The 57,671-nt window shown below is 71.8% G+C and carries 47 protein-coding genes, 1 tRNA gene and 1 pseudogene (1 of these 49 only partly in view); 23 read left to right on the top strand and 26 right to left on the bottom strand.

Annotation, left to right across the window (positions count from 1 at the left end):
* Positions 1 to 352 carry the 5' portion of a sigma-70 family RNA polymerase sigma factor gene (locus AB0G52_RS04705; RefSeq protein WP_361333654.1) on the bottom strand. 1,499 nt of this gene lie to the left of the window's left edge, so only the first 352 of its 1,851 coding nucleotides appear in the window; it begins with the start codon at positions 350 to 352; the stop codon falls past the left edge of the window.
* Positions 353 to 527: 175 nt separating this feature from the next.
* Positions 528 to 2,462 (bottom strand): autotransporter, encoded by a 1,935-nt coding sequence (locus AB0G52_RS04700; RefSeq protein ID WP_361333651.1) that lies wholly within the window; start codon positions 2,460 to 2,462, stop codon positions 528 to 530.
* Between the two features lie 511 nt (positions 2,463 to 2,973).
* Between AB0G52_RS04700 and AB0G52_RS04695 the strand changes: the two genes are divergently transcribed.
* On the top strand, positions 2,974 to 3,504 hold the full coding sequence (locus AB0G52_RS04695) for a SigE family RNA polymerase sigma factor (protein ID WP_132888561.1): 531 nt from the start codon (positions 2,974 to 2,976) through the stop codon (positions 3,502 to 3,504).
* A complete protein-coding gene (locus tag AB0G52_RS04690; protein ID WP_361333648.1) occupies positions 3,501 to 4,292 on the top strand; it encodes a hypothetical protein in 792 nt (263 codons plus the stop codon). The genes AB0G52_RS04695 and AB0G52_RS04690 overlap by 4 nt, the downstream gene beginning before the upstream one ends.
* Before the next feature lie 169 nt (positions 4,293 to 4,461).
* On the opposite strand, the gene AB0G52_RS04685 is transcribed toward AB0G52_RS04690, so the two are convergent.
* Both AB0G52_RS04685 and AB0G52_RS04680 read right to left on the bottom strand, forming a co-directional pair.
* Positions 4,462 to 6,183, bottom strand: coding sequence for an RICIN domain-containing protein (locus tag AB0G52_RS04685; RefSeq protein WP_361333645.1), 1,722 nt, complete (start codon positions 6,181 to 6,183; stop codon positions 4,462 to 4,464).
* Positions 6,184 to 6,664: 481 nt separating this feature from the next.
* Positions 6,665 to 6,964 (bottom strand): antibiotic biosynthesis monooxygenase, encoded by a 300-nt coding sequence (locus AB0G52_RS04680; RefSeq protein ID WP_361333642.1) that lies wholly within the window; start codon positions 6,962 to 6,964, stop codon positions 6,665 to 6,667.
* Between the two features lie 120 nt (positions 6,965 to 7,084).
* On the opposite strand from AB0G52_RS04680, the gene AB0G52_RS04675 reads away from it, so the two are divergent.
* The gene (locus AB0G52_RS04675) at positions 7,085 to 7,768 is read left to right on the top strand and encodes a hypothetical protein (protein ID WP_361333639.1); all 684 of its coding nucleotides are present in this window, start codon (positions 7,085 to 7,087) and stop codon (positions 7,766 to 7,768) included.
* Between the two features lie 122 nt (positions 7,769 to 7,890).
* On the opposite strand, the gene AB0G52_RS04670 is transcribed toward AB0G52_RS04675, so the two are convergent.
* Entirely contained in the window at positions 7,891 to 8,034 is a 144-nt protein-coding gene (locus AB0G52_RS04670) for a hypothetical protein (protein ID WP_165939335.1), read from the bottom strand.
* A gap of 344 nt (positions 8,035 to 8,378) precedes the next feature.
* Positions 8,379 to 9,947, bottom strand: a complete 1,569-nt coding sequence (locus tag AB0G52_RS04665; protein WP_361333636.1) for a hypothetical protein — start codon at positions 9,945 to 9,947, stop codon at positions 8,379 to 8,381.
* 255 nt (positions 9,948 to 10,202) lie between these two features.
* Here AB0G52_RS04665 and AB0G52_RS04660 point away from each other — a divergent pair, with 255 nt between their 5' ends.
* Positions 10,203 to 12,989, top strand: a complete 2,787-nt coding sequence (locus AB0G52_RS04660) for a PKD domain-containing protein (protein ID WP_361333633.1) — start codon at positions 10,203 to 10,205, stop codon at positions 12,987 to 12,989.
* 385 nt (positions 12,990 to 13,374) lie between these two features.
* Here AB0G52_RS04660 and AB0G52_RS04655 read toward each other — a convergent pair whose 3' ends face one another.
* Complete coding sequence (locus AB0G52_RS04655; RefSeq protein ID WP_361333630.1) at positions 13,375 to 14,136, bottom strand: hypothetical protein; 762 nt, start codon at positions 14,134 to 14,136, stop codon at positions 13,375 to 13,377.
* Between the two features lie 86 nt (positions 14,137 to 14,222).
* Positions 14,223 to 14,855, bottom strand: coding sequence for an RNA polymerase sigma factor (locus AB0G52_RS04650; RefSeq protein WP_361333703.1), 633 nt, complete (start codon positions 14,853 to 14,855; stop codon positions 14,223 to 14,225).
* Positions 14,856 to 15,159: 304 nt separating this feature from the next.
* On the opposite strand from AB0G52_RS04650, the gene AB0G52_RS04645 reads away from it, so the two are divergent.
* From AB0G52_RS04645 to AB0G52_RS04630, 4 genes and pseudogenes are all read left to right on the top strand, one after another.
* Positions 15,160 to 15,657 carry a DUF1877 family protein gene (locus AB0G52_RS04645; RefSeq protein WP_361333627.1) on the top strand — a complete coding sequence of 166 codons (498 nt, stop codon included), beginning with the start codon at positions 15,160 to 15,162 and terminating at the stop codon, positions 15,655 to 15,657.
* Positions 15,658 to 15,821: 164 nt separating this feature from the next.
* Positions 15,822 to 16,601: a hypothetical protein gene (locus AB0G52_RS04640; protein ID WP_361333624.1), complete on the top strand. Its 780-nt coding sequence runs from the start codon at positions 15,822 to 15,824 to the stop codon at positions 16,599 to 16,601.
* Between the two features lie 14 nt (positions 16,602 to 16,615).
* Positions 16,616 to 18,834 (top strand): annotated as a pseudogene (locus AB0G52_RS04635) (bifunctional polysaccharide deacetylase/glycosyltransferase family 2 protein).
* A 177-nt stretch (positions 18,835 to 19,011) separates the two neighbouring features.
* On the top strand, positions 19,012 to 21,441 hold the full coding sequence (locus AB0G52_RS04630; protein ID WP_361333621.1) for an N-acetylmuramoyl-L-alanine amidase: 2,430 nt from the start codon (positions 19,012 to 19,014) through the stop codon (positions 21,439 to 21,441).
* A 261-nt stretch (positions 21,442 to 21,702) separates the two neighbouring features.
* On the opposite strand, the gene AB0G52_RS04625 is transcribed toward AB0G52_RS04630, so the two are convergent.
* A tRNA-Gly gene (locus AB0G52_RS04625) sits at positions 21,703 to 21,776 on the bottom strand.
* A 521-nt stretch (positions 21,777 to 22,297) separates the two neighbouring features.
* Here AB0G52_RS04625 and dcd point away from each other — a divergent pair.
* From dcd to AB0G52_RS04610, 3 genes are read left to right on the top strand one after another with little or no spacing between them, the layout of a single operon-like run.
* Entirely contained in the window at positions 22,298 to 22,873 is a 576-nt protein-coding gene (gene dcd, locus AB0G52_RS04620) for a dCTP deaminase (protein WP_123975552.1), read from the top strand.
* 10 nt (positions 22,874 to 22,883) lie between these two features.
* A complete protein-coding gene (locus AB0G52_RS04615) occupies positions 22,884 to 23,402 on the top strand; it encodes a phosphoribosyltransferase (protein WP_132888550.1) in 519 nt (172 codons plus the stop codon).
* Positions 23,403 to 23,427: 25 nt separating this feature from the next.
* Positions 23,428 to 23,970, top strand: coding sequence for a hypothetical protein (locus tag AB0G52_RS04610; RefSeq protein WP_361333617.1), 543 nt, complete (start codon positions 23,428 to 23,430; stop codon positions 23,968 to 23,970).
* 87 nt (positions 23,971 to 24,057) lie between these two features.
* On the opposite strand, the gene AB0G52_RS04605 is transcribed toward AB0G52_RS04610, so the two are convergent.
* Positions 24,058 to 25,035: a Yip1 family protein gene (locus AB0G52_RS04605; protein WP_165939333.1), complete on the bottom strand. Its 978-nt coding sequence runs from the start codon at positions 25,033 to 25,035 to the stop codon at positions 24,058 to 24,060.
* 307 nt (positions 25,036 to 25,342) lie between these two features.
* On the opposite strand from AB0G52_RS04605, the gene AB0G52_RS04600 reads away from it, so the two are divergent.
* Positions 25,343 to 25,672 (top strand): antibiotic biosynthesis monooxygenase, encoded by a 330-nt coding sequence (locus tag AB0G52_RS04600; protein ID WP_132888547.1) that lies wholly within the window; start codon positions 25,343 to 25,345, stop codon positions 25,670 to 25,672.
* Between the two features lie 127 nt (positions 25,673 to 25,799).
* Here AB0G52_RS04600 and AB0G52_RS04595 read toward each other — a convergent pair whose 3' ends face one another.
* The gene (locus AB0G52_RS04595) at positions 25,800 to 26,420 is read right to left on the bottom strand and encodes a hypothetical protein (protein WP_361333613.1); all 621 of its coding nucleotides are present in this window, start codon (positions 26,418 to 26,420) and stop codon (positions 25,800 to 25,802) included.
* 465 nt (positions 26,421 to 26,885) lie between these two features.
* Here AB0G52_RS04595 and AB0G52_RS04590 point away from each other — a divergent pair, with 465 nt between their 5' ends.
* From AB0G52_RS04590 to AB0G52_RS04555, 8 genes are all read left to right on the top strand, one after another.
* A complete protein-coding gene (locus AB0G52_RS04590) occupies positions 26,886 to 27,749 on the top strand; it encodes a hypothetical protein (protein WP_361333610.1) in 864 nt (287 codons plus the stop codon).
* Positions 27,750 to 28,065: 316 nt separating this feature from the next.
* The gene (locus AB0G52_RS04585) at positions 28,066 to 28,737 is read left to right on the top strand and encodes a hypothetical protein (RefSeq protein WP_361333607.1); all 672 of its coding nucleotides are present in this window, start codon (positions 28,066 to 28,068) and stop codon (positions 28,735 to 28,737) included.
* Positions 28,738 to 28,770: 33 nt separating this feature from the next.
* Positions 28,771 to 29,550, top strand: coding sequence for an ATP-binding cassette domain-containing protein (locus AB0G52_RS04580; RefSeq protein WP_361333604.1), 780 nt, complete (start codon positions 28,771 to 28,773; stop codon positions 29,548 to 29,550).
* Between the two features lie 193 nt (positions 29,551 to 29,743).
* The gene (locus AB0G52_RS04575) at positions 29,744 to 30,508 is read left to right on the top strand and encodes a sigma-70 family RNA polymerase sigma factor (RefSeq protein ID WP_361333700.1); all 765 of its coding nucleotides are present in this window, start codon (positions 29,744 to 29,746) and stop codon (positions 30,506 to 30,508) included.
* Complete coding sequence (locus AB0G52_RS04570) at positions 30,505 to 31,596, top strand: CU044_5270 family protein (protein WP_132888543.1); 1,092 nt, start codon at positions 30,505 to 30,507, stop codon at positions 31,594 to 31,596. Before AB0G52_RS04575 ends, AB0G52_RS04570 begins: the two co-directional genes overlap by 4 nt.
* 120 nt (positions 31,597 to 31,716) lie before the next feature.
* Positions 31,717 to 34,185 (top strand): SpoIIE family protein phosphatase, encoded by a 2,469-nt coding sequence (locus tag AB0G52_RS04565; protein ID WP_361333601.1) that lies wholly within the window; start codon positions 31,717 to 31,719, stop codon positions 34,183 to 34,185.
* 153 nt (positions 34,186 to 34,338) lie between these two features.
* Positions 34,339 to 35,322 (top strand): prolyl aminopeptidase, encoded by a 984-nt coding sequence (pip, locus tag AB0G52_RS04560; RefSeq protein ID WP_361333598.1) that lies wholly within the window; start codon positions 34,339 to 34,341, stop codon positions 35,320 to 35,322.
* Positions 35,323 to 35,587: 265 nt separating this feature from the next.
* Positions 35,588 to 36,463, top strand: coding sequence for a PhzF family phenazine biosynthesis isomerase (locus AB0G52_RS04555; RefSeq protein WP_361333595.1), 876 nt, complete (start codon positions 35,588 to 35,590; stop codon positions 36,461 to 36,463).
* Between the two features lie 64 nt (positions 36,464 to 36,527).
* On the opposite strand, the gene AB0G52_RS04550 is transcribed toward AB0G52_RS04555, so the two are convergent.
* On the bottom strand, positions 36,528 to 37,382 hold the full coding sequence (locus tag AB0G52_RS04550; RefSeq protein ID WP_361333592.1) for an LLM class F420-dependent oxidoreductase: 855 nt from the start codon (positions 37,380 to 37,382) through the stop codon (positions 36,528 to 36,530).
* Between the two features lie 165 nt (positions 37,383 to 37,547).
* Here AB0G52_RS04550 and AB0G52_RS04545 point away from each other — a divergent pair, with 165 nt between their 5' ends.
* Both AB0G52_RS04545 and AB0G52_RS04540 read left to right on the top strand, forming a co-directional pair.
* Positions 37,548 to 38,720, top strand: coding sequence for a right-handed parallel beta-helix repeat-containing protein (locus AB0G52_RS04545; RefSeq protein ID WP_132888538.1), 1,173 nt, complete (start codon positions 37,548 to 37,550; stop codon positions 38,718 to 38,720).
* Positions 38,721 to 38,892: 172 nt separating this feature from the next.
* Positions 38,893 to 39,933, top strand: a complete 1,041-nt coding sequence (locus AB0G52_RS04540; RefSeq protein WP_361333589.1) for an NlpC/P60 family protein — start codon at positions 38,893 to 38,895, stop codon at positions 39,931 to 39,933.
* A 176-nt stretch (positions 39,934 to 40,109) separates the two neighbouring features.
* Here AB0G52_RS04540 and gndA read toward each other — a convergent pair whose 3' ends face one another.
* Positions 40,110 to 41,549 carry an NADP-dependent phosphogluconate dehydrogenase gene (gene gndA, locus AB0G52_RS04535; protein WP_361333586.1) on the bottom strand — a complete coding sequence of 480 codons (1,440 nt, stop codon included), beginning with the start codon at positions 41,547 to 41,549 and terminating at the stop codon, positions 40,110 to 40,112.
* A gap of 150 nt (positions 41,550 to 41,699) precedes the next feature.
* Between gndA and AB0G52_RS04530 the strand changes: the two genes are divergently transcribed.
* Positions 41,700 to 42,650: a glycosyl hydrolase gene (locus AB0G52_RS04530; RefSeq protein WP_361333583.1), complete on the top strand. Its 951-nt coding sequence runs from the start codon at positions 41,700 to 41,702 to the stop codon at positions 42,648 to 42,650.
* Between the two features lie 9 nt (positions 42,651 to 42,659).
* On the opposite strand, the gene AB0G52_RS04525 is transcribed toward AB0G52_RS04530, so the two are convergent.
* The 13 genes from AB0G52_RS04525 to AB0G52_RS04465 all read right to left on the bottom strand — a co-directional run bounded on the left by AB0G52_RS04525 (position 42,660) and on the right by AB0G52_RS04465 (position 57,278).
* Positions 42,660 to 44,096 carry a zinc ribbon domain-containing protein gene (locus AB0G52_RS04525; RefSeq protein ID WP_361333580.1) on the bottom strand — a complete coding sequence of 479 codons (1,437 nt, stop codon included), beginning with the start codon at positions 44,094 to 44,096 and terminating at the stop codon, positions 42,660 to 42,662.
* A gap of 2 nt (positions 44,097 to 44,098) precedes the next feature.
* On the bottom strand, positions 44,099 to 44,662 hold the full coding sequence (locus AB0G52_RS04520; RefSeq protein ID WP_132888533.1) for a phage tail protein: 564 nt from the start codon (positions 44,660 to 44,662) through the stop codon (positions 44,099 to 44,101).
* 31 nt (positions 44,663 to 44,693) lie between these two features.
* Positions 44,694 to 46,655 carry a putative baseplate assembly protein gene (locus tag AB0G52_RS04515; RefSeq protein ID WP_361333577.1) on the bottom strand — a complete coding sequence of 654 codons (1,962 nt, stop codon included), beginning with the start codon at positions 46,653 to 46,655 and terminating at the stop codon, positions 44,694 to 44,696.
* A gap of 6 nt (positions 46,656 to 46,661) precedes the next feature.
* Positions 46,662 to 47,105, bottom strand: coding sequence for a GPW/gp25 family protein (locus tag AB0G52_RS04510; protein WP_132888531.1), 444 nt, complete (start codon positions 47,103 to 47,105; stop codon positions 46,662 to 46,664).
* Positions 47,106 to 47,145: 40 nt separating this feature from the next.
* Positions 47,146 to 49,059, bottom strand: a complete 1,914-nt coding sequence (locus tag AB0G52_RS04505; protein ID WP_361333574.1) for a VgrG-related protein — start codon at positions 49,057 to 49,059, stop codon at positions 47,146 to 47,148.
* Complete coding sequence (locus tag AB0G52_RS04500; protein ID WP_132888529.1) at positions 49,059 to 49,781, bottom strand: LysM domain-containing protein; 723 nt, start codon at positions 49,779 to 49,781, stop codon at positions 49,059 to 49,061. The genes AB0G52_RS04505 and AB0G52_RS04500 overlap by 1 nt, the downstream gene beginning before the upstream one ends.
* A 28-nt stretch (positions 49,782 to 49,809) precedes the next feature.
* The gene (locus tag AB0G52_RS04495; RefSeq protein WP_132888528.1) at positions 49,810 to 50,232 is read right to left on the bottom strand and encodes a phage tail protein; all 423 of its coding nucleotides are present in this window, start codon (positions 50,230 to 50,232) and stop codon (positions 49,810 to 49,812) included.
* A gap of 68 nt (positions 50,233 to 50,300) precedes the next feature.
* Entirely contained in the window at positions 50,301 to 51,212 is a 912-nt protein-coding gene (locus tag AB0G52_RS04490; RefSeq protein ID WP_361333570.1) for a hypothetical protein, read from the bottom strand.
* A gap of 2,922 nt (positions 51,213 to 54,134) precedes the next feature.
* Positions 54,135 to 54,305, bottom strand: a complete 171-nt coding sequence (locus tag AB0G52_RS04485) for a DUF6760 family protein (protein ID WP_165939330.1) — start codon at positions 54,303 to 54,305, stop codon at positions 54,135 to 54,137.
* On the bottom strand, positions 54,302 to 54,772 hold the full coding sequence (locus AB0G52_RS04480; protein ID WP_132888527.1) for a hypothetical protein: 471 nt from the start codon (positions 54,770 to 54,772) through the stop codon (positions 54,302 to 54,304). Before AB0G52_RS04480 ends, AB0G52_RS04485 begins: the two co-directional genes overlap by 4 nt.
* Entirely contained in the window at positions 54,772 to 55,215 is a 444-nt protein-coding gene (locus AB0G52_RS04475; protein WP_046726369.1) for a phage tail protein, read from the bottom strand. Before AB0G52_RS04475 ends, AB0G52_RS04480 begins: the two co-directional genes overlap by 1 nt.
* A gap of 65 nt (positions 55,216 to 55,280) precedes the next feature.
* Positions 55,281 to 56,873 carry a phage tail sheath subtilisin-like domain-containing protein gene (locus AB0G52_RS04470; RefSeq protein ID WP_132888526.1) on the bottom strand — a complete coding sequence of 531 codons (1,593 nt, stop codon included), beginning with the start codon at positions 56,871 to 56,873 and terminating at the stop codon, positions 55,281 to 55,283.
* Between the two features lie 153 nt (positions 56,874 to 57,026).
* Positions 57,027 to 57,278: a hypothetical protein gene (locus tag AB0G52_RS04465; RefSeq protein ID WP_361333565.1), complete on the bottom strand. Its 252-nt coding sequence runs from the start codon at positions 57,276 to 57,278 to the stop codon at positions 57,027 to 57,029.
* Positions 57,279 to 57,671 lie beyond the last annotated feature (393 nt).

Here is a 57,671-nt window from a genome sequence, read left to right as displayed (position 1 = left end):
CCCCCTCGGTGAAGTCGGCGGCCGGATCGGGCCGGTGCTCGGCCGCGTCGAACGCCGCTCCCGTCGTCTCCCTCCTGGCGCGCCTGCGGACGTGGTCGCGGACCTCGTGCACGGTGATGGTGACCACCCAGGACCGGAACGCCTCCGGGCGCTCCAGTCCCCCGATGCCACGCAGGATGCGCATCATCGTCTCCTGGACGATGTCGTCGACGTCGTCGCGGTACGGGTACGCACGCGCCGCGACGCTGTGGACCAGCGGAAGCGTCCGGGAGCTGAGCTCTTCCAGGGCGCCGCGATCGCCGGCCCGGGCCGCGGCTATCACGTCGGCCGCGGGCGCGGCATGCCGTGGCATCGGGTCTCCCTTCGACCTGACGCGGGTACGAAGCCCCGCTCGCGCCGACCGAACCGGGTCGCGGGGGTCCTCGGGCGATCGCCGTCGGTGTCGCACACACCGTGGCAGCGATCTCATCGTAAGGGGTGCGCGCCGACGGCCCTGGGCGGGCCGGTGGGACCGTGGCGGCCGGGGATCAGCGGGCGTGACGTGGGGACGTACGCGGACGTGAGCGGACGCGCACGAAGGCGAAGACCGCGGCGACACCGGCGAGAACGACACCCGCCAGTCCTGTGACGGCCCACGGGGCACCGGCGTTGCTGCCGGTGTCCGCCATGGTGCCGGTGTCCGCCGTGGTGCCGGTGGCGGCGCCCAGGGGGGTGGCCGCTCGGCCGGTCCGGGACGGGGAGGGCGCCGGTGTCGTCGCGGCGGAGGCGGGGAGAGCGGTGAGCACGGTGTCGGCGCCGGACCGGCTGACGGAGAAGAGCGCCCCGCCGATGGCGAGACGGGCACCGGAGACCTTCGCGGTCGTCGAACCGACGGTCAGCTCAGGGGAGTCCCGGCGGAGGAGGATCCTCGCGCCGGGGACGACCCGCAGCCTGCGCAGGATCGTGTCGCGTGCCTTGCGGAGATCCAGGACGGCCGAGGAGCCGGTCAGGGCGACCGCGCTGGATCTCCGCAGCGAGGTCCCGGAGACGATCAGGCTGCCGTTGGTCACCGTGGTGAATCCGGTGTAGGCGGCGCCGGTGACGGTGGTGGCCGCGGCTCCGCTCTGCGTCACCGATCCCGCACCGGTCACCGCCGGGAGGGTGGTGGGCGTCCTGGTGTTGCGGAGCACGAGTGAACCGTTGTCGATCAGCTTGTCGAGGGCTCCGCCGGTGTGGAGGCTCCCGTCACCGCCCGCGGTCCCGGAGCCGAGACGGAGGGTCGCATGCCTGTCGACGGTGGTGGATCCGTCGTAGTACTGCGCTGCCGCGAAGGTCACGTCGTTGCCGCTGGTGCCGGCGATGACGACGTCCCCGGCGCCGGGAGCGCCGAGGGTGTCGTGATACATGCCGCCGCCGATGGGCGCGCCCAGGGTCACCGGTCCGTCGTAGTCGAAGGTGAGCCGGGAGCGCTGCCGTCTGGCGTGCAGGTTGATGTAGACGGTCTGCGCCGTGCCGGGCATGAAGATCTGGTGCGTGGTCCCGTCGCCCCACTGGACGTCGGCGCCCTCGATGTTGGTGCCGCGCTTGTTCAGTTGGTGGGCCACGGGCCGCCAGTTCAGTCCGGGGTCGCTCAGCGACGGCGCCGCCCCGTCGCCGCTGTCGCTCCAGCTGTAGACGCCGGTGAGGATCACCTTGCTGCCCGGGCGGGAGTGCACGTTGACGTCGTTGCCGTACTCGTGGCTGTAGAAGTTCTGCCGCTGTATGACCGTGTGGTCGAGCGGGGTGTCGATGATCCAGGAACCGCGGTTGACGACGGAGCGGGCGTCGGGCAGGGCGGCGGCACAGGTGGTGCTCGCGAAGTTGACGCCCGTGCCGTTGTCGAAGACGCCGGAGAACGGGTTGGTGCCGCAGATCTGGAGCGTTCCCCACATGTTCCGGGGCTGGGTGACCAGGCCGGAGCCGCTGATGACGCCCAGGTTGAACAGGCGGGTCAGCGACAGACGCAGGGTGCCGTCCACCCGGATGTTGTCCTGGTTCTGCTGGTAACCGGGCGTGTTGTACGGGAAGGACCCGATCAGGCCGGTCGCACCGCCGGTGCCGTACTGAAGGGTCGCCCCCGCGTCCACGGTGACCGCGGGCTCGTCGGGACTGCCGACCACGACGTACGGGTGGTTGCCGCCCGGGATCCGGACCCGCTGGTGCTGCCGGGAGCGCGGCAGGGTGAAGGTGCTGTCCTTGGCGAGGACCAGCGTGCCGGTGCCGGACACGCGAAGGGCTCCCTCACCGCTGATCACGCCGGTGTACGTGTGGGTTCCCGGCGGGACGCGCACGACCGCGTCGCCGGTCAGGACGACGTCGCGGTTCGCCAGGACGGCCGGGGTGATGTCGCCGTCCGCGGCGACCGCGCTGCCCGCCGCGACCACCGGTGTGACGGCTCCCGCGACGAGGGCCGACGCCAGGACGAGGTGCCAAGATCGTTTCATCGGGTCAGGGTGCTTCCTGAAGTGCGGGTGATCCTTACGGAGGTGAAGACCGGCGGCCGGCGACCGGGATCTCAAAAACCCGCAGAAGTTCTCCATGCCGCTTCGCGATGCCGCTTCATGTGCCGCTGCGTGATGCCGCTTGATGCCGTGCGGCGGTCGCCGGAAAAAGAGCGTCGGGGCGGCAACCTTTCCGTCCGCTGCGGCAACTGGGAGGCGGAAGGCCGACTCGCACCACCGGAGGGACGGGCATGAGGACGACGAAGCACGCCGCGCCGCCACCGTGGCGCAGGCGCGGACCCGTCACGGGCGTTCCCTCGGGGCTGCTGGTCGTCGCGCAGCCGACCGGCGTCCGGTTCGGCCGGCGTTGACCAGATCGCCGGTCGGCCTGCACCGCCCCGCAACCGGGTACGACCGCTGTTCGAATCCCGGGTCGGGCGCTGTTAGGCTGCGCTCCCCATTGTCAAACGCGCAACCAACGCGCACATCATTGCCAGGAGAGGGCGACCGGGGGATGGTCCTCGATGACGCGTCCGCGGAGTTCCACGAGTTCTTCGAACGCCACTATGCCGAACTCGCCCGTCTGGCACACCTCCTGACCGGGGAGACCGACGCGGCGGACGACCTCGCGGCGGATGCCCTGGTCGCCCTGTGGCAGCGCTGGGACCGGTTGCGGCAGGCCGACCACCCGCTCGCCTACGCCCGCGGTGTGGTGGCCAACCTGGCGCGGGGACGGATCCGCAGCGCGGTGCGGGAGCGACGCCGGATCACGTTGTTCTGGTCCCGCAGCCCCGAGAAGGTGGAGGGCCCGGACGCGGCGGCCGTGCTGGACGTCCGCGCGGCGCTCGCCCGGCTGCCGTTCCGCAAGCGCGCCTGCGTGGTGCTGCGGCACGCCTTTGACCTGTCGGAGAAGGACACGGCCGTGGCCCTGGGCATCTCGGTCGGCACGGTGAAGAGCCAGACCTCCAAGGGGATGGCCGAGCTGGAAAGGATACTGGGCGCACGAGCGGCCGGGGACCTGGTGCCAGGGAGGAGGAACCGGTGAACGAGGAGATCGACCGCCAGCTGCGCGAGGCCGCCGAGGCCCACCGGCCCGACCGCGCGAGGATGCTGGCCCGGGTGCAACGCGGCATGGCCGGTCCCGCCGTCCGGCACCGCGCGCGGCCGTTCGCGAGGTCCGGGACCAGGGTCGCGCTCGCCGGGCTCGCCGCCGCGGGCATCCTGGCGACCGGCGGCCTGGCCGTCGCCGCCATCGTCGCGACCCCGTCGCCCACGCCGTCGTCCACCGTGACCACCTCTGCCACCCCGTCCCCGACCGGCAGCTCCCCGCACCCGACACCGGCCCGCCCCACCCCCGTCGCGCCGCACCCGGCCACCACTCCGGGCAGCGCGCGCCCGACTCCGTCGACCACCAGTCCGTCGCCGACCGCCGACGAGACCAAGAACGGACCGTTGTCGTCGGCCGGCACGGTGGACCCGCGCAGCAACGCCTACTGGACGCAGAGCGACCTCATCCTCAAGACGGCCCAGCCGCTCACCTCGCTCACGATCGAGATCCGGATCGCGCAGACCGGCGGGGTGAACAACACCGGCACCTGGCAGACCCTGCCGAGCACCGACTTCACCGTCACCACTCAGGAAGCCGACGGCACGCTGGTCTACCGCTGGGTCCTCAAGCCGGGCCTGACCGTGCCGGCCGGGAACCATGAGTTCGCCGCGCAGTTCAACAACGGCACCAGTGTCCGCGGCGCCGCGGGCGACGGCTACCGCGTCGACGCGCGGGGTTCGGGGGGCTCCGCGTCGGTCCGGGGAGGGTTCGTCCCGACGCGGTGAACGGCAGCGGGAAGCCGTGGAAGCGGGTGGGGGACGCTGGCAGCGGCCGGGCGTGCTCACCCTGACCTGCATCCCCACCCTGACCTGCGGGCTCACCCTGAAGCGCTGACCCGCCTGATACGCAATGCGCCCCCATCGAAGAGATGGGGGCGCATTGCGTCGGCGTCGCCTACTTGAGGGCTGTGCCGCCCGAGTTGTGGTACGCGATCGTCTTGTTGATCAGGTTTCCGCCGTCGGTTTCGACCGAGGTCTGTTCCTGCTGCCCTGGACCGAAGAGCAGGCCGGCGACATGGGCGTTCGCGACCTGGTCCATGTGGCTGAAGAACCAGTCCACCTTGTCGTCCTTGTAATGGTTGAGGGTGTTGTTCTGCGCCATGTTGCCCACGGGGATCTGCCACAGGACCACCGGCTTGCCCACGGACTCGGCCATCGTCTTGTAGAACTGCAGCGCGGCGGCGGCCTTCTGGTCGGTCCAGAAGTGGTCACTGCCGCCGTGGGCCGGCTGTGCGTACCAGCCCGCGTCGCGGTCCGACACGTCGCTGACCAGGAAGTCGGCGTTCTTCGCACCGAGGTTCGCGTAGTCCGTGACGCATTTCTGGATGTTGCTCTCCCAGTCGAAGCAGGAGAGGTGCAGCCCCACAGCGGTGTTCGGCGCGTACTTGTGCGCCATCGAGATCAGGCACTGGGCCAGGCCGGTGGCGCTGTTCTCCTGCGACCCGCAGTCCGTCGGGTTCGAGGCCGTGACCTGTGCGGCGACCTGGTGCGGATTGCCGAGCGACCGGACGTAGCCCCAGAAGTCGGGTTCGAGGTCGATCGCGTCGTGCGACGTGCCGATCTTCTGGAGGAAGAAGCGGTAGTCATTCAGGTACCGGGTGAGCAGGTCGGTCCTGTTGATGGCCTTGACCTCGCCCGGACCGTCGCCCTGGCCTGCCGCATCCCCGAGGTCGCGCAGCGAGTACCAGGTCCAGAGCATCTTCTGCGGACGCGCGCTGCCCTTGTACGTCGCCTGGGCCACCACGCTGTCCCGCCAGGTCACGTACGTGCCGGGCGCCGTGGTGCTGCCGTTCCAGCAGCCCCACCAGCCCGACCACCCGTCGTGGCACTTCGCTGCCGTGTAGTAGTCCGACGAGGGCGCGGGCTGGCTGTGCACATAGGCGTACCGCATGTCGAACGGCGCGGCGCCCGCCGAGTCGTCGGACATCGAGCCGCCGATGAGCACCTTGCTGCTGCCCATGAAACGGGTCGTCGAACCACTGCCGCCGGTCGTGGCGGACGGCGTCGCCGACGGTTGCGAGCTGCTCGAAGCCTGGCCGGTGGGCACGCTGCTGCTCGACGCGGTGGGCGTACCGGAGCTGCCGACGCTGCCGGCCGGGACGAGTTTCCACTGCTGGTCGGCACCGCCCCGGTCGCGGTTCTGGACGACACCGCCGCCGTTGGCCTTGGCGGCGTTGCGGACGTCGACGGCCATGCCACTGAAGCGGTTGACCAGACGCACGTAGCCGTCCGGCGACTTCGCCAGTTTGAACTGCTGGTTGGCGCCGTTCAGGTCTTTCCACTGCACGAGGGCGGAGCCGGCCGTCTTCGACCAGCCGAGGTCGTCCAGCACCTTGCCGGAGTTCCGGTTCTGCAGCCGGTAGTACCCGTCACCCGCGTCGATGAACCGCCACTGCTGGTTGGCGCCGCCATGACGGCTCCACTGCACCACCGCCGCGCCGTCGTTCTTGGCGGAGGCGCGGTCGTCCAGCACCTTGCCGCTGTTGCGGTTGACGAGCACGTACCACTTCTTCAGATCCAGGGTCTTCGGCTGCGCCGAAGCCTGGCTGACCACGACAGCCGAGCCGGCCACGACCACCGTGACGAGGCCCGCCCACAACCCCCGACGCTCGAGCAACCGACGGCCACGATGCCTGGGACGACCACCGCGAGCGTGACCGTCGGCGCGGGACGCGACCGACGCGGGGGGTGGGCTGGAGACATGTCTGGGCTGTCGTTCACGGGGCATGCCTGTGCTCTCTTTCAACCGTGGCATCTGACCGGACCACTTGGCCGGACAACGCTCAGTGGTCCGCGGGGCCGAAAAGGTTGCCGCGAAGAGCCAAAGAATTTTCCTGCGCCCGGAGACGGGGTCAAGCACCGCGTACAGGCGGGTTCACACGGTGCGTCGGACACAGGCCAAGGGCCCCCGCATGGGGCACCTGCCCGGACGGCGCTGGTCGAACAACTGCGGTCCCAACAACCGCGTCAGGCGGCGGGCGCCAGACGACAGCGGGGACGGCGCCCGTTCACAGGGCTCCATGAACGGCGGGCAACGGCCCCTGCGCCTGGGGCGATCGTCCACTCAGGTCCAGCGCCTACCGCTGCCCTGACAACGCCTAAAGCCCCAGCCCGCCCATAACAGACAATCCCTGCCTGGTGAACTCTCCCGTCAGCATCGGCATCGCCTTGCCGATGGCGGCCTTCGTCTCCGGCAGCTCCAGCGAAGCATCGTGATGTTGCTTGCTCTCCCAGACCTCGGTCACCCAGATCGTCACGTCATCGTCGTCGGACACGCTGACAACGTAGAGGTGGCATCCCGCCTCGCGGAGACCGTCCACACCACTCAGCAAGATCGAGACGACGTCGTCACGGGAACCGGGCCGGGTTTTCATCGAGGCGATGCAGCCGTAGGTCATCGTGACTCCCTCTCCTGGGGTGGGCCGTCGCGCCCGGACCAGGACCCTGCCATCGACGGCCTGGAGACACAAGGTCAACACATGCCCGGATGCGTTGAACCGAGTAGGACGGAGCACTCGATGACATGGGACGAGACGGGCCTGTCGGGTCTGCAGGCGCAGCTGGCGCACGAGATGCTGAGCCGTGTCACAGCCTTCGCATTCGGACCGGACGTCCGGCTCGCCCGAGGTGTGATGACCTCCCCGGACCGACCCGACGCCGGACGCGTCGTCCTCTGGGACGGGCGGCGTCTCGACAGCTCCGTCGCCTTCGACGTACCGCTGACGGACACACAGGGCGGAAACATCCCCGCGGGGGACATCGCGGCCGCGCTGCGCGGCGTGGCGGCCGACTGGCCGGAACGAGAGACCGAGAAGGCACCGCGCGACGCCTTCGGGATCCCCGTGATCGACGCATCCGCCCTCGTGCACGCCTTCGTCGCCGAGCCGCGATTCAAGGTCCCGGACGCACTGCGCGCCGCAGCGGCCGCGTTCTCCCTTTCTCCAGAGCCGGAGAACCCCCCAGAACTGCGCCTACGCGGCTTCCTCCTCCTGGACCGGACAAGGTGCCGCCTCTACCTGGACACGCCCGAGTCACAGAACGCACCGCCGTTCGGCATCGACCTCCCCCTACAGGGCGTGACAGCGGTGCACGCCGCGCTCCCGGTCCTCCTGCTGGGCGAGCTGGAACGTATGCGCAAGGACGTCCATGACCCCTACTGCCATACCGTCTACGACTTGGTGGACTGGCTCTCCGACAGCTGACCGCACAGCGCCCGGAACCGCCTCGCGAGCACCGCCACGGGGTGGTTTCCTGATGGGCCCGTCCGCCCCGGGACACGGCTTCTCCCTATGGCATCGAGACGCTCCGGCGACCAGACCCCAGGTCAGCGCTTCTTGGTCTTCTTCCGCTGCGGCGGAGTCCACTCGCCTCGGTGCAACTGGCAGCGGGAGTAGCCGATCATCGCCGGATTCTGGCACCGTTTGCCGGTCTTGGTCTGGGTCGACCCACACTTGACCTGCTTGCCCATGCGTCCTCCCCGGTCCGGTCTGTGCGTTCCGTAGCGGACTCATCGTCACCGGACCGAGGCGCTCGACGCCTCGTTCGCCACCCAGTTCGGCCGATTCAATCCGCTTCATGCCCGAATCATGACAATTCCGCGTCCAGGTCGGTGGCCCTGCGGCGCGTCCGCGTCACGCCGCCGACGGCTCCTACTCCAGAGCGGGATACAGGACGGAACTACGAGCCCCCACCCGGCCCGCCTGAGCACAGCACAGGGCACGACACTCCACATTGGACGGGACAACGAAAAACCCCAGGCCGCTGACCTGGGGTTTCACGATAGAGCGGACGACGAGAAGGGAACCCGCGCTCTCAGCCTATGGCGTACGCCCGGTACACCGTCTCCACCGAGCTGTCTCCGGCGGAGTCCGTCACCTCGGAGCGCAGGGCGACGGCGCCCGACGCCGGGTTGTGGACGGTCGCCTGCCAGGTCGAGCCGGAGTGCTTGACGGTCGCCGCCTTCCAGGTCTTGCCGCCGTCGGCGGACGACCAGACGCGGACGGACTTGGCGGTCACCTTGGTGAGCTTGGTGTCGGGGCCCTGGGAGGGCCGCCCGGCGCTCACGTCGACCGTCGTGGTGGTGTTCGGCGCTGCCTGGTTGTGGCTGTTCAGCCCGGTGGGCAGAAAGCGGGTCAGAAAGACGGGAGCGACCATCGCCTTGGCCGGGTCGGACACCTTGAAGTGCCAGTCGAGGGTCGCCCGCGGCGACAGCATGCCGGCCGGGAAGGTGATGCCCGGGCGGTAGCGGTGGGCGTCGACGGTCAGGCGGTACCAGCCGGCCGAGCGGACAGGGGCGTCGAACTCGGCGGGCCCGACGCGCCAGTCGGTCAGCGTCTGCTTCTTGACGGTGGTGCTGCCCTTGGACAGGGCCACCGTCTCCTTCGTGACGTCCCCCCAGTCGCCGCCGATGTCGAGGTCGCCGATCATGGTGTCCGGAGAGAAGGTGACGGACTTCTGCCCGAGCAGCGGCAGGTTGCGCATGGGGCCCCATACGGCCCGGCCGAAGGACTGGGTGAAGCTCTGCCCCGCCTTCAGGGTCCTGAGTTTCGGAAAGCCGCCGCTGACGTCGTCGCCGTTGCTGCCGAAGATGTCGTCGCGCGGCTGCCAGGTTCCCGGGGTCAGATGGACGGTGGCGCTGTACGGGGCGTCGTCGTCGCGCACCTGGGCCATCAGGTCGGTCGTGCAGTCATCGGTCTTCGGCGCGGCCTGGAGGGCGGTGTCGACCTGGGTGCCCATCTGCGTTCCGGCGCGCACCGAGAAGCGCATCGTGGCAAGCCCCGACCGCTTGAACGAGCCGCCGGGCGCCGCCGGGATGCCCGTGGTCTTCTTCACGACGACATAGCTGTCCTTGCCGGACCACTGCGCGAGGTACCCGAACTGCAGCAGCTTGGAGGAGTTCGGGATGGCGTAGAGGGCTCCCCCGTCGTTCCAGCCACCCGCGCTGTAGGCGGAGGGCATGCCCATATTGGCGGCACACACCTGTGCGCTGATTCGTGGCGGCCCGGTCACGTCGGCAGGCGTGTCGAGTGACACCTTGACAGGCTTGCCCTTGCGCGCGTCGAGCGTCACCGACTTGCTGCCCGACACCGTCACGACCTGCGCGCCGATGGTGTCGGTGCCCAGACCGTCGGTGGTGCTCTCGTAAATGTCGGTCATCGCCAGATAGCGCCCCGCCGGCAGGCTGATCCGCTTGCCTGACTTGACTGTGTACGTCTGACCGGACGACACGGCGACGACGGTGACGGTCGTCGAGACCTTGGCACCGTGCCGCCCCAGCGTGGTGACCGTCAGCGAACCCGACGCCGCCTGCGCGGAGGCGGCCGAAGCGAGCAGCGGTACCAGCGCGGCCACCCCTACGAAAGCCAGCGATCTTCGTGACACTGTCAACAACTCCCCCTCAGAACAACAATTTTGGCCATCATAGGTTCGCCTCGTCATCCGGGTATCAGGGCCCGGAGAGGCCAAGATCGAGTAAAGGAAGACCGCTCAACTGTTCGCCTTCCCGGAGCTGATCTAGTCTCACAGTTCAGCTCCAGCGGACAGCTGACTGGATGTAACAGGCTGTGCGCGACGGCGATCATGCGCCCTCACCGGCCAGGGGGAGGAGCGCACCCGATGGGCCGCGGACGACCACTCGTGACACCCGCCGTTCTAGCGGTCCTGCTCAGCGGCCTCGGCGCCGGCACTGCTCACGCGGATACCGGTACCGCGCTGTACGTCGACAACCTCGCCGCCAACTGCAGTGACACCGGCCCCGGTTCGAAGGAAGAACCCTTCTGCCAGATCCAGCCGGCCGCGCAGGCCGCGACTGCGGGCGACATCGTTCACATCGCGGGCAACAACACCGTTTACGCCCCGGTGACCATATCGAGCAAGGGCACGGCAGACGCGCCCGTCAGATTCTTCGCCGCAGCCGGCAACGGAACAGCCGTGACTGTGGCAGGCGGGCAGACGAGGGGGATCACCTTCTCCGGCGCCCAGTATGTCGACATGGCCGGTATCCACGCCTCGGCGAGCGGAACCACCGCCCTGGCCTTCGCGGACTCACAGCACATCACCTACCGCCTCGCCACCATCGGAACGGGCCTCCACACGGCGGCGACCGTCCCGGCGATCACGGTCGACGGTTCTTCCTCCGGTGTCGCGCTCACCCGGGACCTGGTCACCCTGTCGGGCGGGCCGGTCTTCGCCAGCGCAGCCGGAGCACAGGACGTCACGCTCTCCGACGACCGCTTCGCCGGGACCGTCCATGGCGGCGTCACGGCCGTGGGCACCACCGGCATCCACCTCGCCGGCGACACCATCTCGACGGTGTGCGGGAACGCGATCAGCCTGACCGGCGGCAGCTCCGGGTCGGTCGAGAACACCGTCGTGACGCCCGACACGAACACCACCTGCTCCGACACCGGCACACCGGCCGAGATCACGGTGGACGCCACCTCCGCCGCACAGGTCACCGAGGACTACAACGCGGTCAACCCGCTGTCGACCGGCACCGACTACGACTGGGCCGGCACCGCCTACGCCACCAGCCAGGCCCTTCGGAACGGCACCGGGCAGGGCGCCCACGACCTGGACCAGACGGACCTGACCATCCCCGTGACGGAGTGGCTGACGGAGCACTCCCCGCTCATCGACTCGGGCGACGCCAACGCACCCGGAGAACTCTCGACGGACTTCTACGGCAAACCCAGGGTCAACGACCCTCTGGTCGCGGACACCGGCACGGGTGACAGCTCGTACGACCGGGGCGCCATGGAGTTCCAGGACCCGTTCAAAGTGAGCGGAATCGCCATGTCACCGAGCCACACCGCCTACGTCGGGGTGCCGACCACCTTCACCACCAGGGTGAGCAACCCGTGGTCGGACTCGCTGGACGGCGTGAGTTACGCGTTCGACTTCGGCGACGGCACCACGGCCACGTCGTCCACCGGCTCCGCGACACACACTTACCCGCAGGACTCCGGGAGCGGCTACCTCCAGGCCGCGGTGGACGTGGACAGAGCCGACGGCACCCGGATCGGCACCGGCGGGTTCATCACGTTCGCGGTCACCCAGCCGCCCGGGCCCGACGCGGGCCTCTCCTGCGGCCAGGACCCGTCCGAACCCCGCACCGCGAGCTGCGCGTTCACCGCGACCGGCTACTACCAGACGACCAGCGACCGGATCACTTTCGGCGACGGCTCGGCGGCTGTCACGGTCACCGGCTCCAGCGGCTCCACGGCTCACACCTACGCCACCGCCGGCACGTACACCGTCACGCAGCACATCACGGACTCCGACGGGCGCACCGCCACGGCCACCACCACGGCGACGGTCGGCCCCTCCTACGTGGTCACCAGCCCGAAGCGCATCCTGGACACCCGCCACGGCACGGGCGCGCCCCAGCGACCGGTCGGTCCCGGCGGTGTGGTGCGCCTGAAGGTCCTCGGCGTGGTCGGCATCCCGACCTCCGGGGTGACCGCGGTGACCATGAACGTCACCGACGCCGACGCCACCGCGAGCAGCTACGTCACGGTGTACCCGGACGGCACCGGTCGCCCGACCGCCTCCAACCTGAACTTCACCGCCGGTCGAGTCAACCCCAACCTGGTCACGGTCCGGGTCGGCAGCGACGGCTACGTCGACCTCTACAACGCTCACGGCGACGTCGACCTCATCGCCGACGTGGAGGGGTACTTCACGAGCGTGCCCAGGACCGGCGTACACCTGAGCGGCCTGTCACCCCTCACCGCACCCCGGCGGATCCTGGACACACGCTACGGCCCCGGCACGATCGGCAAGGTGGCACCGGGCAGCACCACGACCGTCACCCTGCCCCCCGCGGGATCATCCGCGGTGGCCGCCGTCCTCGACGTCACCGCGGCGGGAGGCACCAGCAGCGGCGTGGTCACCGTCTTCTGCGGAAGTCGCCCGAGCACGTCGAACCTGAACTACCGCGCCGGGCAGACCGTCTCCAACCTGGTGGTCACACCTGTCTGCAGCGGCAAGATCGAGATCTACAACAGCGGCGGGCACGTCAACCTGATCGCGGATCTCCAGAGCCTGTACACCACGGGCGGGGGCCCGTTCGTACCGACCAGTCCCACCCGCTTCCTCGACACACGCAACGGCACGGGTGCCCCTGCCGGGCCGGTGGGCGCGGACGGCACTCTCACTGTGAAGGTCGCCGGTGTCGACGGCATCCCGGCCGACGCCAGCGCCGTGCTGGTCAACCTCACGGGTGTCGCGCCGACCACTGCCACGTACCTGACAGCCTACGGCGACGGCAGCCTGCCGAGTGTCTACAACGACAGCCTGACCGCCGGAGAGACCCGCCCGATCCTGGCCGTGCTGCCGGTCGGCACGGACGGCTGCATCCGCATCAACAACGCTCAGGGAGCGGTCAACGTCGTCGCCGACTTGGAGGGATACTCCGGCTGACCGGCTCCGGTCCCAGGTCCTCAGCGAGCTCAAGCACCTCGTCTTTGCCACCACCGGAGCCCCTGGCGCCGTCCTGATCGAGCGTCTTGAGGACGGCACCGTCCCCGTCCCCGAGGGGATGCTTTCGACCTGAGGTCGTCCGGTTCAGCGGCGACCCGGCGAGAGCGGGTTCGCACGCTGTTGACCGTGGCTGGCCACCCTTCCGGGCATGCCAGGGGCACGGCGCCGGGCGGAGACGGGAACGCGTCCGCGTTGCCGCTTCCACGCGCCGGGTGCCTGGGCGCCTGCGGCTCCCGAACGGTGGGCCGCCGATGCGCGTCCGACCGGGTGACGCCACTGTGACGTGCGCTCTCGGCTCGGGAGAGCCTCTTCTCCGTCTCGGCGGCTACTTGTTCTTGCCGTTGCCCTGCCCGCCGTTCGCCCGGCCGTTGCCGGCAGCGGCGGTGGCGCCTGCTGTGGCGGCGGAGTTCCCGGCACTCCTGCCGGACTTGCCCGAACCGGTCGAGCGGCTCGGCTTGGCCGTCGCGGCTGCCAGCCGTTCGGCGCAGTAGGCGGCCACCTTGTCCGTACCGCCGGCTGCCGCGATCAGCCGTTGCCAGGCCGTCGCGTCGAGCGCCTTGCCATGGCCCTGGACCTGGTCGTAGGCGCGGCAGTGGGCTTCGGTGTCCTGGGCGGTGGCGGGCCGGTCCGTCGGCCGAGCCTTGCCGGAGGACGGTACCGAGGCCGCACCGCCCGGCCGGTTCGGGGCGGTCGCCGAGGGGCTCGGCGTTACCCGGCGGTGTCCGGCGCCCTCGGTGGGGGAGCCGACGGAACCGATGGCCGCGACCGCCACACCGCCCAAGGCGAGGCTGGCGAAGACCACGCCGAACGTCAGCCTGACCGGGCGCCGCACCCGCCGCTCGGCTGCCGGCCGCCAGTCGTCCCGCCGCCTGGTACGCGCGCGATACGCGCCCGCCGCGTGGGCGGCCCGGAACGCGGCCACGGCCTGCCGCTCGCCCCGGGGCCCGCGATCGTCCGCACGGAGGGCTGCGGCCAGTGCCGCCTCCAGCGCCGTGTCGTCACCCGCATCCCGAGGATCCGACAGGGTGCCGCCGGGCCGCCCACGTCGACGGCCCCCCACCCCGTCGCCGCTCAGCCGTTCACCCATGTCCGTTTCCGTTCCTGTCCGACCGCTTCGATTCGTCCCCTGTGCCGGCTCCGAAGCCTGCTTGCCGATCCTGTCGCGGTTGTCGTTCATGTCGACTCCCCCAGCGCGCGGGAAGCCACATCCGTCACACTCTCCTCCGCCTCACCACCGATCCCGAGCTGACGGGCAAGGCTTTTCAGGCCCCGGTGGGCTGCCGTGCGCACCGCGCCCGGCCGCTTGCCGAGGACGCGCGCGGCGGACGGGCCGTCCAGACCGACCACGACCCGCAGCAGCACGGCCTCGCACTGGTCCCGCGGCAGCCCGCGGATCAACTCCATGGCCCACTCGGTGGACAGGGACTCAAGGGCCTGCTCATGCGTGTTGTGCTGGCCGGCCAGATCCAGTACGTCCTGGTCGGTGCCGCCGGCCTGGGGCCGCACCCGCCGCCGACGCAGGTGATCCAGTGCCCGGTGCCGGGCGATGGTGGCGGTCCAGCCGCGAAATCCCGCGCCGTCCCCTTTGAACCGCCCGAGGTCGCGGGCTATCTCCAGCCAGGCGTCGGACGCCACGTCCTCCGCGTCGTCGCCGACGACACCCCGCAGGTAGCCCAGAAGGCCCGGCTGCACGATCCGGTAGAGGAACGCGAAGGCGCCCTCGTCGCCGTCCTGGGCGCGCACGACCGCCGCGCCCAGCTCCCCGTCGTACTCCTGTACGCGTCGGGTTTGCCGCCCCTGGCCCAAGATTGCCCTCGTTCGCACGGATCACAACCGTTTTCCCACTGTCCGCCGCGCTCCGGTCGCGCCGACGGCCCCACGACCATCAGCGCGCGCTCTCACAGAAACGTCACAACGCTCGGAAGCACTGTCCGATATCACCCGTCTCCCAGCGCTCAGCCGGGTGGGTTCGGCAGACGCCGCCGCGACGCGGGGGACCGGTGCCGTCCGCACCGGCAGCAGTGACCCTCACCGGTGACGGCGCCGCAGCCACGCCCCCGGCACCGTGGGGACGCGTGATGCTTCGGCGCTCTGGTGCGCTCCCCCTGTCATGAGTACCTACCTCCGTCTGCGAGCGGTGCCGGCCCCGGCACTGCGCAACAGTCCGGCTTGGCTGGAGCGGCTCTTCGCGAGCGATGCGGAGTCCCTCCGGCACCGGGCCGGCCGGTGCCACGAAGAGGCCCTGGACGTGTGCTGTCCGGACCAGGAGCGCGTCTACACCGGCGCTCCGCCGGACGCGCCGGGGAGCCGGCCGCAAGCCCAGGTGGTGCTCGGCGGCCACCCCGTGCTCCGCACCGACCCGCGCGAGCCGCCGTTGCTGGTCCTCACGGCGGCCCAGACCCGCCGGGTGGCCGGGTTCCTGGACCACGCCGACTTCGACGCGCTGTGGGACCTCGCCCGGGACCGGCTGCTGCCCGGCTACGGCGGGATCACCGCGGAGCCCGAGACGTCCCGCGCGTTCGCCATGACGCACCGGGAACTACGGGCCTTCTACGCGCACGCGGCCCGGTGCGGGGAAGCGGTGGTGAAGTGCCGTTCCAAGGCGTGAGCAGTCGCGATCAAGGACGGGCGAGGAAGCGCCGCGAGGCGGGACCTGCGGATACCCGGAGCCGGACTTGTGACTGAACGGGGTGGGAGGTGTAACAGTCTGGGCCCGCTGCGCTCTCTTCATGCGGACGACCACGTCGGTCGGCTCGGAGGGAGGCGGGACTCGTGCAATGGACGGGCGACGGCGGCGCAGGGTACGGCGAGGAGCCGCCCATCGGCCGCGGGTACGGGTATGCCCACGGTCACGAGGCCACCGGCGGCACCACCGTCGACACGGCCACGGCGGAGCCGGAGCCCCGGGCCTCCGGTGCACCGGTGCTCGTTGCCGGGCCGGACCGTCTCGCCGGGACGGAGTGGGAATCTCCGCACGGTGACGTCATCACCGTGCTGCCGACGGACCGCGACGAGTCCGGCCGTCCCGTGGCGGAGCCGGACACGCCGGAGAACGATCCGGCGCGCCCTGTGTTCGTGGACGCCTCGGGACGCCGCCAGCGGCGCGTGCGGCGTGCCGCACGACTGCTGTTGATCCCCGCGGGCGTCTATGTCGCCCTGCTGGTCAGCGCGTTGCTGGGCGGCCCCACCATCAGCGCGCCGTTCGTCCCGCTGCCCGGCACAACGCATCCGGCCACGCACCGCGCGACCACCCCCGGCTCCCCCGCCGGCACGGATCACGGTCACCCGGCGCGGAGCACGGACTCCGGCGCGGCGGACCAGGACGCCCGCTCCACCGAGCCGCGGACGGCCTCCGGCCGGACCGGCGGGCACACGGCCGCGACCACCCCCGCGGCCACACCCCCCACCACCGCGACGCCCGCCGGGACCGCCGCGCCGACCACGACCGCGACTCCCCCCACCAGCGCCGCTGCCAGTGCCGGTGCCACCAGCACCGGAGCACCCTCCGCCAAGGGCCGTGCCAACGCCGCGTCCCACAAGCCCGTGAAGTGACCCCAGGCCCCGACATGACAGATCCGACCGATCACCCGCCCCGCATAGCCGTACCCCGCACCACCGCCGTGCCCCGCCTCCGCGGCCGCACCCAACGGGTCACCCCCCGCACCCACTGGCTCCTGCTGTGCGTGCTCGTGGTGACCCTGTCCGCGGCCCTCCTGCTGCAGGGCTACACCCACCACATGTTCGGGATCACCTCGGACGACGTGACCGGTCCCCCCGGCCGTGCCGACGCGGTACCCGGCCAGGTCGCCCGCGGCGGCCCCGTGATCGCGGGCGCCGCCGGCTCCCCGCACACCGCCCGCCCGAAGACCCGTACCATCGCCCTCACCTTCGATGACGGCCCCGACCCGGTCTGGACCCCGCGCATCCTCGACGTCCTGCGCCGCAACCACGTGCACGCGACCTTCTTCGTCGTCGGCACCCAGGTCGTCGCCCACCCGGAGCTGGTCCGCCGGATCGTCGCCGAGGGCCACCAGATCGGCATCCACACCTTCACTCACCCCGACCTCTCCCGCCTCGCCCCGTGGCAGCGCTCCCTGGAGCTCCGCGAGACCCAGCTCGCGGTGGCCGGCGCGGCCGGCGTCACCACCGCGCTGCTCAGACCGCCGTACTCCTCGGAGAACGACGCCCTGGACGACGCCGGCTGGTCCGTCCTCGAACAGGCCGACAGGGCCGGATACGTCACGGTGCTCTCCACCCTGGACGCCGAGGACTGGCAGCGCCCCGGCACCGCCCGCGTCCTCGCGAACGCGACACCGCACGGCAGGGCCGGGCAGATCGTGCTGATGCACGACGCCGGAGGCGACCGCTCCCAGACCGTCGCCGCCCTGGACACCCTCATCCCACGGCTCAAGGCACAGGGCTTCCGGTTCACGACGGTCGGCGCCGCGGTCGGCATGACGGATCCCGTCCGGACGGCCGGCCTGGGCGACCACCTCCAAGGCGTCGCCCTCATCAAGATGCTGCAACTCGGCGACGGGACCATCCGGCTGCTCGGCGTGCTGATGTACGCGGCCGGGGCGGTCAGCGTGCTGCGCGCGGCCGTCGTACTGGTCGCGGCCCGCCGACACCGCCGGCTGCGGACCGGGCGCCGGGCCAGGCCGTGGGGACCGCCGGTGACCGAACCGGTCAGCGTCATCGTCCCGGCGTACAACGAGAGCGCCGGAATCGAGGCGGCCGTACGCTCTCTGGTCGCCTCGGACCACCCGGTGGAGATCATCGTGGTGGACGACGGCTCCACCGACGGCACCGCCGATCTCGTCGAGTCCCTGCGGCTGCCGGGTGTGCGGGTGATCCGGCAGCGGAACGCGGGCAGCCCGCCGCGCTCAACACCGGCCTGGCCGCAGCCACCTGCGAGCTGGTGGTCATGGTCGACGGCGACACCGTCTTCGAACCCGACGCCGTCCGCACGATCGTGCAGCCCTTCGCCGACCCCACCGTGGGTGCCGTCTCCGGTAACGCGAAGGTCGTCAACCGAGGCGGACTACTGGGCCGTTGGCAGCACGTCGAGTACGTGGTCGGTTTCAACCTCGACCGCCGCCTCTTCGACCTCGCCGAGTGCATGCCGACCGTGCCCGGCGCGGTCGGGGCGTTCCGGCGCCGGGCCCTGCTCGCGCTCGGCGCGGTCAGCGACGTCACCCTCGCCGAGGACACCGACCTCACCATGACACTGTGCCGGGCCGGCTGGCGTGTCGTGTACGAGGAAAGGGCGGTGGCCTGGACCGAGGCACCCGCATCCCTGGGTGCCCTGTGGCGGCAGCGATACCGCTGGTGCTACGGCACGCTGCAGGCGATGTGGAAGCACCGCGGCGCGCTGGTGCAGGGCGGCGCCGCAGGCCGCCTCGGCCGCCGGGGCCTGGTCTACCTCCTCCTCTTCCAGGTCCTGCTGCCGCTGCTCGCCCCCGTGGTCGACGTCTTCGCGCTCTACGGCCTGGCCTTCCTCGACCCGTTGCGGATCACCGTCCTCTGGCTCGCCTTCCTGCTCCTGCAATGGCTCATGGGCCTGTACGCGTTCCGCCTGGACGGAGAACGCCCCGGCCCGTTGTGGAGCCTGCCGCTGCAGCAGTTCGTCTACCGCCAACTGATGTATCTGGTGGTCATCCAGTCCGTCTTCACCGCCGTGGCGGGTTCGCGGTTGCGGTGGCAGCGCATGGAGCGCTACGGCACCCTACGGGCACCGACGGGTGCGGAGACACCGATCCCTCCCTGCCCGGGTCCGGGAATGTGACATCTGGTCACCCGGGTGCGCTGGTATGTCAGGGCACTCCCGTCACGACTGTGCCCTGTGCTAGCTGATGACAACGACAACGGGGCTTCAGGGTGGGGCATGAGAACTGAACACAGCGTTCGGCACGGTCGCCGTCGATCCGGTCCGAGGAGATCCGGTCCGAAGAAGCGAACGTGGATGGCGTTGGCGGGGGTTGCAGCCGGTGGCGGCATGGTGGTGGCGACCGTCGCCATGGCCGGCTCACCAGGCCGTGGCGCGCCGGCCGCGCAGCGACCGATCAAGACGCATGTCCACTCGCTGTCCCTGACCGGAGCCGGTGCGGCACTCAAGACACTGGGGGCCCGGTCCACGGCACCGTTCAGCATGGTCGGTGTCACCTGGAACGGTGCGCACACCGAACTGCGCGGCACGGTCGAGGTGCGGACCCGTTCCACCGCCGACGGCCACTGGACCCAGTGGCTGAAGATGCAGCAGCCGGACGACCTCCCCGACGCCGCTGAGCTGAACCGTCCCGGTGTGCGCGGCGGGATGTCCCCGCTGTGGGCGGGACCGTCGAACGGAATCCAGGTCCGCGCGACCGGCGCGGGCAGGACCACCGCGCTGCCCGCCGGCCTGCGGGTGGACCTGGTCGATCCGGGCAAGCCCGCCACCGACGGAACACCGAACTCCGGTATGGGTCCGGCAGGCTACGCCATGGACGCGACGGCCACCGACACCGCCGCCCCGCCGGTCACCGACACCGCCTCGCCGACGGACAGCTCCGCCCCGAGCGACACCGCGACGCCCACCATGGGCACCGGTGCCTCGGACACCGCGAGCGCGACGGACTCCACGTCGCCCACGGACACCTCCACGGCCACGGACCCCGCCTCCACCACGCCGTCCACCCCGTCCAGCCCGTCCACCGGGACCTCCGCGTCGTCCTCGCCGAGTGGGTCCCCGACGGCCTGGCCCAGCCAGCTTCCGACGACGGCCGAGGCGTACCCGTCCTGCCCGGCCTCCTCGGCCGCCCCGCCGGCGACCCCGCCGGACCCGATGCCGGCCGCGACCGTCTCGACGGTGGCACCGCCCGACGTGGTGACCCGCGCCGGCTGGGGTGCGGACGAGTGTGCGCGGGACTCGGGTTACCCGTCGTACGGCTCGGCGGTGAAGGTGATGTTCGTCCACCACACGGACACCACCAACAACTACTCCTGCGCCGACTCCCCGGCGATCGTGCGCGGCATCTACGCCGAGCACCTCAACCAGGGCTGGCGCGACCTGGGTTACAACTTCCTCGTCGACAAGTGCGGCACCGTCTTCGAGGGCCGCTTCGGCGGAATGGCGCTACCCGTCGTCGGCGCCCAGACCTACGGGTTCAACACCAACAGCATGGGCGTGGCCGCCATCGGCACGTACACCGACCTCAGCGGCGGCGACTCCACGGCCAGCACCTTCACCGGGGCCGCGCCGAGCCAGGCGATGCTGGCCTCCATCGCCCGCATCGCGGCCTGGAAGTTCGGCATGACCGGCGTGAACCCGGGCACCGGTACCGCGTCCCTGCCCGAGGGCTCCTCCGACAGCCACGGCTTCACCCTGGGCAACAGCTACACCTTCGACGCGATATCCGGGCACCGCAACGGCTTCGCCACCGACTGCCCCGGCAACCAGCTCTACAACGCCCTGAGCACGATCCGCTCCTACGCGGCAGGCCCGGTCGGCACGGTCTCCGTCACCGGGATGTCCGGCGGGGCGGCCAAGTCCGGGACGAACTACTACACCAAGGGCACGGCCACGGTGAGCTGGACGACCGCCACGCCGTCCGCGGTGATCTCCGGCTTCGACGTCCTGGTCGACGGCAAGGCGGTGGCCCACACCTCCGGCTCCGCCCGCTCCGCCTCGGTCACGGTCGCCTCCGGCAGCCACACCGTCCAGGTGCGCGCCACCCACGTCCGAGGGGCGACCACGCTGTCCGGCTCGGTCACCCTGGTCGGCGACACCACCGCGCCCACCTTCCCGACCGCTCCCGGCGTGCAGCTGCGCACCGGCACGGTGAACTCCACCTCCGTTCCGGTCTCGGTGACCTGGAAGGCCGCCGACAACGCGGCACTCGCCAACGTCACGTCGACCTCGCCGTCCTCGGCCACCTTCGGCCCGACGGTGACCTCCTGGTCGGCCAGTGCCAAGCCCGGCACGCCGGACCTGTTCGCCCTGAAGGCGTACGACGTGGCCGGCAACGCCGCCGGCGCCTCCGTCCAGCGGACGCCGAGCATCGTCCAGGAGACCTCCGCCACCCGGACCGGCACCTGGACGCGCAAGAGCAGCACCAGCTACCTGGGCGGGTACTCCTACAGTTCCTCGTCCGCCAAGGCCTCGATCAGCTGGACCTTCACCGGACGCTCGGTGGCCTGGATCGTCTCGCGGGCCGCCACCTCGGGCCAGGCGTACGTCTACGTCGACGGCGCCAAGGTCACCACGGTGGACCTGAAGTCCTCCACGACCCTCTACCGCCAGGCGATCTGGACCAAGACCTGGTCGGCCTCCGCCAAGCACACCTTGAAGATCGTCGTGGTGGGCACCTCGGGCCGCCCGACCGTCACCACCGACGGCATCGCAACCATCGGCTGAACCGCCGCCCGCACCTCACGCCGGAGTCCTCCGCCCGCAGGAAGTCCGCGGGCGGAGAGCGTCGCGATCGGCGTGCTGCGCGCGTCGCGCGAGACTCAGCATTCGCCCACAGCACCCCGACGACGAGCGGCAGGAAGAGGTCGCCGCAGGGCTGGACGCCGCGGTCCGCAAGGCTCGGGCCACCGCCGCGCAGAGGGGCACGCGGCAACTGATCACGATGGACAGCAAAAAGGCCCGGGTCTCTGACCTGGGCCTTCTTCGTGGAGCGGGTGACGAGAATCGAACTCGCGCTCTCAGCTTGGGAAGCTGATGTTCTACCATTAAACTACACCCGCGTAGAAACCGACCGGAGTCGGTGTCCGAACGCTCGCTCACTGTACCTCATGACGGACCCCCGGTGCTCGGACCAGGGGTCCGTGTGTGTTCGGAGGCATGGGATCCGGCTGCGGGGGAACGGAGTTGGGGCGTACGGTGGGGCATCGGAGAGGGGCTCGGCGAGGTCGGAGTGCCGCCTGGAGAGCCATCCCTTTGATCCCGTAATGTGGCTTTCCGTCGTCACGGCAGTTGGCCCGACGCGGCTCCTGGGGAAGGGACTCAAGGGACTTGATGGAACACACCGTCGTCCGCTGTGCCGAAGGGCACGTGTTTAGCACCACTTCGTTCCCGATGCAGCAGGCCGAGCGGCTCGGCCCCGGTCGGCTCGTCCGGTGCCCCAAGTGTGCCCGGCTGCGCAGCGTCGTACCGGTCGCTCTTGAGAAGCGGTAGCGAGTAGCTGGGAGAGCGAAACCGCGGCAACACCGGCGCGTGGACTCGTCACGATTGTCGTGGGTCCGCGCGCCTTGCGTATCCTCGGGGCGTGCTTCTCTCAGACAAGGACATCCGGGCCGAGATCGACGCCGGGCGGGTACGGATCGATCCCTACGACGAAACCATGGTGCAGCCGTCCAGCATCGACGTCCGGCTGGACCGTTTCTTCCGGGTGTTCGAGAACCACCGGTACCCCCACATCGACCCCTCCGTCGAGCAGCCGGACCTCACCCGGCTCGTGGAGCCCGAAGGCGACGAACCCTTCATCCTCCACCCCGGCGAGTTCGTGCTGGCCTCGACGTACGAGGTCATCACCCTCCCCGACGACCTCGCCTCGCGCCTGGAGGGCAAGTCCTCGCTCGGGCGGCTCGGGCTCGTGACGCACTCCACCGCCGGGTTCATCGACCCGGGGTTCAGCGGGCACGTCACCCTTGAGCTGTCCAACCTCGCCACCCTCCCCATCAAGCTCTGGCCCGGCATGAAGATCGGGCAGCTGTGCATGTTCCGGCTCTCCTCCCCCGCCGAGCACTCCTACGGCAGCGAGCGCTACGGCTCCCGCTACCAGGGGCAGCGCGGACCCACCGCCTCCCGCTCCTACCTCAACTTCCATCGGACGCAGGTGTGAGGAACCCGACATGAGCAGCGGTGGTCCCGTACGGGAGAACCTGACCTACGAGCGGTTCGGCGTCGCCGTGCGCGAGCTCGCGCAGACCATCGCCGACGACGGGTTCGAGCCCGACATAGTGCTGAGCATCGCCCGCGGTGGTGTCTTCGTCGCCGGCGGCCTCGCCTACGCCCTGGACTGCAAGAACCTGCACCTGGTCAACGTCGAGTTCTACACGGGCGTCGGGACCACGCTGGAGATGCCCGTCATGCTGGCGCCCGTCCCCAACCTCATCGACTTCAGCGACAAGAAGGTCCTCATCACGGACGACGTCGCCGACACCGGCAAGACGCTGAAGCTCGTCCGGGACTTCTGCCTCGACACGGTCGCCGAGGTCCGCTCCGCCGTCATCTACGAGAAGTCCCACTCCCTCGTGAAGTGCGAGTACGTGTGGAAGCGCACGGACGACTGGATCAACTTCCCGTGGTCCGTGTTGCCTCCCGTACACAAGTCGGGGGCTGCCCCCAGGGAGAACAAGGAAGCACTCTGACAGGAGAGGCCGAGGGGGGCGTCGCGTGCTGAGGCTGCTCGGCTTCTTCGACGACTTCGGTTACTCCGGTGCGTCGGCAGCGGGACCGCTGAGGGCCCAGGTGCAAGCGTCCGGCGAAGCGGACGAAGCCGAGATTGTGGAGTACCTGGACGTAGGTCATCGCCTCACGTACTTCATGGAGGCGGGGGTCGACGTCCTCACGGGTGAGGTTCACCGGCACACGTCCGGCTGTTCGTCCCTCGTCACCGACGGCGTGTGGGTATGGCGAGCGGACTTCGCGCACTACCTGGAGGCGTACCACGTGCCGTTGCCCGCGGACTTCGTCGCCCGAGTACGAGGGCTCCGCCATCGCATGCCGGACCTGGTCGGTGCGGACTTTGCACCGGTCTTCGACGAGCTGGCGCTGGAGTTCGGGTGGACGCATGCGGTCCCGTGGGACGCGGGGTCGGTCCTGCGCCCACAGCCACGGACCGTTCTGACACGTGCGGAATTCGTGTCGAGGGCCAGGCGGGAACGGCCCGCCTTCCCCGGAGGGAAGGCGCCGCGCAAGCCTCGCCGGATCAGGTAGCGAGAGGGGTGCCCAGGCGCTCGGCCGGTGTCTCCCGGCCGAGCGTGGTGCGTGGCCGGCCGTTGGGCCGGGGTGGTGCGACGATCGCTAGAACGTGCCCAGCTTCACGATCGACAGCAGTGCGATCAGCTGGATCGCGGACGCGCCCAGCGCCTTCGGCCACGGCAGGTCGTGGGACTTGCCGACCATCAGGGTGAGCAGGGCGCCCGCGGCGAGCCAGGTGGCCCAGCCGAGGATCTGCACGAAGCCCGCGTCACCGCCGAAGAACATGGCGAACAGGAGGCGTGGGGCGTCCGTGACCGACATGATCAGCATGGACAGGCCCACCGTCGGCTGCCAGGCACCGTCGCCGCCCAGCTGACGGGCGAGGGTGTGGGTCACGACACCGAGGACGAAGGACGAGAGCACCATCGCGACCGCCGTCACCAGGACGATCGGGATCGCGTTGGAGAGGGTGGCGTTGATCGCGTCCGCGCGGGCGCCGTCGAAGCCGAAGACCGCGAGCAGGCCGTAGAGGAAGGTCACGACGAGGGCGGGGCCCCACATCGCGTAGTCCCGCATCTGGAGGAACGTCTGGTTCGGAGCCAGCACGATCCCCCTCAGCAGGTCCTTCCAGTGCAGCCGCGGGCCGATCGGGCCGGACTGCACGGCCGAACCGGCGTGGTAGGTCGCGCCCTGGGTGTAGCCCTCGGCCTCGTCGACCGAGAAGGCCTGGGTGTGACCCGGCTGGTTCGCCGCGTACGGGTCACGGGCACCGGCACCCTGGCCGCCGCCGTATCCGCCGTACCCGCTGTCGTCGCCGAAGTACTCGGGGCCGTCGCCGCCCGCCTGCCCGGGACCGGGCTGCCCCGGGTGACCGCCGCGCGCCTGCGGCCAGCCGGACCCGCCGCCGTGCTGCGGGTACGACGGCTGCGGGGGCCGCGGGGCCGACGGGTGTCCGTACGACGGCCCCGGCTGCCCCCCGTAGCCCTGGGGCGGCGCCTGCTGCCCGTACGCGGGTTGTTGCGGTCGCGCTTGCGGGGCACGGGTGTCCCGGCCGCCGCGTCCGATCCTGAATCCAGCCACGTCCTCGAACGTACCCGGTCCGGAAGGGTCGCGTGCGGGCTCGGCCGTCCGAGGCCGCCATTGCCGCAGACCTGTGACATCCCCTAAGGGGAACCCCCAGGGGCCTCCGACGCCGATCGCCGCAGCTCAGCGGCCGACGACGGCGCTGAGGCAACCGTTGCACGTGCGGCCCGCGTTCCCCACAGGAGCGTCCTGGTGCCGGACGCCCCCAGTACCGCGGGGACCGGTTCGACGCGCCACGGCCGGACCGAAGGGAGGGCCCCCGTCGCTCACGCTCTTCTGATCACCCGTGCGGCAAGATGCAGGCATGAGCGTAGTCAAGATCAACGTACTGACCGTGCCGGCAGAGCAGCGGGAGACGCTGGAGAAGCGGTTCGCCCATCGCGCCCACGCCGTGGAGAGCTCCGACGGGTTCGAGTGGTTCGAGCTTCTCCGTCCGGTCGAAGGCACTGACAACTACCTCGTCTACACGCGGTGGCGCGACGAGGAGTCGTTCCAGGCGTGGATGGAGGGACCCATGAAGACGGCGCACCAGGGCGGCGGTGAGGAGGCTGGGGAGAAGCCGAAGCCAGCAGCCTCGGGTTCGACCCTGTGGTCCTTCGAGGTGGTTCAGCAGGCCCAACCCAAGAACGCCTAGATCAGAGGCCACCTGGTCTTCATCACCGGGCGCACGCCTGCAATGCGCCACGATGGTGGGAGCGGAAGTGGCGGCGGGTGAACGTCACGCTTCGGCTGGACGTCACTGCCCGCCGCCTGGGTCCTCCTCAGTCCTCGCCGGAACTCTGGGCGGGCTTGCCCGGGGTCCCCTTCCACGGCCAGTATTCGAAGCCGTTGCCGGTGTACCAGTCCAGGCGAGTGTTGCCGCAACCACCGCTGTGCACGTCGAGGGAGTCGTAGTAGGCAGCCTTGATGGACTTCTTGGGGAAGGACACGGAGATCTCCGTGGTGACGGTGGAGCGCGAGGGGATGGTGCCCACGGGCAAAGCCTGGGAGTTCCACAGGGGCAGCGAGCCGTTGGTCTTGCTGTTCCAGTGCAGCGTCATCACGTGCCAGGAGCCCTTGCCGACGCGCCACCGGACACGGGGCGCGGGGCCCCGGTTCTTCATCAGGTTGCCGATGGCGAAGACGTACGAGGCCTTCGTGAGTGCCGTGTTCTCGGTGTTGTGGAGCCGGAGCGTGGCGTAGAGCGCAACGCCGGGCTTCCGCGCAGTGGGTACAGCCGATCCTGCCGCGTCCGAGACCGATACTGCTCCGTACCGGCAGCTGTACCCGGTGGCGGCGTCCTTGGGCTGAGCGGCAGCCGCGGCACCGTGGGCGGCGAGCGCGCTGAGGACACACGCGGTGGCGGCGAGAACGGCGCCGTGGCGAATAGTGGTGTTCAACATTTCCCCCTCATCGCCTTGATTCCACAGTGACCGCGGCCTGCCGTCAATGATCTCGGCAGCGTGAACTCCTCCCCCTCCGCGCGAAGGTCGACCGGCTTTCCGTGCGCGCCGTTCCTTGGTGAGCGAGCGTGGGGTACGCCGTGGCTGGGGTGGTCCGCTTCGGCCTTCGGGGTGGGCGCGCGTCCGCAATGCGCCGCGGTGGTCGGAGCGTGCGTCAGCCGGCGGCGCCGACCTGCTGGACCTTCCTGGCCGGGGCAGAACCCGACCCGGACATCCGCACTGGGCGCCCTTCACCTGAGTACGCGTACTCAGGTGAAGGGCAGGTGAGGTGCGGAACAGTGCTCCCGTTACGGAAGACGAGCACGGGGGTGCGCAGTGAGCAGCGCGGGGACAGCTGAACCGATACCAGGGGCGCGGAGACGGAGCAGGCGCACGCTGCGTGCCGCCGGAGTGGGGCTCGGCCTCATGGTGGCGCTGTACCTCGCGGAGTGGCTGCTGGTCTCTTCCCCCGCCTGCCGGAACGCCCCCGGCTGGGGCTGCCTCGGGGTGGCCGTGCTGTGGGGTGACGTCACTCCGTTCGTGCTGTTCGTCGTCGGGTGGCCGGTGTTGCGGATGCTGGGAGTGCGTCCGGCATGGCTCACCGCGCTGCTCGGTGTCGGTCTGAGCTGGTACCTCCTGCGGTATCTGACGGCGGTGGACAACCTCCCCGCGCTACCGGGCGGCGTCAGCTGGGTCCCGTTCGCGCTGCCGACCGCCGCCTTCGCGCTCGCGGCATGGTTCATCGCGTCTCTGCGCCCGTGGCTGCCGCGTGTGGCGACGGTGGTGGCGCTTGCGCTGGTGGTGCCGGTGAACACGTTCGTCGTCTCGCGGGTCGACGACAGCCGGCAGGAGGCGGCCTTGTCGGCGAGCCCGGTCCCGCTGCTCGGACCGCGGGTCCCCAGCGGCTACCACATCGAAGGTGTCGGGACCGAGACCCTCACCGCTCCCACCTTCTACTACCGTCTCGCCCCCGACGGCCGGCAGGCGACCAGCATGGCGGAGCTGCATCGCGAGATCGAGGTCATCGTCGCGCCGGTGCAGCCGCGGTTCACCCCACCGTCGCACTGCGCCGCGATCAACTCCACCTATCCCGTCCCGGCTCCCGCCTGTACCGCCGTCGCGCCGGACGTGTGGCGTTCGGGCAACTCGCAGTACGTCTCCTATTACATCCGGGTCGGCGACACGGTGGCGGACATCCAGGCGACCTCGCCGCCGGTGAGCCCGGCTGTGCTGACGTCGGTCGCGCGGAGCATGAGCGTCCGGCAGCCGTCCTACTTCACCGGAGGGTGAGGGGCTGTGTGCGGCGCGGCAGCTGCACATCGATCGTGGCAGGGTCCACGCGGTGACCGTCGGCGAGGCCGTCGACGCCGTCACTCGCGGCGGCGATCGCTGTCACTGCGGACGATGCGGTCGCGCTCGCTGTTGTCGCAGAGGGTCCAGCCAGGTCCGGGGAGCCGGACGCTCCCCGGCGGCGGATCCGCACCGTCGGCCGGTGTGCCGCGCCCGGAGGCGGCCGGGTGCTCGGGGCAGGTCGGGTGACGGTGTGGGCGGTGGGTGTCAGACTCCTCTTACGGGACGAGTCAGGGCGAAAGCTGAGGAACCGGTCATGGGTTTCGGCATCGGGCCTGCGGGCACGCGGCGCGGCTGCCTCGCCCGCACCCGCGTGGCCGTCGCGGTCGGGGCCGGGCCGGTGCTCGGCGCCCCCTGCGGGGGCGACGGCGCGAGCGGAGGCGAACGGCTCGGCGTCGACGGGAGCGGCGGCGGCCGACTCGGCGTCGGGGCGCTGCTGCCGGGCGGCGGGGCCTCGCGGGTCGGGCAGTTCGACCGGCCGCTCATCGAGCAGGCGCTGAAGCGGCTGTGCCCGCACTGCCCGGCGCCGGTCGGCGCGGCCGCGCCCGACGCCGACGTCCAGCAGCAACAGCTCCAGGCCCTGATCACCCGGGGCGTGAACGTCCCGGCCGCGCCCGCCGTCCGGATGGCAGTCGCCCTGGGCCGCGGCGAGCCGGCCGCCTCTGCCGCCTCCGTGGCCTCCGTGGCCTCCATGGCCTCCGTGGCCTCCGTGGCCTCCATGGCCTCCGTGGCCTCCATGGCCTCCGTGGCCTCCGGCACCGTGGCCGGACCGACCTCGCAGAAGATCCCGGCGGTGCTGCTGCCGTCGTACCCGGTGACAGCCGGCACGGTCGAGGACACGCTGATGAGGGACGTTATATACCGTATCGAGGAGATGTGTACGCCTAGACTCCGGTCCGCCTGTGCCAAGGCCGGACTCACCCGATGAGCCCGCCCCACGGGTGAGGGAGGTGGTGGCCCCGTGGTTCAGCCCCTGCTGGCGCTGCACGGCGTCTGCAAACGGTTCGCCGCCGTCGAGGCGCTGGTGGACGTCGACCTGGAGATCAGGGCCGGAGAGGTGGTCGCGCTGGTGGGAGGCAACGCCGCCGGAAAGTCCACGCTGGTCAAAGTGATCTCCGGGGTCGTGACCCCCGACCAGGGCGCCATCGAGTGGGAGGGCCGCCCGGTCCAGATCAAACGTCCGCGCGACGCCCGCGCCCTCGGCATCGCGACCGTCTACCAGGACCTCTCGATGTGCGGGAACCTCGACGTCGTCGGCAACCTCTTCCTCGGCCGGGAGATCCACCGCCACGGCGTCCTGGACGAGGACGAGATGGAGCGCCGCGCCCGCGAGGTCCTGCGGATCCTGCCCCTGCACATCCCCGACGTACGGGCCCCGCTCGCCACCCTCACCGGCGGGCAGCGGCAGGTCGTCGCGATCACCCGGTGCTTCCTCAGCGAGCCCCGTCTGCTGCTCCTCGACGAACCCACCGCCTCGCTCGGCCTCGAACAGACCGACCACCTCCTCGACCTGGTCGAGGACCTCCGCGACCGGGGCGCCGGGGTGCTGCTCATCAGCCACAACATGGGGGACATCAAGGCGGTCGCGGACCGGGTCGCCGTACTGCGCCTCGGCCGCAACAACGGCCTCTTCAAGGTGGGCACCACCTCCCAGGAGGAGATCATCGGCGCCATCACGGGGGCGGCCGACCACTCCGGCCGGCCCCGCCGCCCGACCGACCCCGAGGAGACCTGGCCGTGAGGCACGGGCACCGGGGCCGGCTCACGGCGGTCATGCCCCCCTGAGGATGCGCTGGGCGGGGAGCCGGAGACGGCAGACTCGGGGCGTCGGTCCGGCGGCCGAGGGGTGACAGGGGACGACGGGGTTCGGGTGTGGTCCGGATCACGGGAAGGGGGTGGGGCGTGCCGGACAGCTCAGTGACGTGAGCACACATATGCGTACCCGGGTACGGGCCGGGGAGCCGAGCGCGTTCGCGGAGCTGTTCGACAGCTACTCGCGCGCCGTCTACAACCACGCCTTCCGGCTGACCGCCGACTGGTCGGTGGCCGAGGACGTGATGGCCGCGACCTTCCTGGAGGCGTGGCGGCTGCGCGACCGCGTCGACCCCGAGGGCGGTTCGCTCCGCCCCTGGCTGCTGGGCATCGCCACCAACACCGCCCGCAACCAGTACCGCAGCAACCGCCGGTACCGGGCCGCCGCGAACGCCGCGGCGGCGGCACAGCTGTCGGTGCCCGACCACGCGGACGAGGTGGCCGACCGCGTCGACGACCGGCACCGCCTCGCCGCCGCCCTCACCGCCCTCGGCCGCCTCCGAAGACCGGAGCGCGAGGTCGTCACGCTCTGCCTGGGCGAGGGCCTGGACTACGGGGCGGCGGCGGAGGCGCTCGGCATCCCCGTCGGCACCGTGGCCTCCCGGCTCTCCCGCGCCCGAAGAAAGCTGCGCGACCTCACCGGCCCCGCGCCCGCAGGTCCCCCGGCGGCCGGCCGACCGCCAGCCGACCCCGCGCCCGCCGGACCCACACCCACCAGCCCCGCACCCACCGGCCCACCGCCAACCGGCCCAGCGCCGGCCGGCCCCCCGCCAGCCGGCCCACCGCCGGGAAAAGTCCGCGGAATTCGGGAAGGCGACCGCCGCTCCCGACAGACAAGAGGTGATCACACCCACGTGATCCGGCCCGCACAGGAAGGACGACGATGACCGTGCACACCTCCCGGAACCACCCGGCCGAGGGCGACGGCGGCGCCGAGCTGCTGTCCGCAACCGCGCGGGACCTGCCGCCGGGCCGCCACCAGTTCCACAAGGAGCGACTGATGGCCCAGATCCACGACATGCGGCAGACGGAGCGGACCACGCCCCCCGCACCGGAGCGGCGCCGCCGGTTTCCCCGTCCGGCGGTCGCCCTGCCGCTGACGGTGGCCGGGCTCGCGGCGGCGGTCGTCGCCGGAGTGACCCTCACCGGCCACGACGGCAACGGCGTGCAGGACGCCGGCCCAGCCCTCACCACCACCGTCGGCGCGGCCACCACCAAGGGCGTCACCCGGCTGCTCGACCAGATCTCCCTGGCCGCCACCGAGACCTCGGCCTCCCGCCCCACCGTCCGGCCCGGCCAGTACATCTACATCGAGTCCAAGTCGGCCGACAGCTATGTCCGCACCGTCGACGGCACGTCCTCCCTGGCCGGCCACCCGCTGCACACGCGGCAGGTCTGGAAGTCCCCGGACGGCACCAAGGGCTGGCTGATCGACCCTGCCGTCAACAAGAGCCCCGAGGGCGAGACCCTGTCCCTCCCGGACGAGCAGGGCAACACCCCGAAGCCGTCCCTGAACGGACCGTCGTACGACTACCTCACCAAGCTCACCACCGACCCGGACAAGCTGCTCGCCAAGATCTACAAGGAGACGAAGGGCCAAGGGAACTCCCCCGACCAGGAGGCGTTCACCACCATCGGCGACCTCCTCGGCGAGAGCTACCCCCCGGCGGGGCTGTACCCGGCGCTGTTCAAGGCCGCCGCGAAGATCCCCGGTGTCGTCGTGGTCGACGACGCGACGGACGCGGTGGGCCGGCACGGTGTGGCGGTGGCCCGGCTCGACGAGGCCAGCGGACAGCGCGAGGAGTGGATCTTCGACAGCAAGAGCCATGTCTTCCTCGGCGAGCGCTCGGTCCAGGTACGCAGGAACAGCGGCGACGACGGCCTGATCACGCCCGGCACCGTCGTCTACACCACCGCGATCCTCGAACGCACGGTCGTGGACGGCATCAGGCAGACCCCCGCCGCGACGTCCTGACCACCGGAGGGGCCGCCCGCGGGGCAGGGGAACCGCTCGCCGTCGGTTGAGCGGACAAGGACACGGCGGGATCCTTGGAGCGGGTGCGGGTACCCGGACACCCGGACACCCGGAGGCACCATGGACGCACGCGTACCGGAGGACCTGGCGGTCGTGGTCGACGCCGGCGGGGCGGTCCTCGTGTGGAGCGCGGGCGCCCGGCAACTGCTCGGGTACGAAGCCACCGAGGTCGTCGGCCGCCCGGCCCGGTCCCTGCTCGCCGGGCGCCTGCCCCCGTCCGCGCGCCGCCACCTCGCCGCCGGGCACCGCTGGTCCACCGAGGTGGCGCTGCGGCACCACAACGGCGACCGGGTCGTCGTACGCCTCCAGGGCACCCCGCTGACCGCCGGGGCCGACCGGCCGCTCTGGCTGGTCACCGGCGCGGCGCGGACGACCGTCTCCGGACGCGTCGAGGCGGGCGCGGCAGCCCTGTGGGACCTCACGCTGGCCCAGCTGCCGATGCCGGTGGCGATCTACGACCGGGACGCCCGGCTCGTCACCGCCAACGAGGTCATGACCCGCGTCATGGGCCTGCCCGTCGCGGAGATGCGCGGGCTGACCCTGTGGGAGATCGAGCCCAGGCCGCCCTTCGACGAGTACGACCGGCTCCAGCGGGAGGTGCTGCGCACCGGCCGGACGGTCTTCCACGAGCAGCACGGCCAGGCGCCCGGCGAGACCCGCGAGCACGCCTGGTCGATGTTCTTCTCCCCGTTGAAGGACGAGACCGGCGCGGTGCAGGGCCTGTCCGCGGTCGTCTTCGACACCACCGAGCAGTACTGGGCCCGCCGCCACCTGGCCGTCCTCAACGACGCGAGCCTGCGCATCGGCAGCACCCTGGACGTGGTGCGGACCGCCGACGAACTGGCGGAGGTGGCCGTCGGCCAGTTCGCCGACTACGTCACCGTCGACCTGCTGGAGTCCGTCGTCCTGGGCGACGAGCCGGAACCGCTGCCGCCGGGCCGGTCCCTGACCGTACGCCGTACCGCGCAGCGGTCGGTCCTGCCGGGCTGTCCGGAGTCGGCGGCCGCCCCGGGCGACCCGGTCCACTACCCGGCGGACACGCCCCCGATGTGGGCCCTGACCGGCGGCCGGGCCACCCGCAACAGCCCCGGCGCCCCCGGCATGCGGGAGTGGATCGCCGCCTCCCAGGCCCGCGCCGACGCCGTCGCCCGGCACATGATCCACTCGGTGCTGATGGTGCCGCTGCGCGCCCGGGGCGTCACCCTGGGCCTGGTCCACTTCGTGCGGCACCGTACGCCCGAGTCCTTCACCGAGGACGACCAGCGGCTCGCGGAGGAGATCGTCGCGCGGGCCGCGGTGAGCGTGGACAACGCCCGCCGCTACACCCGCGAGCGCCGTACCGCCCTCGCGCTCCAGCGGAGTCTGCTGCCGGGGCCGCCACCGGGTCTGGCGGCCACCGAGGTGGCGTACCGCTATCTGCCCACGGGCTCGGGCGCGGACGTCGGCGGCGACTGGTTCGACGTCATCCCGTTGTCCGGCGCCCGGGTCGCCCTGGTGGTCGGCGACGTGGTCGGCAACGGCGTCGGCGCGTCCGCGACGATGGGGCGCCTGCGTACGGCGGTCCGGACCCTCGCGGACGTGGACCTGGCCCCCGACGAACTCCTGACCCAGCTGGACGACCTGGTCATCCGCCTCGACCCCGAGGAGACCCCGGTGTTCCCGGGGCGCCCGGAGACAGCGCTCGGCGGGACGGCCGGAGCCCCGACGGGAGCCGACGGGGTCGGGCCGGGTGAGGCGGGGGCGGTGCTGGGGGAGGTCGGTGCGACCTGTCTCTACGCCGTCTACGACCCGGTGAGCCGCCGCTGCACCATGGCCAGGGCCGGGCACCCGCCGCCGGCGCTGGTCACCCCCGACGGCCAGGTGCGCTTCCTCGACCTCCCGGCCGGGCCCCCGCTCGGCCTCGGCGGCCTCCCCTTCGAGTCCGTCGAGATGGCCCTGCCGGAGGGCAGCCTGCTCGCCCTCTACACCGACGGGCTGGTCGCGACCGCCGACCACGACATCGAGGTGGGCCTGAACCTGCTCCGCGGGGCCCTCGGCGGGCCGGCCCTGCCCCTGGAGGACATGTGCGACCAGGTCCTGCGCGCGGTCCTGACCGACCGCCCCGCCGACGACATCGTGCTCCTCCTGGCCCGCACGTCCGCCCTGGACCCCGCGAAGGTCCGCACCTGGCAGCTCCCGCAGCACCCGGCGGCGGTCGCCGGGGCCCGCAAGATGGCCGGCGAGCAGCTGGAGGCCTGGGGGCTGACGGACACGGCCTTCGCCACGGAACTGATCGTCAGCGAACTGGTCACCAACGCGGTCCGCTACGGCGAGAGCCCCATCGCCCTGCGCCTGATCCGCGACGCGTCCCTGATCTGCGAGGTCTCCGACGGCAGCAGCACGGCCCCCCATCTGCGCCGCGCCCGGGTCTACGACGAGGGCGGCCGGGGGCTGCTCCTGGTCGCGCAGCTCTCGGAACGCTGGGGCAGCCGTCAGACCCCCACCGGCAAGACGATCTGGGCGGAACAGTCGCTCCCCGCGTCCCTGTGACCTGTCGCGCCGGTGGCCGGCCCGGTGTCCCTGGGCGGCGGCGCCCACCACCCGTACTCGGGCCGGACCGAGTAGCGGGTCCCCTTGCCACCCCTGCTCGACTTCACTGGTAGACATGGCTGTTCACTCACCCGGGCAGAAGGGGAGAACACCATGCCCGAGCAGTTCCCGCCCGTCGAACCGTACGCCCGCGGGCTCCTCGATGTCGGTGACGGACAGCGGATCTACTGGGAGACCAGCGGCTCCCCCGACGGCAAGGCCGCCCTGTGTGTGCACGGCGGTCCCGGTGGCGGCGGGCGCCGACACAGTCGAAGGATGTTCGACCCCGAGGTCTACCGGATCGTCCTCTTCGACCAGCGCGGCTGCGGCGAGAGCCTGCCGCACGCCTCCGACCCGGCGGTCGGCCTCGCCGCCAACACCACCGACCACCTGATCGCCGACATGGAGCGGCTCCGCGAGCACCTGGGCATCGACCGCTGGCTCCTCTACGGCGGCTCCTGGGGCTCCACCCTGATCCTCGCCTATGCCGAACGCCACCCCGAGCGGGTCTCCGAGATCGTCATCGCGGGTGTCACCATGACCCGGCCGGAGGAGACGGACTGGCTCTACCGCGGGGTCGGCCGTCTGCTCCCCGGCCCCTGGGAGGCCTTCCGCGACGCCCTGCCGGCCGCCGACCGCGACGGTGATCTCGTCGCCGCCTACGACAGGCTGCTCAACAGCCCCGACGACGCGGTCCGGACCGCGGCCGTCCGCGCCTGGGCCACCTGGGAGGACGCCGTCATCGCCCACGAGACACTGGGCAACCCCGGCGCGTACAGCAACCGGCCCGACGACGCCCTGGTGGCCTTCGTCCGCATCTGCGCGCACTACTTCTCCCACGACGCCTGGCTGGAGGACGGCCAACTGCTCCGGGACGCCCACCGGTTGGTCGGTATCCCCGGGGTCCTGATCCACGGCCGTCTCGACATCGGGAGCCCGCTGAAGACGGCGTGGGAACTGGCCAAGGCGTGGCCCGACGCGGACCTCATGGTGATCGACGACTCGGGCCACACCGGCAGCCCCACGATGCGGAACACGATCCTCACAGCCATCGCACGGTTCGGGGAGGGGCCGGGGGTGACGGAAGGCCAAGGGTGACGGGGAGACGGGGTGGTTGCGGGCCCTTCAGGGTGGCTGGCCCTCTGGTTGGCGGGTGCGCGCCGACGAAGCCAGGCCGGCTGGATCAGGGTCGGCCCGGCCCCGGCGCGCCCCCGTCGGATTGCGGTGCCGGTCGCGGGCCTCGTTCACGGTGCCGGGTTCGGACTGCTCGGGCGGGGTCGGCGGGTTCCGGTTCGGGCAGTGTTTCGAGTCGGCCTGCCAGAACTCCGGAATAGCCGTCCCGCGGCCCCCTGTTGTCCCGACCATGACGACGAACGCGCCACGCCCCGAGGTACTGCGCTACACCGCCTTCTCCAGCACCCCCGACGGCGGCAACCCCGCCGGGGTCGTACTGGACGCGACCGGCCTGGACGACGGTGACATGCTGGCCGTCGCCGCCGACCTCGGGTACTCGGAGTCCGCGTTCCTGACCGCGCCCCCGGAGGGCCTGGCCGACGGGGCGGAACGGGCCTACCGCATCCGCTACTTCAGCCCCAGGGCCGAGGTGCCGTTCTGCGGGCACGCCACCATCGCGACCGCCGTGGCGCTCGCCGAGCGGACGGGCCCCGGCGAGCTGGTGTTCGCGACCCGCGCCGGCACGGTCCCGGTGACGGTGACCGAGGAGGGCGGCGCGATCCGGGCCACGCTCACCAGCGTCGAGCCGCACACCGAGGAGATCTCCGCCGCCGACCTCACGGAGGCGCTGGCCGCGCTCGGCTGGCCGGCCGCCGATCTCGACCCCGCCTTCCCGCCCCGCGTCGCGTTCGCCGGCGCCCGCCATCTCGTGCTCGCGGCCGCGACCCGGGCCCGCCTCGCCGACCTCGCCTACGACTTCGCGCGCCTCGAAGCCCTGATGCACCGCCTGGACCTGACCACGGTCCAACTGGTGTGGCGGGCTTCGGCCACCGTCTTCCACGTCCGGGACCCCTTCCCGGTCGGCGGGGTCGTCGAGGACCCGGCGACCGGCGCCGCGGCCGCCGCGTTCGGCGCGTACGCCCGTGAGCTCGGCCTGGTTCCCGAGGACGCGGTCCTCACCCTGCACCAGGGCGAGGACCTGGGCCGCCCCGGCGAACTCACGGTCACCCTGCGTGCGGGCGACCCCCGCGTCCGGGTCAGCGGCACCGGCGCCCGCATCGGCTGAGGCCCGCCCCTGCCGCGGCCCGCCCCTGTCCCGTCCCCGACAGCGGGGACGGGGCACGACTCACTTACCCGGTCACCAGCCCCAGTGCCGACGCCAGTTCCTGGTACGCCGGGAGGGGGTCGGTGTCGTCGGGGTGTACGAGTTGGAGGGCCACGTGGTCGGCGCCCGCGTCGAGGTGGGCGCGTAGGCCCTGCGCCACCTGGGCGGTGGTGCCGTGCAGGATCAGCGCGTCGAAGAGGCGGTCGCTGCCGCCGTCCGCGAAGTCGGTGTCGTCGAAGCCCAGGCGGCGCAGGTTGCTGACGTAGTTGCCCAGCCCCAGGTACATGCCGAGCGTGGCGTCGCCGATCGCGCGGGCCCGGGTACGGTCGGTCTCCAGGATCACCTTCTGCTCGGGGGCCAGCAGCGGTCCCGCACCCAGGATTTCGCGGGCCTGCCGGGTGTGTTCGGGGGTGACGAGGTAGGGGTGCGCGGCGGCCGTGCGTGCGCCGGCCAGGCGCAGGACGCGGGGGCCGAGCGCCGCCAGCGCCCGGCGTGCCACCGGTACGCCCCCTTCGTCGAGGACGTCGAGGTAGTCGTTCAGCGCCTGGTACGGCCGTACGAACTCCTTGGTCGCCTCCGGGTGCCCGGCGCCGACGCCCAGCAGGAAGCGGTCCGCGTGCCGTTCGGCGATGCGCCGGTACGCGCGGGCGACCCGATCGGCCGGGTTGGACCAGATGTTCACGATGCCGGTGGCGACCACCAGCCGTTGCGTGGCGTCGAGGATGCGTTCGACCACCGCCAGGTCCGGGTCGGTGACGTCGCCGAGCCAGAGGGTGCCGTAGCCGAGCCGTTCCACCTCGACGGCCACCTCGGGCGCGGTCTTCGAATGGCGCCAGACACCGACGGCACCAAGGTCGATCCTGTCCGTGATCTCGGTCATACGACGCACAACCGGAGGGTTCTGACGTGTATTCCGCCGCCCCGAACGATCACATCTCTGAATTTTCTTTACATCCATGAAACTTGACGCGCTCACAACACGCTTCTAGCTTCGCTTAGAAAGCGCTTACCGCGCCCTCCGGAACGCATCCGAACGGAGACAACGATGCACGTGAGACCAGTCATCACGGCCGTCGGCCTGGTCGCCGGCACGCTCGTGGCGTTGTCCGGCACGCCCGCGCAGGCCGCGTCCACGGTGCTGTACGTGTCGCCGAGCGGCACCGACAGCGCGGCCGGCACCCAGTCCGCGCCGACCACGCTCACCTCCGCGATCAGCCGGATCGCCGCCGGCGGCACGATCTACGTGCGCGGCGGGACGTACCACTACTCCGCCACGGTGACCATCCCGGCCGGCTCCGACGGGACCGCCGGCGCCCGCACCACGCTCTCCGCCTACCCCGGCGAGACCCCGGTGTTCAACTTCTCCGCGCAGAGCGAGAGTCCGTCCAACCGGGGCATCCAGCTCTTCGCCGACTACTGGCACCTGTACGGCCTGACGGTCGAACACGCCGGTGACAACGGGATCTACGTCGGCGGCAGCAACAACGTCGTCGAGCGGACGGTCACCGCGTACAACCGCGACACCGGCCTCCAGCTCGGCCGGATCTCCTCCACCACGCCCAGCAGCGCATGGCCCGCGAACAACCTGATCGTCAGCTCCGAGTCGCACGACAACGAGGACAGCGGCGGCGAGAACGCGGACGGGTTCGCGTCGAAGCTGACCACCGGCACCGGGAACGTCTTCCGGTACGACGTCTCGCACCACAACATCGACGACGGCTGGGACCTGTACACCAAGACCGACACCGGCGCGATCGGCCCGGTCACCATCGAGTACTCGCTGTCCTACGGCAACGGCACCCTGACCGACGGCACACAGAACGCGAACGGCGACCGCAACGGCTACAAGCTCGGCGGCGACGCCATCGCCGTCAACCACGTGGTGCGGCACGACATCGCCTACGGCAACGGGCACCACGGGTTCACCTACAACAGCAACCCCGGCACGATGGCCGTCTCGAACAACGTGGGCATCGACAACGCCGAGCGCAACTTCTCCTTCGACAAGGGCACCTCGGTGTTCCGCACCGACACCTCGTGCCGGTTCTCCGTCACCGGCTCCAACGACAAGACCGTCGGCGACGTCGACGGCTCCAACCAGTTCTGGACGGGTACGAACGGCTCCCGCTGCTCCGCCTACGCGGGCGCCCTCGGCTGGTCCTTCGCCTCCAGCGGCAAGTTGAACGTCACCTTCGGCGGCAACGTCGTGAACCCGTAGCCCGGCACGGACCCGGGTGTCCACACCCTGTGGACACCCGGGCCGTCGGGGGGTGCAACGGCTCGACCCGATCGGTTCCGGCCAAGAATTTTCAAGCAAAGATTTGAACTGAACATAAGAGAGTCATTAGTGTCTGTTGCCCCGAACCTCTGCTCGGAAGGAGCTCGCCTCCGTGGCGTCCCACCGTCGTCCCAAGCAGCCGAGCCGTGCTCGGGTCACCGTGCTCACCTCCGCCGCCGCTGCCGCCGTGGCCCTCTCCGCCCAGGCGGCCAACGCGGCGCCCAGCGAGAAGCCGAGCAAGAACGAGGTCAAGTCCCGAGTGGACAAGCTCTACGAGGAGGCCGAGCAGGCCACCGAGAAGTTCAACGGGGCCAAGGAGAAGCAGGAGAAGCTGCAGAAGCAGATATCCGCGCTGCAGGACTCGGTCGCACGCGGCCAGGACGAACTGAACGAACTGCGCGACGGCATCGGCTCGATGGCCACCGCCCAGTACCGCAGCGGCGGCCTCGACCCGTCCCTCCAGCTCTTCCTCTCCTCCGACCCGGACAGCTACCTCGACAAGGCGTCCACGCTGGACCAGTTGAGCAGCCAGCAGGTCGAAACGCTGAAGAAGATCCAGGCGAAGCAGCGGGAACTGGCCCAGGAGCGCGCCGAGGCGTCCGGCAAGCTGAAGGACCTGGCCGCCACCCGTACCGAACTCGGCCGGAAGAAGAAGGGAGTTCAGGCCAAGCTCGCCGCGGCGCAGAAACTGCTCAACAGCCTCACCGCCGCCGAGAAGGCCGCCCTCGCCGCCGAGCAGGACCGTGCCAGCCGCTCCTCCAGCGAGCGCGTGGACCTCGGCGGCGACACCTCCGCCACCGGCAGGGCCGCCGCCGCCTTCGCCGCCGCCAAGACCAAGATCGGCACCCCGTACGTGTACGGCGCCACCGGCCCGTCCTCCTACGACTGTTCGGGCCTGACGTCCTGGGCCTACGCGCAGGCCGGCGTCTCCATCCCGCGCACCTCCGAGTCGCAGGCGACCATCGGCACCAAGATCTACTCGGCCTCGCAGCTCCAGGTCGGCGACCTCGTCTTCTTCTTCAACGACCTGCACCACGTGGGCCTGTACGCGGGCAACGGGCAGATCCTGCACGCCCCGCGCACCGGCACGGTCGTCCGCTACGAGTCGATGAGCACCATCGGTGGCCCGTTCATGTTCGGCGTCCGCGTCTGACCGGGGGCGAACTACAGCGCCCGTAAGGGGCGCTGGGGGCACCCCCGGCCGGAGGCTGGGGGAGGAACTGCGCGACAAGCCACGACGGCGCAGTGGACGGCTGAGCACCGATGTGCCGCGACGGTCCGATGTGGCTGATCGCGCAGTTCCCCGCGCCCCTTTCGGGGCGCTTTTGCTCAGGCCTCTGTTTCGGGGCGGCCCTCCGTCGCCCACAGGGTGTGGAAGGTGCCCTCCCGGTCCGTGCGCCGGTAGGCGTGCGCGCCGAAGTAGTCCCGCTGACCCTGGAGGAGGGCCGCCGGGAGGCGGTCCGCGCGGAGCGTGTCGTAGTGGGCGAGGGCCGCCGAGAACGCCGGGACCGGGACGCCCCGGCGGGTCGCGGACGCGACCGTCTCGCGCCACGGCACCTGCGCGTCCGCGATCTCCTTCGCGAACTCCCCCTCCGCGAGCAGGCTGACCAGGTCGGGGTCGGCCCGGTAGGCCGCGCGGATCCGGTCCAGGAAGGACGCCCGGATGATGCAGCCGCCCCGCCAGATCCGCGCCACCGCACCGAGGTCGATCTTCCAGCCGTACTCGGCGGCGGCGTCCTGGATCATCGTCCAGCCCTGGTCGTAGGCGATGACCTTCGACGCGTACAGGGCGTGCTCGACACGGGACGCGAAGCGGTCGGCCTCGGTCGCGCTGAGCGGTGGCGTGGTGCCGCCGGGCAACCCGGCGTAGGCGGCCCGCAGTTCACGGCGCCCGGAGGCCGCGCGGGCGAACGTCGCCTGGGCGATGGCGGTGACCGGCGAGGCCAGGTCCAGCGCGGTCTGCACGGTCCAGCGCCCGGTCCCCTTCTGCCCGGCCGCGTCGGCGACCACGTCGACGAAGGGGGCCCCGGTCGCGGCGTCGACGTGGGCGAGGACGTCGGCCGTGATCTCGATGAGGTAGGAGCCGAGCCGGCCGCCGTTCCACTGGCGGAAGACGTCCGCGATCTCGGCCGGCGCGAATCCGCCCACCTGCCGCAGCAGGTCGTAGGCCTCGGCGATGAGCTGCATGTCGGCGTACTCGATGCCGTTGTGGACCATCTTCACGAAGTGCCCGGCGCCGTCGGCGCCGACGTGCGTGCAGCACGCCTCACCGCCGACCTTGGCGCTGATGTCCTCGAACATCGGCCCGAGGACGGCGTACGACTCGACGGAGCCGCCCGGCATGACGGCGGGCCCGTGCAGCGCGCCCTCCTCGCCGCCGGACACCCCGACGCCCACGAAGTGCAGCCCCTTCTCGCGCAGGGCGGCCTCGCGGCGGCGGGTGTCGGCGAAGTGGGCGTTGCCGCCGTCGATGACGATGTCACCGGGTTCGAGGAGCGGGACGAACTCGTCGATGACGGCGTCGGTGGCCGCACCCGCCTGCACCATGATCATGAGGCGGCGGGGGCGTTCGAGGGCGGCCACGAACTCCGCGGCGCTCTCGGCGCCGACGAACGTGCCCTCGTGCCCGTACTCGTCGAGCAGCGCACGGGTCCGGGCGGGCGTGCGGTTGTGGACGGCGACCGGGTAGCCGTGCCGGGCGAAGTTCCGGGCCAGGTTGCGGCCGATCACGCCCAGGCCGGTCACGCCGATGGCTGCGGATGCGTTCACGGGGGACTCCGATCTGCGGTCGAACGCTGACGTGCCCGGAGGTACGGGCGGACGGTGGGCGTCCGTTCAGACCGGCCCGGTGTCTCGCACAAAGTTCGAAGATGTCCGCACCGCCCGCACCGCGGTGCCGCGACGGACAGACTGCACCCCATGGCTCGTCTGAGGTTCGTCCTGGTCACCGCGCTGGTCGCCCTCCTCCTGCTGCCCGTCTCCCGCCCGGAGACCCCGCGCGCCCCCGCCCCCGGCCCCTTCGGGGCGTACCTCGGCTACGGCGCCGACGGCGTGCGGCGGGTGCGCGCGCTCGGCGCGTGGCTGGGCCGCGACGAACCGCGCGTCGGGCACACGTACCTGCCCGGTGACGTGTGGCCGAACATCGAGGGCGCCCCCGGCTTCGTCCGGCTGTGGGCGCGCTGGCGGCGGGCCGAACCGGACCGGCTGCTCGTCCTGAACGTGCCGATGCTGGAACGGACGGAGGAGCACCTGCCGGACGCCGAGGTCCGCCGCGAACTGCGGCTCGGGGCGGGCGGCTCGTACGACGGCCACTTCCGGGCGCTGGCCCGGCGGCTGGTGGCGGTCGGCGCGCCGGACACCGTCGTCGTCCTCGGCTGGGAGATGAACGGGGTGACGTACACCCACCGCTGCGGCCCCGACCCGGCCGCCTGGAAGGCGTACTGGGCGCGGATCGTCACGGCGATGCGGTCGGTGCCGGGCCAGCGGTTCCGCTTCGACTTCGCGCCCGACCGGGGCCGGGACGCGGTCCCCTGGACCCGGTGCTACCCCGGGGACCGGTACGTCGACATCGTCGGGATGGACGCCTACGACGCCCCGCGCGGGCTCTCCTTCCCGGAGCAGGTGGCGGAGCCCTACGGGCTGCGGGCCCAGGTCGACTTCGCCCGGGCCCACGGCAAGCCCGTCTCGTACCCGGAGTGGGGGCTGTACGAGAACGGGGACGACCCCGCGTACCTGCGGGGCATGCTGGACTGGTTCGCGCGCGTCCGGCCGGTGTACCAGACCCTCACGGACTACTGCCCGCACGGGGTCTGGGGGTGCCGCGGCAACCCCAGGTCCACGGCCGTGTACCGGTCCCTGATGAGGAGATAGGCGCGCGCGTCAGGAGGATCCGGCGCTGGACGGGCCGAAGAACTCGATCTCGGCGATGGCGACCTGGGTCTCGGCCGACGCCTGGTACGACGACTCGATCGTGAAGCGGACCGAGACGACGTCCGCCGCGCGGAAGTCGCGGGTCTGGCCGCCGGCCGTCTGGTCCAGGACCAGCTCCCGGTCCTCGGTCTTTCCGTCGGCCGTCTTGATCGTCGCCTTCAGCCGGTGCGGCAGCGCCGACTTCTTGAGCTGGTCGAAGTGGGTCGACTCGCCCGAGGTGAAGATGACGTTGAGCAGCCGGGTCGGCTCGTCGAAGCGGGCCTCGATCCACTCGCCCTGGCCGGCCTGCGTCACACCCGGGCCCCACCAGGTGTTGTTCAGCTTGTCGAAGGCCAGGTCCGGCTTGTGGCCCGCGTACGAGCGGGACGCGCTGACGCGGTCCGGGGGGACCTGGACGCGCTTGGCGAAGTGGTCGCGGGTGGCGCTGATCGCCTTCGGCGTGTTGACCGCCAGGACCGCGACGACGGTGAGGAGGAGGGCCACGCCGATCCAGGTGAGGACGCGGTCGAAGGTGCGGCGGAGGCGGGGGCGGTCGCCCGCCCACGGGGTCTCGCGGTTGCGGAGGTCGAGGATGCGGCGCCACCACGGGCGGGGGGCGGAGGGGGAGGCGTCGGGGTGGCCGGCCATGGGCATGGCGCAGCGGGTGCAGAAGTGGCGGTCGGGGCGGTTGGGGGTGGCGCACCAGGGGCAGGGGGTGCCGCCGTGGGCGCCGAGGTCCTCGCCGGGGGCGCGGACGGAGGTGGGGCGTTGGGGGGTGGGGCGGCCGGGGAGGACGGGGGAGACGGTGGCGGGGGCCGGGGTGGGGGTGGGTTCCGCCACCGGGATGAGCAGGCGCCGTGCCCTGTCGTGGGCGTCGTCGCCTTCGGTGGGTGAGGGCTGCGGGGGCTGCGTCGTCTCGTCGGGGGTTTGAGGTGTGGGGACGGTGGGGGCGTCGGGGGGCTGGGGGGCCTGGGGGGCCTGGGGGGCCTGGGGGGCCTGGGGGGTCGGGACGGTGGGGGCGTCCGGGGTCGTGGGGGCCGTGCGGGTGGGTTGTGGCTGGTCGCGCAGTTCCCCGCGCCCCTGACGGGGCGCTGTCGTGGCCGGTGGCGAGGAGGGGCCGTGGTCCTGGCGGGGTGTTGTCGGTGTCGTGGCTTCCTGGGCGTCGGGGGGTGCCGTTGCGGTTGCCGTTGCTGTTGCCGGTGTGCGGGTGTCGCGTGGGGGGAGGCCGGTGCCGCCGTCGCGGCGGGTGAAGGCGTCCCAGCCCGGGGGCGGGCTCGCGGAGTTCGCCGCCGCGGCCGGGGTGTCTTTGTTGCCGGTCCAGCTCAGGACCCCTCCGCAGGCGTCGCAGAAGGACTGGCCCGGTTCGGCGACCGTGCCGCACTCCGTGCAGTTCTGGGTGGTCGTCATCGCTACGGGGTCCTTTCGGCGGACGGAGAAGAAGCGGTCACCTGGACCGTGTAGGGCATGTGGGCGGGGCGGGCGGCGGCCACGAGGCGTTCCAGGCGGACCTCGTCGGCCGGGGTGGGCGCGGGCAGCGTGAGGTGGACGTGCAGGTGGGGGCGCGGGGCGCCGGGGAACGCGCCGAGCGGGCGGGCGCTCCAGGCCGCGCCGCCGCTCTCGGTGATCTCCGGTGCCACGCCGAACGCCAGCCGGACCGCCTCGGACAGGCCGCGCCGGGTGCCCCGGATGCGGTGCAGGTAGGCGGCCGCGGCCACCGCCGCGCGGAGCAGCGGTGCCGGTTCGGTGCCGTCCGTCTCCGCGCCGACCCAGGTGCCGAGCCACTCCGCGAAGTCCAGCGGGGCCAGCGCCGGGTCGAAGTAACTGGGCAGGCAGTCCAGGACGTTGGGGATCGGGGCGATCACGTCGTCCAGGCCGGCGACGAAGCGCAGGGCGAGGTCGTCGTCGGCGAAGACCGCGGGGAGCATCGGGCCGATGGGGGTGGAGGAGCCCAGGCCGTCGATCGAGCCTCTCAACGCGGACCTCCGGACACGTCGTCGACCGTCGTCATTCGCCGATCACCCGGACCCGGTGGTCGTAGGAGAAGACCAGGGACGGGGCGTCCAGGTCGATGCGGTCCGTCGGGTCGCCGCGCTTGCCGGTGAGCGGGTCGGCGGGGTGCAGGACGACCTCGTCGACGAGTTCCACGCCGGGGACGCGTTGCAGCACCGCGAAGACCTCACCGGACTGCACCGGGCGCCCGAACGGCCAGCCCTTGCCGTCGGCGCCGCCGGTCAGCGGGTCGAGGTGGCGGTAGAGGGCGTCGTGGGCCTGGCGGCGGACCCGGTCGACGTCCACCCCGCGGAAGGCGTGCACCGTGGCGACGACGGTGACGCCCTGGTAGAAGGGCGGTCCGACGGCCAGCCTGGTGCCGATCAGGCGGCGTTCGTCCAGGTGCCGGGTGATGCGGTCCAACAGGGCGTCACCGGGCACGAGTTGCTCGAAGCGCAGCCGCCCGCCGGGGTCCGGCACGGCCTGCGGGACCACCAGGACCCGCACCGCGTAGGCGCCGTGCTCGCCCTCCTCGCCCTCCAGGCAGGTGATGCGGGCGGTCTCCGGGGCGGCGCGGCGGGCCAGCTCCTCGTAGTCCCGCAGGGTCACCGCCCGCTCCTGGGCGCGCAGCGTGATCGGGGCGCGCACCTTGGCCTCGGCGACCGTCTCGCCGTCCACTCCCCCGCGCGCCGCCTCCCGGTTGACGACCTCGGAGACGTACGGGATGGAGGAGCGCAGGATCTGTACGGCCCCCCGGGCCACGTTGCCGTCCCGGCCGCCGCCGGTGCGGTAGCGGCGGGCCCGGATGACGGCGCCCTTCGCGGCCACCGCGCCGTACTGGCGCAGCGAGCCGTCCGGTTCGCGCACCGCGGGGCCGAACGCGATCTCGCCGGTGGTCGCGTCGAGCGTGATGTGCCGGTCGTACGGCCCGGAGGCCGCGAAGTGCGGGACCACCTGCCAGTCCAGCCAGCCGCCCTCGCCGTCGTGCTCGGCGGTCTGCAGGAGCAGCGGCGGGGTGTCACCGACGACCGGGGCGTGGGCGAGCTGCAGCCGCTGGCCGGGCAGGCCGGTGGACTCGCCGAGCGCCTCGTCCTCGACGGTCTCCGCGTGCACCGCGCCCGTGGTGCCGCCGATCGTGCAGGCCTCGGCGAACCGGACCGTCGGGGAGGTGGTGTAGAAGGGCTGGTCGGGGTGGGGTTCGGTGACCCGGCAGCGCAGCCAGCCCGCCTCCCGGCCGCCGTTGCGGGACAGCACGTGACCGCCGGGGACGTGCAGCACGACCTCGCCGGGCCGGTTCAGACCACCGGTGCCGTCCTGGTCGACCTCGCACTCCCGCCAGCCGTCCTCCGTCCACGCCTCCCACACGAGCGGCGGCTGCCGCGGGTCCACGCCGACACCGTCGACCCTGCTGTCCAGGTCGAGCGCGACCGCGCAGTGCGGGACGGCCGCGGACAGGCCGAGCAGCATGCAGTCACCGGGGTTCGGGGACTCCGTGAAGCACAACAGGTCCTTGCCCTCGGCGAGTTCGTGGGTGAGGTCGACGACGGCCGAGCCGCGCTCCTGCTTCATCAGGTGGTGCAGCGCGCTCGGCACGATCGCCAGGTCGCGTTCGGTCGCGAAGACCACCGCCTCCTGGGTCTCGGTACGGCGGGTCGCCACCTCGGTGCCGACCGGCACCGGAACCGTCTCCTCCTGGGCCGCCGACAGCCAGAACGTCACCTCGGTGCGGGCCGCCGACGGCGGGAACAGCGTGATGCCGACCAGGTCAAGGAAGGCCAGGTGGTTCTTCTCCGGGACCCGGTTGAGCCGGTACACGATCTGGTCGGCCATGTGCGCGACCGTCTCCACCAGCGTGATGCCGGGGTCGGAGACGTTGTGGTCGGTCCACTCCGGCGCGCGCTGCTGGATGTAACGCTTGGCGTCGTCGACGAACTGCTGGAAGCGCCGGTCGTCGAGGTTCGGGGAGGGCAGGGCCATCGGGGATCAGCGGTCGCTTTCCGAGGAGTCCGAGGAGGCGGGCGGCAGGTCCGGCTCGTCGTGGGACGGGATGACGTAGAAGGGGAAGACCAGGCTGCGCGGGTTGTTGGTGCCGCGGATCGAGTAGCGGACGTCGATCATCAGCACGCTCGGGTCGGCCCCGGTGCTGACCTCGACGTCCTCGACCTCGATCCGCGGTTCCCAGCGGTCCAGGCTGGTGTACACCTCGTGCTGGATCCGGCCGGCGGTCTGTTCGTTGACCGGCGCGAAGACCAGGTCGTGGATGGCGCAGCCGAACTCCGGGCGCATCGGGCGTTCACCGGGGGCCGTGGACAGCACGAGCCGGATGGCCTCCTCGACCTCCTTCTCGCCGCTGACCAGGGCGATACCGCCGGTGGGTCCGATCCGCAGCGGGAAGGACCAGCCCGAGCCCACGAACTGTTCTGCCATCAGCTCCGCACCCGCCTCTCGCCGAGGACCTCGCGCCCGCTCATGCCGGGATCACCATCACCGTCAGTCCGCCCATCATCAGGTTGCCGAGGACCGGCACCTCGGGGGCCTGGATCGCCACGGTGGCCAGGGAGCTGATCGCGACGGCGGCGTTGCCGCGCAGCGACAGGGCCGCGTTCGCCATCAGGTTCACGGCGGCGGCGTTCACGGTGACCGCGCCCGCGGGGGACTTGATGTCGACGAGTTCCGCGCTCTGCAGGGAGAGCGGTCCGCCGCTCCTGATGCTGAGCGCGCCGCCCGCCTTCAGGGACAGGTTCGCGCCGGCCTCGACCGACACCGACCTGCTGCCCTTGATGGAGACGCTGCCCTTGCTGTCCACGGTGATCTCGGTCTTCTGCCGGTCGAGGTGGACGGTCAGCTTGTCGTCGCCGCTGGCGAGCCGGACGCCCTGTTTGCGGCCCCGCTGGTCGAGCAGGTCCATCCGGTTGCCGACGCGGTCGGAGATCGTGTGCCGGGTGGCACGGCCGCGCATCCCGTCGTGCAGCGGTACGTCCCTGACCCTGGTCGGCTTGTCCTTGCCGTTGTAGAGGCCGCCGATGACGTACGCGTGGTCGAGGGCGCCCCGGTCGAAGGCGACCAGCACCTCGTCCCCGACGTCCATCGGGAACACCCCTCCGCCGCGCACCCCGCCCATCTGCACGGTCCGCGTCCAGTCGCTGACGTAGGTGTCGTCGAGCCAGGGGAACTTGATCTTCACCCGGCCCTGCTGGAGCGGGTCCTGCACGTCGGTGACGAGCGCCGGGGCCACACTGAGCTGCCGGTCGGAACCGGCGTCGGTGCCCCCGCCGCCCGAGGCCACCCCGTACAGCGACCGCCACTGCCGGCCGCTGACCGTCACCCAGGTCTCGTAGTGCTTGGCGTCGCCGAAGACGTGCCGTACCGAGGTCACCGTGTACTTGCCGGCGAAGGGCGTGCCGACGTCCTTGAGCGCCACCGGCACCCCGGGCCGCAGCTGCGGGTTGCCCCGGACGATCACCTCGACCTCCGCGAACCCGCTCGTCACGTCGTCGGAGAGGGCGTCGGCCGCGAACTTCACCTCGGACTGCTTGTCGTAGGGGGTACGGGTCTCGACCAGCTTGGCCGTCGGGAACTTCGCGTAGGCGTCGCCGGGGGTGGCGCCGATGCTGTACGCCTTGTTGCCGTTGGCCTTCGAGGTCGCGGTGAGCGTCTTCTTCGTCGTCACGTCCCAGCCGCGGGACTCGACCGTGGCGACCTGGTCGGCGGCGGTCACCGCGGAACGCAGCCGCAGGATGTCGTGCCCGGCCTCCAGGACGAAGGGGCTCTTGTCGCCGTCCGTGCTGGTCGAGGGCGCCCCGGAGGCGTCCTTCGGCTTCACGAACTGGAACTTGCCCTTCGCGTCGACCGACATGACCATCTCGTTCTCGTCGGCGAGCCGCGCCAGGAACTCCCAGTCGGTGACGTTGCTCTGGCTGATGAACTCGTAGACGGTCTTCGTCGCGTCGATCCGGCCGATCGGCACCCCGTCCTGCCCGGCCAGCTTGCGGGCGATGTCGGAGGCCGTCTGGTTGCGGTAGGCCACCACCCGGCGCTGGCGCATCAGCCTGAAGCCGTTGTCGTAGCCGCGGATCACCGCGTAGCTGCCGGTGCCGTCGTACTCGGCCTCCATCGCGGTGACCTCGCCGGTCAGCAGCGGGCCCGCGGTGTCCAGGCCGTCGGACATCGGGGTGAGCACCACCTCGCTGCCGAACTTGACGCCCAGGTCGCCGAAGAGCTTGCGGTCCTTGTCGCGGAAGGTCAGGTGGAAGGCGGCGGGCACCCCGACCCCCTGGTCCACGTGGGCCTCGACCAGCGCGGACCCCCACACCGGGTCGGACTTCAGGTCCTTCCCGTCGATGGTGACCTTGATGATGTTCGAATACGCGTACTTCACCATCAGCGCCGCACCTCCTCGGCGGCGGGCAGCACGAGTTCCGTGCCGGTGGGCAGCCGGTTCGGGTCGTCGATCCCGTTGGCGTCGGCGATCGCCCGCCACGCCGACGCGTCGCCGTACTCCCGCCAGGCCAGCGCCTGCAGCGAGTCCCCGGCGACCACCCGGTGCACGCGCTGCGCGGTGAGCGCCCCGGAGGTCGGGTTCTGCCCGGGGGTCTTGGTCGGGATCTCCTGGAGCTGCAGTCGGCAGGTGGCCCGGATGGGCATCCCGCTCGTCCCGAACAGGGTGTAAGAGGCGTCGGCGGAGGCGACGAACGCCGTGAAGCGGGCCGTCGAGAACGAACCCCACTCGAAGACCACCCACGGCGGCGAGGGCCGCTTGTTCGCGATGCTCTGACTGGTGACCTCGCAGCAGGTCAGCAGCGACTCGACCTTCTTGAGCACCGTGTTGTCGGTCGGGTCGTCGGAGGAGTCCAGGAAGATCTCCACGTTCATCTGCCGGGGGTACGCGCCGAGGAACTCCGGGAGCGGGCCGTCGCGTTCGATCGGCGCGTACGAGGACTTCCAGTCGGCGCGGCGGCCGATGCTGAGCTGCGCCGGGTTGAAGTCGAAGTGGAAGGACTTGATGAGAGCGCCCGGGGTGCGGCTGCCGCTCGGTGGGGGCTGGTGGATCTCCAGGGTGGCGCGCACGAGGCTCTTGCCGGCGCCCCGGCTGCTGCTGGCCATGTCTTTCGTCTCGTCTCTCTCGTCCCGGTCAGTCCGTGAAGCCGTGGTGGGTGATCTCCAGGACCTCGGTGGCCACGGCGGGGCTGGCGGGGTCCAGGGAGGGGCCCTGCCAGCTCACGGGCAGGACGTCGAGAAGACCCCAGCGGGCGACCTCCGAACCGTCCGCCCGCAGTGCCGTGATCTGGGCGGTGGGGCGCTTGATGCCGGTCTGCACGGAGGAGATCCACTTGGCGACCTTCGAGGTGTCCGGGGTGAGCGGACGGGTCAGCCGGATGGTGGAGAAGGTGACGCGGGTGGGCAGTTGCCACACGAAGCCGTTGTTGCCGCCCTCCTGCCTGCGCTCGACCTCCACCTGCGAGGACAGCCCCTGGCACCCGTTGAAGTAGCCGAGGCTCTCGCCGTCGATGGAGAGGCTGAACCAGATCGTGGTTCCCGGGTCCTGGCGAGCCATCGGGGGCCTTTCTGTGGGTGGGGCGGGTGACGGGTGGTGGGTGGTCGGTGGTGGTGGGTGGGCGGGGGTCAGGGGCGGAAGTCGCGCAGCTTGCCGACGCGTTCGCGGTCCCGGCGCAGTTCGGTGCGGACCTGCCGGGTGATCCGGTCGATGATCCGGTGGACCAGTGCGTCCACCTGGTACTCGGTCAGGGCCCGGGGGTCGAAACCGCCCTCCTCGATCGCCATGTACGCCGGCGGATCGTCGTCGCCTGACGAGGCGGAGGCGGAGTACGACGGCGGGGGATCGTCCGGGGGTGAGGACGAGGGCGGCGGCGGAGGTGGCGGGGGCGTCTCGGACTTAGTGAGCGGGGCGTGGGGGCGGGTGGGGGTGGGGGTGGAGGTGGAGCCGGTGACCGGGGTCTTCTTCACGGAGTGCGGGGGAAGGACCGGCGGGAGCGAGGTGGGGAGGGGGTCGCGCTGGACGGTGGGGGGGTTGAGGGGCGCCAGGGGAAGGGGGGTCGTGCTGCGTCGGGGGGCGGTTGCGCCGGTGCCGGTGGTTCGGAGGGGGACCGGCTGGGAGGTGCCGGCGGCGGGGGTCGCCCGCTGCACCGGGAGGGCGAGGGAGGGGGCGGCGGCCGCGGTCGCCGTGCCGACGGGCGTGGGCGGGAACGTCCGGCGCGGCGCGCTGTCCGACACGTGGGCGGGCGTGTTGGCGGAGGGGGTGGCGGGGTGCCGCTGGACGGATACGGGGGCGACGCCGGGTACGTGCGCCGGCGCGCTGTCCGGTGGGGTGGCGGGGTGCCGCTGGACGGGCGCGAGGGGCGGGGCCGGGGCCGGGGGTTCGGTCAGGAACGGGGGTGTGGCGGGGGTGAAAGGGGGCTGGTGGTAGGCGCCGGGCGGGATCGACGGTGTGTGGGGGGTGGGTGGGTTCGGGGCGGTCGCCGGAGACGGCCGGCCGGCCGGGCGGTTCGCCGTGCCGGCCGGTGTCTGCCGCTGCACGGGCCGTGCGGGGGACGTGAGGGGGGCGCCGAGACCGAGGCGGGGAGTGCGGGAGGTGCCGGTTGTGCCCGGGGTGCCGGGGGCACGCTGGGCGGATGCGGATGCGGATGCGGGAGCCGGAGCCGAGGGGGTGGGGGCAGGGGCAGGAGTCTCCGTGCTGTGCGTGGTCCGGCGCTGCACCGGAGGGTTGGTTGCGGCGGCGGCTGCGGGGCGTGCGGGTACCGCGCGCGGCGGTGTCAGGGGGGCGCCGAGGCCGGGACGGGGGGTGCTGGGCGGTGACACGGTGCGCTGCACGGAGGGGGTGCTGCCGCCGGTCGCCGGCGTGACGGCCGGTGGGGGCTGGTCGCGCGGTTCCCCGCGCCCCTGACGGGGCGCTGTCGTCGCCATGTCTGTCGGGCCGCCGTGAGCCGGGAGGGGTGCTTTCGCAGCAGCGGCCGCCGCGCCACCGTCGCCCTGTCCGGACACCGACGACGCCCCGCCCGCCGAGCCATCCCGGCCCCGAAGGGGCACCGCAGCGGCATCGCTCTGACCGGGCACTGTCGACGCCGTGCCTGACGGGTCCCGACGGCGCTGAACGGACACCGCAGAAGCCCCACCCGCCGAGCCATCTCGACCCGGCAAAGGCCCACCCGTCGCAGCACCAGCGGGACCACCTTCACCTTGACCCGAAGCCGACGGCACCCCGGCCGCCGAACCTCCATCACCCTGACGGGACTCCGACGACGCCACGCCTGACGGGTCCCGACGGCGCTGAACGGACACCGCAGAAGCCCCACCCGCCGAGCCATCTCGACCCGGCAAGGGCACCCCAGCCACGGCACCAACCGAGCCGCCCTCACCCTGACGGGACACTGACGGCACCACACCCGCCGCACCGCCCTGGCGCTGAACGGACGCCGTTGACGGGCCGGCTGTCGAGCCATCTCGGGCCTGCGAGGGCCGCCCCGTCGCAGCACCCTCACCCGACACCGACGGGACCACACCCGCCGTGTCGGCCTGGCGCTGGACGAACGCCGTCGACGGGCCACCTGCGGGGCCACCCCGGCCCTGAAGCGGCGGCCCCGTCACAGCACCAGCCGAACCACCCACACCCGCCGTGCCACCCTGGCGCTGAACGGACGCCGTCGACGGCCCACCCGTCGAGCCATCTCGGCCTTGGGAGGGCCGCCCCGGCGCGGCACCAGCCGGATCACCTGCACCCTGACCCGACACCGACGGGACCACACCCGCCGTGTCGGCCTGACGCTGAACAGACGCCGTCGACGGCCCGCCCGCCGAACCACCCCGCCCCTGCGAGGACTGCCCCGTCGCAGCACCCTGACCCGACGCCGACGGGACCACACCCGCCGTGTCGGCCTGGCGCTGCACGGACGCCGTCGACGGGCCACCTGCGGGGCCACCCCGGCCCTGAAGCGGCGGCCCCGTCACAGCACCAGCCGAACCACCCACACCCGCCGCGCCACCCTGGCGCTGAACAGACGCCGTCGACGGCCCACCCGTCGAGCCACCTCGGCCCTGGGAGGGCCGCCCCGGCGCGGCACCAGCCGGATCACCTGCACCCTGACCCGACGCCGACGGCACCACACCCGCCGTGTCGGCCTGACGCTGCACGGACGCCGTTGACGGGCCGGTTGTCGAGGCGCCCCGTTCCTGGAGCGGGGCTCCCGGCGCGGCACCGGTACGGCCGGGGGCGTCGCCGCGGGGCGTTGTCGTCGGAGGGGTGTCCGGGGTCGCGCTCTTCGGACGCCGCTGAACAACCGTCGGCAGCGACGGTGCCGCCGGTGCCGTACGGCCGCTGTCCGAAGCACCGCTCGACCGCCGCTGGACAACAGGTGCGTGGGCCGGCGGGGTCGTACGACCGGCGGCAGCCGTGCGCTGTCCCGGTGGGCGTGGGGCCGCGTCCGGCGTGGCGGGACCTTCGGACCGGCCCGGCGGCGGAGCCGCTCCCTCGGGCGCCCGCTGCACCACCGCGTCCCCGCCCGCTTCGCCCCCCGCTCGGTCACCCTCGTCCGCCGCCACCGTCCGCGGCGCCGACGGCAACGTACGGCGCTGCGCGGCCGTGGCCGCCGTACTCGTCGGCGCCTGCGTCAGCGCGCTGCGCCGAGGCGTGACAGGCGGTGCCGGTGTGACCCGGGGGCCGGTGGCCGGAGCCGGGACCGCCGGGGTCGCCTGCGGCGCCCATGCCACCGGCACCGCACCCGGGGCCGTAGGGGCAGTCGCCGACGCGGACCGCTGGACAGCGGGCGTCGCGCCCTTGACCGGCGCGTGGGCGGGAGTCGGCGACGTCGCCGCACTCCCCCCGTTCCCAGCGCGCCCCACCAGGGGCACCCGCTGCACCGCAGCCGCCATGAGCCCTCGCGGCCCGCCCCCACCTCCGGAACCCCTCACACCACGTGCGCCGCTCGCACCACCCGTCTGCGCCGGAGCGGCCGAACTGACCGGACCGGTCGGACCGGCCGGACCACCCCCGACCGCCCGCAGCGGCACCACCGGAACCGCTGCCCCACGGCCGCCCGCCCGTGCCGTCGGACCCGCCAACGGCAGTGCCTGCGCGGGGCGTTCGAGACCGCCCAGCGCTCCCGTGCCCGTCAGCCCCGTGGCGCCGCCGCTGCTCGCCAGGGTCGCGCTCGACTCGCCGTCCAGGACCGCGTGGGAGCGGGTGCCCATGAACGACGGGTTCTGCCACGTCGGCAGCCGCCCGCCGAACCCCGAGTCCGCGACCGGGCCGCCCGTCCCGAGCGCACGCTGGATCGGCGGCAGCCCGGACCAGGCCGCCGCCACCACGGGACGTGACACCGCACCACGGACCTCGTCCCCGGCCGAACCCGGGGCCGGACCTGCCACCGCTCCCGAAGCCCCGTCCCCGGCATCGCCCCCGGTGCCGCGGTCGCGTCCCCGTGCTCGGTCCCAGAAGCCCACCGTTCAGCCCTCCGTACCGGCGGCGGCAGCCGCCCTGGTCACCAGGGACGCGATCTCGGCCGTGTAGCGGCGGCGGTCGGCGTGCTCCAGGTCCAGGATGTCCTCGAGGTTCCAGTGGAAGTGGTAGGCGACGTACGCGATCTCCTCGTGCAGCCGGTCGGTCGCGTACGTCACGATTCCCCCAGGCGGCTCCCGCCGAGTTCCACCTCGAAGGGCTCCGAGCAGTGCGGGCAGTTGACCGCGGCCCGGGTGTGGCCCTCGGCGTTGATCTGGCGGTAGAAGTCCTGGAGGAACGCCAGGTCGGAGGCGAACATGTTCTCCACGATGCCGTCGTGCATGAGCGGCAGCGTGCCGAGCCGGGTGATGACCCGGCCCAGCAGGACCACCGACAGGAACGCCGGGTTCTCCTGGACGCGGATGTCCCGGAGCGGGATCAGCTCGTCCCGTGCCGTCGACAGCCGCATCACACCGTCGCGGTGGACGGTGCCCTGCTCGTCGACGTACCCGCGGGGCAGCTGGAACGGGAACTCCGTGCGCAGCACCTCGCGGGGCGCCTCGGGTTGCGGGGCGGCCGGGGGCGCCGTCACCTCCGGTGCGAGCGGCGCCCCCACGCTCCCGGCCCGGCCGGCCGAACGCCTCATTACTCGATGACCAGTTCTTCGAACGTGATGGTCACGGACTCGGTCAGCGCGGACGCCTCGCCCGCCTTGACCGTGCTGGTGTCGATCTTGCTGCACCAGGCGTTGCGCAGGTTGTAGCGCTTCACCGGGGTGTTCTGGAAGTCCATCATGATGATGGTGGCGTTCTTGCGGGCCGTGGCCATCTGGCCGTTGATCGACTCGTTGATCCACTGCGTGAACGACGACGACTGGGTCATACCGCGTACGACCGTGCAGGTGCCGTTCTTCTTCACTCCCGGCAGGTTGCGGACGTGGTTCTTCCCGTCCGGCGTGTTCTGCTGGTAGGTGATGACGTCCTGCTCCATCGACAGACCGCTGACCTCGGCGAGGTACTCGACCATCACGCCGTCGATCTGCAGGCCGAAATTGTGTGATGTGAGGGCGTCACCCGGCTGGAGACTCATGTCCTACTGCCCGTTCTGCTGAAGTTGCCTGGAAAATCGGTTGGTCGGGGGAAGAGCCGGTGGTGCTACTCCTGCAGTTCGCCGCTGCCGCTGGAGAACTGGGCCAGCCGGAAGATCACGAACTCGGCGGGCTTGACCGGCGCGATGCCGATCTCGCAGATCACGCGGCCGACGTCGACCGACTCCGGCGGGTTCGTCTCCTCGTCGCACTTGACGTAGTACGCCTCCTCGGGCCGCTGCCCGAACAGGGCGCCGCTGCGCCACTCGTTGACGAGGAACGCGGAGATGTTGCGCCGGATGCGGGCCCAGAGGTTGTGGTCGTTGGGCTCGAAGACCACCCACTGGGTGCCGATCAGGATCGACTCCTCCAGGTAGTTGAAGTACCGGCGGATGTTCAGGTAGCGCCAGGCCGGGTCCGAGGAGAGCGTGCGGGCGCCCCAGATGCGGATGCCGCGGCCGGGGAAGGCACGGATGCAGTTCACGCCGATCGGGTTGAGCAGGTCCTGCTCGCCGCGGGTGATCTGGAGCTCCAGGTCGACCGCGCCACGGATGACCTCGTTGGCGGGGGCCTTGTGGACACCGCGCTCGGCGTCGTTGCGGGCCCAGACGCCGGCCACGTGACCGGACGGCGGGATCAGCCGGGACTGGCCGGACGACGGGTCGAAGGTCTTGATCCAGGGGTAGTACAGGGCCGCGTACTTGGAGTCGTAGCCGGCCGTCTCCTGGCGCCAGACACGGATCTGCCGGGCGTTCAGGCCCGGCGGCGGGTCGATGACCGCGACCCGGTCGCCCATCAGCTCGCAGTGCGCGATCAGGCCGAGCTGGACGGCCTTGACGGCCTCCAGGTCGATCGCGCCGCGCTGGTAGGCGGCCATCAGGTCGGGCACCGCCACCATGGACACCTCGTCGACGGCCTCCAGGCCGCCGAAGCCGGTGCGGTCGGCGGAGTCGCCGAGGTAGGTGGCGGGGCCGGGGTGGGAACCGGCGTCCACGACGGGGGGCGCGGACGCCGGTGTCTGGGTCGGCGCCACGAGGGCCACCGTCTGGTTGTCCGGACGGGCCAGCTGCGCGGCGGGCGCGGCCTCGGTCACGGTGATGAGCTTGGAACGCTCCTTGACCTGCGTGACGACGTAGTTGCGGCCGCCCTTCTTCGCGGTCACGTCGAAGGTCTCGACGGGCTTGCCGCCGTCCTTCACGATCAGCTTGAAGCGCTCGGCGGGGCCCTCGCCCTCCGGGTCGGCGACCTCGACGCTCAGGTCGCCGGAGGCCACCGCGCTCACCGTGAAGGTGCCTAGCTGCTTGGCCTCGCCGGCCGGGAGTGCGGCGGGCGCGGCGGAACCGTTGACGGCGGCGGGGGACTTGGCGCCCTCGGGGGACCCGTCGGTCCCTTCGGAGGTGCCGCCGACGCGGACGACGTACGCGGCCGTGCCACCGTTGTTGAAGAAGCCGTAGACGGAGTGCGCGAGGTAGTACCCGTCGGTGAACTCACCGAAGGCCGCCACGTACTGCGTCCAGTTGGTCACCAGGGTCGGCTCGTTCAGCGGACCGGTCGGGGCCAGGCCCACGAAGGCCGCCACCGACGTGCCCACCCCCTCGATGGGGCGCGAGCCACTGGCCACCTCCTCGACGTAGACGCCGGGCGACAGGTAGGACGGCATGCTCTGCTCTCCTCGGGGTACGAGACAGGAACGTCTCCACCCTCACGCGCGAGGCCCGTCCGCCGAAACGGCCCGAGGTGCCTGCCCGGGGGCAGTCCGCGTGCCCGGAAGGGCAGGACACGCGGACCGGCGGGCCGTACCGGCGCCGGATGCTCAGCGCAGCGCGATGGTCAGCATCGCGCCGATCAGGTCGGGGTTCCCGGGAGTGGCCCAGCACTCGTACCAGGTACGCCCGGCCTCCCTGTCGTACATGCGGAAGTACCAGAGCGGGTCGCCGCTGTCGAGGGTGCAGCGGCCGCCAGGCTGCTCGCGGGCGTAGTTCTCCATGGTGACGTAGTCGTCGCCGGCCTTCTCCATCACACCGCCGAAGTGGTACGGCATGGGGCGGTCGCCGGTCGCCCGCATGTCCGCGAGCTGATCCGCGTCGGCCGGGGCGCGGACGGGCGGGGTGCGCGGCCCGCGTCGCGGTCCGGTGCGGAACCCGTGCTTGAGCGTGCGTATGCCTGCATGTACCGTCCTCTCGCCTCTCGTCGTTCTACCCGGGCCGGCGGCGGGACTGAAGAGCCGCAGGGGCACTCCTGGCACCCTGCCTTTCGTCCGGACGGCCAACTGAACGGCTCGTTCGGGCACTTGAAGCTGCCCTCGTTCCTGCGACACCGTCGCGGGCCGCCCGTAGCGTGTCGACGTGAGCCTGTGGACTTCTCTGGAACCCGCCTCCGCGACCGTCGACCCGGGCGGCAGCACGCGCGTACGCCTGCGCCTGCGCAACACCGGCGACGTCGTCGACGAGTACCGCTT

The organism is Streptomyces sp. NPDC021562 (assembly GCF_040640875.1).
In the GTDB taxonomy this organism is placed as follows: domain Bacteria; phylum Actinomycetota; class Actinomycetes; order Streptomycetales; family Streptomycetaceae; genus Streptomyces.
Note: the sequence above shows the minus strand (reverse complement) of the source record. Positions and strands in the feature narration are given on the sequence as shown.

Excerpts from the sequence above, each read along its gene's own strand:
- AB0G52_RS04645 (WP_361333627.1), top strand. The coding sequence starts at position 15,160 with ATGAGTACCTACCTCCGTCTGCGAGCGGTGCCGGCCCCGGCACTGCGC.
- AB0G52_RS04595 (WP_361333613.1), bottom strand. The coding sequence starts at position 26,420 with ATGTTGAACACCACTATTCGCCACGGCGCCGTTCTCGCCGCCACCGCG.
- AB0G52_RS04500 (WP_132888529.1), bottom strand. The coding sequence starts at position 49,781 with ATGGCCAGCAGCAGCCGGGGCGCCGGCAAGAGCCTCGTGCGCGCCACC.
- AB0G52_RS04590 (WP_361333610.1), top strand. The coding sequence starts at position 26,886 with ATGGTGGCGCTGTACCTCGCGGAGTGGCTGCTGGTCTCTTCCCCCGCC.
- AB0G52_RS04495 (WP_132888528.1), bottom strand. The coding sequence starts at position 50,232 with ATGGCTCGCCAGGACCCGGGAACCACGATCTGGTTCAGCCTCTCCATC.
- AB0G52_RS04575 (WP_361333700.1), top strand. The coding sequence starts at position 29,744 with ATGCGTACCCGGGTACGGGCCGGGGAGCCGAGCGCGTTCGCGGAGCTG.
- AB0G52_RS04505 (WP_361333574.1), bottom strand. The coding sequence starts at position 49,059 with ATGGTGAAGTACGCGTATTCGAACATCATCAAGGTCACCATCGACGGG.
- AB0G52_RS04465 (WP_361333565.1), bottom strand. The coding sequence starts at position 57,278 with ATGCGGGCGACCGGCGACCGCCCCATGCCGTACCACTTCGGCGGTGTG.
- AB0G52_RS04525 (WP_361333580.1), bottom strand. The coding sequence starts at position 44,096 with ATGACGACCACCCAGAACTGCACGGAGTGCGGCACGGTCGCCGAACCG.
- AB0G52_RS04670 (WP_165939335.1), bottom strand. The coding sequence starts at position 8,034 with ATGGGCAAGCAGGTCAAGTGTGGGTCGACCCAGACCAAGACCGGCAAA.
- AB0G52_RS04475 (WP_046726369.1), bottom strand. The coding sequence starts at position 55,215 with ATGAGTCTCCAGCCGGGTGACGCCCTCACATCACACAATTTCGGCCTG.
- AB0G52_RS04510 (WP_132888531.1), bottom strand. The coding sequence starts at position 47,105 with ATGGCAGAACAGTTCGTGGGCTCGGGCTGGTCCTTCCCGCTGCGGATC.
- AB0G52_RS04565 (WP_361333601.1), top strand. The coding sequence starts at position 31,717 with ATGGACGCACGCGTACCGGAGGACCTGGCGGTCGTGGTCGACGCCGGC.
- AB0G52_RS04630 (WP_361333621.1), top strand. The coding sequence starts at position 19,012 with ATGGCGTTGGCGGGGGTTGCAGCCGGTGGCGGCATGGTGGTGGCGACC.
- AB0G52_RS04585 (WP_361333607.1), top strand. The coding sequence starts at position 28,066 with ATGGGTTTCGGCATCGGGCCTGCGGGCACGCGGCGCGGCTGCCTCGCC.
- AB0G52_RS04550 (WP_361333592.1), bottom strand. The coding sequence starts at position 37,382 with ATGACCGAGATCACGGACAGGATCGACCTTGGTGCCGTCGGTGTCTGG.
- AB0G52_RS04675 (WP_361333639.1), top strand. The coding sequence starts at position 7,085 with ATGACATGGGACGAGACGGGCCTGTCGGGTCTGCAGGCGCAGCTGGCG.
- AB0G52_RS04600 (WP_132888547.1), top strand. The coding sequence starts at position 25,343 with ATGAGCGTAGTCAAGATCAACGTACTGACCGTGCCGGCAGAGCAGCGG.
- AB0G52_RS04530 (WP_361333583.1), top strand. The coding sequence starts at position 41,700 with ATGGCTCGTCTGAGGTTCGTCCTGGTCACCGCGCTGGTCGCCCTCCTC.
- pip (WP_361333598.1), top strand. The coding sequence starts at position 34,339 with ATGCCCGAGCAGTTCCCGCCCGTCGAACCGTACGCCCGCGGGCTCCTC.
- AB0G52_RS04480 (WP_132888527.1), bottom strand. The coding sequence starts at position 54,772 with ATGAGGCGTTCGGCCGGCCGGGCCGGGAGCGTGGGGGCGCCGCTCGCA.
- AB0G52_RS04515 (WP_361333577.1), bottom strand. The coding sequence starts at position 46,655 with ATGGCCCTGCCCTCCCCGAACCTCGACGACCGGCGCTTCCAGCAGTTC.
- AB0G52_RS04680 (WP_361333642.1), bottom strand. The coding sequence starts at position 6,964 with ATGACCTACGGCTGCATCGCCTCGATGAAAACCCGGCCCGGTTCCCGT.
- AB0G52_RS04555 (WP_361333595.1), top strand. The coding sequence starts at position 35,588 with ATGACGACGAACGCGCCACGCCCCGAGGTACTGCGCTACACCGCCTTC.
- AB0G52_RS04470 (WP_132888526.1), bottom strand. The coding sequence starts at position 56,873 with ATGCCGTCCTACCTGTCGCCCGGCGTCTACGTCGAGGAGGTGGCCAGT.
- AB0G52_RS04700 (WP_361333651.1), bottom strand. The coding sequence starts at position 2,462 with ATGAAACGATCTTGGCACCTCGTCCTGGCGTCGGCCCTCGTCGCGGGA.
- AB0G52_RS04570 (WP_132888543.1), top strand. The coding sequence starts at position 30,505 with ATGACCGTGCACACCTCCCGGAACCACCCGGCCGAGGGCGACGGCGGC.
- AB0G52_RS04615 (WP_132888550.1), top strand. The coding sequence starts at position 22,884 with ATGAGCAGCGGTGGTCCCGTACGGGAGAACCTGACCTACGAGCGGTTC.
- AB0G52_RS04695 (WP_132888561.1), top strand. The coding sequence starts at position 2,974 with ATGGTCCTCGATGACGCGTCCGCGGAGTTCCACGAGTTCTTCGAACGC.
- AB0G52_RS04545 (WP_132888538.1), top strand. The coding sequence starts at position 37,548 with ATGCACGTGAGACCAGTCATCACGGCCGTCGGCCTGGTCGCCGGCACG.
- AB0G52_RS04655 (WP_361333630.1), bottom strand. The coding sequence starts at position 14,136 with ATGGGTGAACGGCTGAGCGGCGACGGGGTGGGGGGCCGTCGACGTGGG.